The organism is Humibacter antri (assembly GCF_054777235.1).
On record NZ_BAAHAW010000005.1, the window covers coordinates 1 to 57,671 of the forward strand.

General features: G+C 66.4%; 51 protein-coding genes (1 of these 51 running past the window's edge). 39 read left to right on the forward strand and 12 right to left on the reverse strand.

Features of this window, described 5'->3' with window-relative positions; translation table 11 throughout:
- Positions 1-57 precede the first annotated feature (57 nt).
- A complete protein-coding gene (locus ACYVDK_RS02860) occupies positions 58-870 on the reverse strand; it encodes a ParA family protein (protein ID WP_460517684.1) in 813 nt (270 codons plus the stop codon).
- A 70-nt stretch (positions 871-940) separates the two neighbouring features.
- On the opposite strand from ACYVDK_RS02860, the gene ACYVDK_RS02865 reads away from it, so the two are divergent.
- A complete protein-coding gene (locus tag ACYVDK_RS02865) occupies positions 941-4,345 on the forward strand; it encodes a pyruvate carboxylase (RefSeq protein WP_460517687.1) in 3,405 nt (1,134 codons plus the stop codon).
- Between the two features lie 57 nt (positions 4,346-4,402).
- Positions 4,403-4,894 carry a peptide deformylase gene (def, locus tag ACYVDK_RS02870; RefSeq protein ID WP_460517690.1) on the forward strand — a complete coding sequence of 164 codons (492 nt, stop codon included), beginning with the start codon at positions 4,403-4,405 and terminating at the stop codon, positions 4,892-4,894.
- Between the two features lie 6 nt (positions 4,895-4,900).
- On the opposite strand, the gene ACYVDK_RS02875 is transcribed toward def, so the two are convergent.
- Positions 4,901-6,730: an AMP-dependent synthetase/ligase gene (locus ACYVDK_RS02875; protein WP_460517693.1), complete on the reverse strand. Its 1,830-nt coding sequence runs from the start codon at positions 6,728-6,730 to the stop codon at positions 4,901-4,903.
- A gap of 97 nt (positions 6,731-6,827) precedes the next feature.
- On the opposite strand from ACYVDK_RS02875, the gene ACYVDK_RS02880 reads away from it, so the two are divergent.
- From ACYVDK_RS02880 to ACYVDK_RS02890, 3 genes are all read left to right on the forward strand, one after another.
- Positions 6,828-7,772, forward strand: coding sequence for an ROK family glucokinase (locus tag ACYVDK_RS02880; RefSeq protein WP_460517695.1), 945 nt, complete (start codon positions 6,828-6,830; stop codon positions 7,770-7,772).
- 59 nt (positions 7,773-7,831) lie between these two features.
- Positions 7,832-8,521, forward strand: coding sequence for a lysophospholipid acyltransferase family protein (locus tag ACYVDK_RS02885; protein ID WP_460517698.1), 690 nt, complete (start codon positions 7,832-7,834; stop codon positions 8,519-8,521).
- 191 nt (positions 8,522-8,712) lie between these two features.
- Positions 8,713-10,041: a class II 3-deoxy-7-phosphoheptulonate synthase gene (locus ACYVDK_RS02890; protein ID WP_460518123.1), complete on the forward strand. Its 1,329-nt coding sequence runs from the start codon at positions 8,713-8,715 to the stop codon at positions 10,039-10,041.
- A 49-nt stretch (positions 10,042-10,090) separates the two neighbouring features.
- On the opposite strand, the gene pknB is transcribed toward ACYVDK_RS02890, so the two are convergent.
- Positions 10,091-12,028 carry a Stk1 family PASTA domain-containing Ser/Thr kinase gene (pknB, locus tag ACYVDK_RS02895; RefSeq protein WP_460517701.1) on the reverse strand — a complete coding sequence of 646 codons (1,938 nt, stop codon included), beginning with the start codon at positions 12,026-12,028 and terminating at the stop codon, positions 10,091-10,093.
- A gap of 252 nt (positions 12,029-12,280) precedes the next feature.
- On the opposite strand from pknB, the gene ACYVDK_RS02900 reads away from it, so the two are divergent.
- On the forward strand, positions 12,281-12,592 hold the full coding sequence (locus tag ACYVDK_RS02900; protein WP_460518126.1) for an Rv2175c family DNA-binding protein: 312 nt from the start codon (positions 12,281-12,283) through the stop codon (positions 12,590-12,592).
- Positions 12,593-12,636: 44 nt separating this feature from the next.
- Here the strand turns inward: ACYVDK_RS02900 and ACYVDK_RS02905 are convergent, their stop codons facing one another.
- Positions 12,637-13,737, reverse strand: a complete 1,101-nt coding sequence (locus tag ACYVDK_RS02905) for a polyprenyl synthetase family protein (RefSeq protein WP_460517704.1) — start codon at positions 13,735-13,737, stop codon at positions 12,637-12,639.
- Between the two features lie 80 nt (positions 13,738-13,817).
- Between ACYVDK_RS02905 and ACYVDK_RS02910 the strand changes: the two genes are divergently transcribed.
- From ACYVDK_RS02910 to ACYVDK_RS03025, 24 genes are all read left to right on the forward strand, one after another.
- A complete protein-coding gene (locus ACYVDK_RS02910; protein WP_460517707.1) occupies positions 13,818-14,198 on the forward strand; it encodes a DUF3040 domain-containing protein in 381 nt (126 codons plus the stop codon).
- Between the two features lie 680 nt (positions 14,199-14,878).
- On the forward strand, positions 14,879-15,310 hold the full coding sequence (gene mraZ, locus ACYVDK_RS02915; protein ID WP_460517710.1) for a division/cell wall cluster transcriptional repressor MraZ: 432 nt from the start codon (positions 14,879-14,881) through the stop codon (positions 15,308-15,310).
- Between the two features lie 106 nt (positions 15,311-15,416).
- Complete coding sequence (rsmH, locus tag ACYVDK_RS02920) at positions 15,417-16,382, forward strand: 16S rRNA (cytosine(1402)-N(4))-methyltransferase (RefSeq protein ID WP_460517713.1); 966 nt, start codon at positions 15,417-15,419, stop codon at positions 16,380-16,382.
- Positions 16,379-17,059 (forward strand): hypothetical protein, encoded by a 681-nt coding sequence (locus ACYVDK_RS02925; protein WP_460517716.1) that lies wholly within the window; start codon positions 16,379-16,381, stop codon positions 17,057-17,059. The genes rsmH and ACYVDK_RS02925 overlap by 4 nt, the downstream gene beginning before the upstream one ends.
- Before the next feature lie 58 nt (positions 17,060-17,117).
- A complete protein-coding gene (locus tag ACYVDK_RS02930; protein ID WP_460517719.1) occupies positions 17,118-18,905 on the forward strand; it encodes a peptidoglycan D,D-transpeptidase FtsI family protein in 1,788 nt (595 codons plus the stop codon).
- An 11-nt stretch (positions 18,906-18,916) separates the two neighbouring features.
- Positions 18,917-20,464 carry a Mur ligase family protein gene (locus ACYVDK_RS02935; RefSeq protein WP_460517721.1) on the forward strand — a complete coding sequence of 516 codons (1,548 nt, stop codon included), beginning with the start codon at positions 18,917-18,919 and terminating at the stop codon, positions 20,462-20,464.
- Entirely contained in the window at positions 20,461-21,891 is a 1,431-nt protein-coding gene (locus ACYVDK_RS02940) for a UDP-N-acetylmuramoyl-tripeptide--D-alanyl-D-alanine ligase (protein ID WP_460518128.1), read from the forward strand. Before ACYVDK_RS02935 ends, ACYVDK_RS02940 begins: the two co-directional genes overlap by 4 nt.
- Positions 21,888-23,006 carry a phospho-N-acetylmuramoyl-pentapeptide-transferase gene (mraY, locus tag ACYVDK_RS02945; protein WP_460517724.1) on the forward strand — a complete coding sequence of 373 codons (1,119 nt, stop codon included), beginning with the start codon at positions 21,888-21,890 and terminating at the stop codon, positions 23,004-23,006. The genes ACYVDK_RS02940 and mraY overlap by 4 nt, the downstream gene beginning before the upstream one ends.
- Positions 23,003-24,514: a Mur ligase family protein gene (murD, locus tag ACYVDK_RS02950; RefSeq protein ID WP_460517726.1), complete on the forward strand. Its 1,512-nt coding sequence runs from the start codon at positions 23,003-23,005 to the stop codon at positions 24,512-24,514. The genes mraY and murD overlap by 4 nt, the downstream gene beginning before the upstream one ends.
- An 88-nt stretch (positions 24,515-24,602) precedes the next feature.
- Positions 24,603-25,868 (forward strand): putative lipid II flippase FtsW, encoded by a 1,266-nt coding sequence (ftsW, locus tag ACYVDK_RS02955; RefSeq protein ID WP_460517729.1) that lies wholly within the window; start codon positions 24,603-24,605, stop codon positions 25,866-25,868.
- Entirely contained in the window at positions 25,865-26,980 is a 1,116-nt protein-coding gene (locus tag ACYVDK_RS02960; protein WP_460517732.1) for a UDP-N-acetylglucosamine--N-acetylmuramyl-(pentapeptide) pyrophosphoryl-undecaprenol N-acetylglucosamine transferase, read from the forward strand. The genes ftsW and ACYVDK_RS02960 overlap by 4 nt, the downstream gene beginning before the upstream one ends.
- A gap of 64 nt (positions 26,981-27,044) precedes the next feature.
- Positions 27,045-28,442, forward strand: a complete 1,398-nt coding sequence (gene murC, locus ACYVDK_RS02965; protein WP_460517735.1) for a UDP-N-acetylmuramate--L-alanine ligase — start codon at positions 27,045-27,047, stop codon at positions 28,440-28,442.
- A gap of 3 nt (positions 28,443-28,445) precedes the next feature.
- The gene (locus tag ACYVDK_RS02970; RefSeq protein ID WP_460517738.1) at positions 28,446-29,558 is read left to right on the forward strand and encodes a cell division protein FtsQ/DivIB; all 1,113 of its coding nucleotides are present in this window, start codon (positions 28,446-28,448) and stop codon (positions 29,556-29,558) included.
- A gap of 193 nt (positions 29,559-29,751) precedes the next feature.
- Positions 29,752-30,924: a cell division protein FtsZ gene (ftsZ, locus tag ACYVDK_RS02975; protein ID WP_460517741.1), complete on the forward strand. Its 1,173-nt coding sequence runs from the start codon at positions 29,752-29,754 to the stop codon at positions 30,922-30,924.
- Complete coding sequence (locus ACYVDK_RS02980) at positions 30,921-31,691, forward strand: YggS family pyridoxal phosphate enzyme (protein ID WP_460517744.1); 771 nt, start codon at positions 30,921-30,923, stop codon at positions 31,689-31,691. The genes ftsZ and ACYVDK_RS02980 overlap by 4 nt, the downstream gene beginning before the upstream one ends.
- 66 nt (positions 31,692-31,757) lie before the next feature.
- A complete protein-coding gene (locus ACYVDK_RS02985) occupies positions 31,758-32,231 on the forward strand; it encodes a cell division protein SepF (RefSeq protein ID WP_460517747.1) in 474 nt (157 codons plus the stop codon).
- A 69-nt stretch (positions 32,232-32,300) separates the two neighbouring features.
- Entirely contained in the window at positions 32,301-32,600 is a 300-nt protein-coding gene (locus ACYVDK_RS02990) for a YggT family protein (RefSeq protein ID WP_460517749.1), read from the forward strand.
- 103 nt (positions 32,601-32,703) lie between these two features.
- Positions 32,704-33,399 (forward strand): DivIVA domain-containing protein, encoded by a 696-nt coding sequence (locus ACYVDK_RS02995; RefSeq protein ID WP_460517751.1) that lies wholly within the window; start codon positions 32,704-32,706, stop codon positions 33,397-33,399.
- A complete protein-coding gene (lspA, locus tag ACYVDK_RS03000; protein WP_460517754.1) occupies positions 33,353-34,168 on the forward strand; it encodes a signal peptidase II in 816 nt (271 codons plus the stop codon). The genes ACYVDK_RS02995 and lspA overlap by 47 nt, the downstream gene beginning before the upstream one ends.
- A gap of 45 nt (positions 34,169-34,213) precedes the next feature.
- Entirely contained in the window at positions 34,214-35,137 is a 924-nt protein-coding gene (locus ACYVDK_RS03005) for an RluA family pseudouridine synthase (RefSeq protein WP_460517757.1), read from the forward strand.
- Between the two features lie 141 nt (positions 35,138-35,278).
- Complete coding sequence (dnaE, locus tag ACYVDK_RS03010) at positions 35,279-38,761, forward strand: DNA polymerase III subunit alpha (protein WP_460518130.1); 3,483 nt, start codon at positions 35,279-35,281, stop codon at positions 38,759-38,761.
- Positions 38,762-38,837: 76 nt separating this feature from the next.
- Positions 38,838-40,160, forward strand: a complete 1,323-nt coding sequence (gene hisD / locus ACYVDK_RS03015) for a histidinol dehydrogenase (RefSeq protein ID WP_460517760.1) — start codon at positions 38,838-38,840, stop codon at positions 40,158-40,160.
- 42 nt (positions 40,161-40,202) lie between these two features.
- Positions 40,203-40,673 carry a transcriptional regulator NrdR gene (nrdR, locus tag ACYVDK_RS03020; RefSeq protein ID WP_460517762.1) on the forward strand — a complete coding sequence of 157 codons (471 nt, stop codon included), beginning with the start codon at positions 40,203-40,205 and terminating at the stop codon, positions 40,671-40,673.
- A gap of 31 nt (positions 40,674-40,704) precedes the next feature.
- Entirely contained in the window at positions 40,705-41,736 is a 1,032-nt protein-coding gene (locus tag ACYVDK_RS03025; RefSeq protein WP_460517765.1) for a quinone-dependent dihydroorotate dehydrogenase, read from the forward strand.
- 11 nt (positions 41,737-41,747) lie between these two features.
- Here the strand turns inward: ACYVDK_RS03025 and ACYVDK_RS03030 are convergent, their stop codons facing one another.
- Positions 41,748-42,647 (reverse strand): RNase H family protein, encoded by a 900-nt coding sequence (locus ACYVDK_RS03030; RefSeq protein ID WP_460517767.1) that lies wholly within the window; start codon positions 42,645-42,647, stop codon positions 41,748-41,750.
- A gap of 10 nt (positions 42,648-42,657) precedes the next feature.
- Complete coding sequence (locus ACYVDK_RS03035) at positions 42,658-43,224, reverse strand: DUF3043 domain-containing protein (RefSeq protein ID WP_460517770.1); 567 nt, start codon at positions 43,222-43,224, stop codon at positions 42,658-42,660.
- A gap of 39 nt (positions 43,225-43,263) precedes the next feature.
- Here ACYVDK_RS03035 and ACYVDK_RS03040 point away from each other — a divergent pair, with 39 nt between their 5' ends.
- The 5 genes from ACYVDK_RS03040 (at position 43,264) to ACYVDK_RS03060 (ending at position 48,570) form a co-directional block, all read left to right on the forward strand.
- Positions 43,264-44,682 carry a dipeptidase gene (locus ACYVDK_RS03040; protein ID WP_460517773.1) on the forward strand — a complete coding sequence of 473 codons (1,419 nt, stop codon included), beginning with the start codon at positions 43,264-43,266 and terminating at the stop codon, positions 44,680-44,682.
- 70 nt (positions 44,683-44,752) lie between these two features.
- Positions 44,753-45,127: a HesB/IscA family protein gene (locus ACYVDK_RS03045; RefSeq protein ID WP_460517776.1), complete on the forward strand. Its 375-nt coding sequence runs from the start codon at positions 44,753-44,755 to the stop codon at positions 45,125-45,127.
- A gap of 380 nt (positions 45,128-45,507) precedes the next feature.
- The gene (gene ctaC / locus ACYVDK_RS03050; RefSeq protein WP_460517779.1) at positions 45,508-46,392 is read left to right on the forward strand and encodes a cytochrome c oxidase subunit II; all 885 of its coding nucleotides are present in this window, start codon (positions 45,508-45,510) and stop codon (positions 46,390-46,392) included.
- A 14-nt stretch (positions 46,393-46,406) separates the two neighbouring features.
- Positions 46,407-48,143, forward strand: coding sequence for a cytochrome c oxidase subunit I (gene ctaD, locus ACYVDK_RS03055; protein ID WP_460517781.1), 1,737 nt, complete (start codon positions 46,407-46,409; stop codon positions 48,141-48,143).
- 1 nt (position 48,144) lies between these two features.
- Positions 48,145-48,570: a cytochrome c oxidase subunit 4 gene (locus tag ACYVDK_RS03060; protein ID WP_460517783.1), complete on the forward strand. Its 426-nt coding sequence runs from the start codon at positions 48,145-48,147 to the stop codon at positions 48,568-48,570.
- A 91-nt stretch (positions 48,571-48,661) separates the two neighbouring features.
- Here ACYVDK_RS03060 and ACYVDK_RS03065 read toward each other — a convergent pair whose 3' ends face one another.
- Genes ACYVDK_RS03065 through ctaE form a run of 5 tightly spaced genes read right to left on the reverse strand, consistent with a single transcriptional unit; the run spans position 48,662 to position 53,709 of the window.
- Positions 48,662-49,492, reverse strand: a complete 831-nt coding sequence (locus tag ACYVDK_RS03065) for a class I SAM-dependent methyltransferase (RefSeq protein ID WP_460517786.1) — start codon at positions 49,490-49,492, stop codon at positions 48,662-48,664.
- Positions 49,493-49,524: 32 nt separating this feature from the next.
- The gene (gene qcrB, locus ACYVDK_RS03070; RefSeq protein WP_460517788.1) at positions 49,525-51,132 is read right to left on the reverse strand and encodes a cytochrome b; all 1,608 of its coding nucleotides are present in this window, start codon (positions 51,130-51,132) and stop codon (positions 49,525-49,527) included.
- Complete coding sequence (qcrA, locus tag ACYVDK_RS03075; RefSeq protein ID WP_460517790.1) at positions 51,129-52,199, reverse strand: ubiquinol-cytochrome c reductase iron-sulfur subunit; 1,071 nt, start codon at positions 52,197-52,199, stop codon at positions 51,129-51,131. The genes qcrB and qcrA overlap by 4 nt, the downstream gene beginning before the upstream one ends.
- A gap of 39 nt (positions 52,200-52,238) precedes the next feature.
- Positions 52,239-53,048 (reverse strand): cytochrome bc1 complex diheme cytochrome c subunit, encoded by an 810-nt coding sequence (gene qcrC / locus ACYVDK_RS03080; protein WP_460517793.1) that lies wholly within the window; start codon positions 53,046-53,048, stop codon positions 52,239-52,241.
- Positions 53,049-53,070: 22 nt separating this feature from the next.
- Positions 53,071-53,709 (reverse strand): cytochrome c oxidase subunit 3, encoded by a 639-nt coding sequence (gene ctaE / locus ACYVDK_RS03085; protein WP_460517796.1) that lies wholly within the window; start codon positions 53,707-53,709, stop codon positions 53,071-53,073.
- A gap of 76 nt (positions 53,710-53,785) precedes the next feature.
- On the opposite strand from ctaE, the gene trpD reads away from it, so the two are divergent.
- From trpD to dhaM, 4 genes are read left to right on the forward strand one after another with little or no spacing between them, the layout of a single operon-like run.
- Positions 53,786-54,835 carry an anthranilate phosphoribosyltransferase gene (gene trpD / locus ACYVDK_RS03090; protein ID WP_460517798.1) on the forward strand — a complete coding sequence of 350 codons (1,050 nt, stop codon included), beginning with the start codon at positions 53,786-53,788 and terminating at the stop codon, positions 54,833-54,835.
- A gap of 28 nt (positions 54,836-54,863) precedes the next feature.
- Entirely contained in the window at positions 54,864-55,862 is a 999-nt protein-coding gene (dhaK, locus tag ACYVDK_RS03095) for a dihydroxyacetone kinase subunit DhaK (protein WP_460517800.1), read from the forward strand.
- 51 nt (positions 55,863-55,913) lie between these two features.
- Positions 55,914-56,567, forward strand: coding sequence for a dihydroxyacetone kinase subunit DhaL (gene dhaL, locus ACYVDK_RS03100; protein WP_460517802.1), 654 nt, complete (start codon positions 55,914-55,916; stop codon positions 56,565-56,567).
- Positions 56,564-57,268, forward strand: a complete 705-nt coding sequence (dhaM, locus tag ACYVDK_RS03105) for a dihydroxyacetone kinase phosphoryl donor subunit DhaM (RefSeq protein ID WP_460517804.1) — start codon at positions 56,564-56,566, stop codon at positions 57,266-57,268. Before dhaL ends, dhaM begins: the two co-directional genes overlap by 4 nt.
- Before the next feature lie 317 nt (positions 57,269-57,585).
- On the opposite strand, the gene ACYVDK_RS03110 is transcribed toward dhaM, so the two are convergent.
- A protein-coding gene (locus tag ACYVDK_RS03110; RefSeq protein ID WP_460517806.1) for a hypothetical protein crosses the window boundary here: on the reverse strand, positions 57,586-57,671 show its 3' end. 1,105 nt of this gene lie beyond the right edge of the window; the window shows 86 of its 1,191 coding nt (coding positions 1,106-1,191); the start codon falls outside the window, past its right edge; its stop codon occupies positions 57,586-57,588.

Genomic DNA, 57,671 nt, shown 5'->3' on the forward strand with positions numbered 1-57,671 from the left:
GGACACGCCAGCCCGGCAGCGCTTCACCCCTGCCCACTTGACAAAACACGCTACATATCAGTTGTCGGCGTACTCGCCGATGCGGGCGGTGCGCAGCACTCGCTCCAGCAGTTGATCGAAGTAGTGCGCCATCTCCTGAGCACTTTCGCCCGGCCATACGTGCAGCGGCTTCGCCGCACCCTGTGCCTGCTGCAACGAGGTGCGCTCCGGCAGCTGAGGTGCGAGCACCAGCGGGCCGAACATGTCGCGCAGTTCCTTGATGCGGAACTGGTGTTCGAGCGACTGCACGCGCGCCCGGTTCACGATGATCCCGAGCGGCTGAAGCCGTGGGGAGAGGCCTCGTCGGATCTCCTCGATGGCACGCAACGCGCGATCGGCCGCCGCCACAGAGAACAGCCCGGGCTCCGTCACGACCGAGACGCGGTCGCTGGCCGCCCATGCCGTGCGGGTGAGCGCGTTCAGCGACGGCGCGCAGTCGATGAGCACGAGATCGTAGTCGTGCTCCACATTGGCGAGCGCCTCTTCGAGCTTCCAGATGTCGCGGATCGACGGGTGCGGGCCGTCGAAGTTGATCGCCGAAGGACTGCCGATCATCACGTCGACCTTGCCGGGGCGCCCGCGCGTCCATCCGCTCGGTGCGATGGCGGCGCGCACCACCTTCTCCTTCGGAGAGGCGAGCACATCGGCCACGTTGAGATGGCCTGCGATCGTGATGTCCATGCCCGTCGAGACGTCCGACTGAGGGTCGAGATCGACCACCAGCGTGCGCAGCCCCCTGGCGAAGGCGGCAGAGGCGAGACCCAACGTCACCGTGGTCTTGCCGACACCGCCTTTGAGGGAGCTGACGCTGAGCACATGCACAAGAGGCAACGTTACCGTCAGTAGTCTTGGAGAACCTAACCGTTCGCTGAGCGGCGCGTGCCCCGCCAGAGAGGCCCTGATGTTCACCAAGATCCTGGTTGCCAACCGCGGGGAGATCGCCATCCGGGCGTTCCGCGCCGCCTACGAGCTCGGTGCTCGGACCGTCGCGGTGTTCCCCTACGAAGACCGCAATTCGATGCACCGGTTGAAGGCCGACGAGGCCTACGAGATCGGTGAGCCGGGGCATCCGGTCCGGGCATACCTCGACGTCGACGAGATCATCAGGGTCGCCCGGCAGGCCGGCGCGGATGCCATCTACCCCGGCTACGGGTTCCTCTCCGAGAACCCCCATCTCGCCGAGGCCGCGGCGGCCGCAGGCATCACGTTCATCGGACCGGACGCCGGCGTGCTCCGCATGGCCGGCAACAAGGTGACGGCCAAGGAGCATGCGATCGCTGCCGGTGTCCCCGTGCTGAAGTCCACACCGCCGTCGCGAAACGTGGATGAGTTGCTCGCCGGTGCGGAGGCCATCGGCTTCCCCATCTTCGCCAAGGCGGTCGCCGGGGGCGGCGGTCGTGGCATGCGGCGGGTGAACAGTCAGGCGGAGTTGCGTTCGGCGCTCGAAGAGGCCATGCGCGAGGCCGACAGTGCGTTCGGCGATCCGACGATGTTCCTCGAGCAGGCCGTACTGCGTCCGCGGCACATCGAGGTGCAGGTGCTCGCGGATGCCACGGGGCACACGGTGCACCTGTTCGAACGCGACTGCTCCGTGCAGCGACGCCACCAGAAGGTGCTCGAGATCGCGCCGGCGCCGAACCTGCCGGACGACACCCGTGAGGCGCTGTACCGCGACGCCATCGCGTTCGCCTCCTCGATCGGCTATGTGAACGCCGGAACCGTCGAGTTTCTGCTCGACACCGCCGGCGAGCGGGCCGGTGAGCACGTGTTCATCGAGATGAACCCCCGTATCCAGGTCGAGCACACGGTCACCGAGGAGGTCACCGACGTCGACCTCGTGCAATCGCAGATGCGCATCGCGGCGGGGGAGACACTCGCCGATCTCGGACTGCACCAGGAGCGGATCCAGCTGCACGGCGCGGCGATCCAATGCCGCATCACCACCGAGGATCCGACGCAGGGCTTCCGGCCGGACACCGGAACCATCACGACATACCGGTCGCCCGGTGGCAGCGGTATCCGGCTCGATGGAGGCACGGTCGCGGCCGGAGCCCAGATCAGTCCGCACTTCGACTCGATGCTCGCCAAGCTCACCTGTCGTGGACGCGACTTCGGTGCCGCCGTACTGCGTGCCAGACGGGCGCTGGCCGAGTTCCGCATCCGCGGCGTGGCCACGAACATCCCGTTCCTGCAGGCGGTGCTCGACGACACGTCGTTCGTCTCCGGCGATCTCAGCACGTCGTTCATCGAGGAGCGGCCCCAGCTGTTGCGCGGTCGGGTGTCGAAGGATCGCGGAACGAAGCTGCTCAACTGGCTGGTCGACGTGACGGTCAATCAGCCGAACGGTGCGCGACCGCAGGTGGCCGTTCCCGTCACGAAGCTACCCGGGGTCAATCTCGCCGATCCCGCGCCCGATGGGTCGCGTCAGCGACTGCTTGCGCTCGGGCCGGCCGGCTTCGCGGCCGAGCTTCGCGCTCAGAACGCGCTCGCGGTCACCGAGACCACGTTCCGCGACGCCCATCAGTCGCTGCTCGCCACCAGGGTGCGCACGAAAGACCTGCTCGCGGTCGCGCCGTACGTCGCACGGCTGACGCCGCAGCTGCTTTCCGTCGAGGCGTGGGGCGGCGCCACGTACGACGTGGCCCTTCGCTTCCTCGGTGAGGACCCGTGGGAGCGGCTCGCCTCGTTGCGCGAGGCGCTGCCGAACATCAACATCCAGATGTTGCTGCGCGGCCGTAACACCGTTGGCTACACGCCGTACCCCACCGAGGTGACGGACGCCTTCGTGCGTGAAGCGGCAGCCACCGGCGTCGACATCTTCCGCATCTTCGACGCGCTCAACGACGTCGGCCAGATGCGGCCGGCCATAGAGGCAGTGCTGCAGACCGGCACGGCGATCGCGGAGGTCGCGGTCTGCTACACGGCCGACGTGCTCGACCCGGCGGAGAACCTGTACACGCTCGACTACTACCTTCGGCTCGCGGAAAGCATCGTGACCTCTGGTGCTCACGTGCTCGCCATCAAAGACATGGCCGGCCTGCTCCGTCCGGGTGCTGCCGAGCTGCTGGTGCGCTCATTCCGAGAGCGGTTCGATCTGCCGGTGCACGTGCACACCCACGATACGGCGGGCGGCCAGCTCGCCACGTTGCTGGCGGCGAGCGCGGCGGGCGCGGATGCCGTCGACGTCGCCAGCGCTCCCATGTCGGGCACGACGAGCCAGCCGTCGGCATCCGCTCTCGTCGCGGCGCTTGCGCACACCGTGCGCGACACCGGCATCCCGCTGCATAACGTGACCGACCTGGAACCGTACTGGGCAGCTGTACGAGGACTGTACGCCCCGTTCGAGTCCGGCCTTCCCGGCCCGACCGGGCGCGTGTATACGCACGAAATCCCCGGCGGACAGCTGTCGAACCTGAGGCAGCAGGCGAAGGCGCTCGGCCTGGCCGAGGACTTCGAACTCATCGAGGACATGTATGCCGCGGCCAACCGCATCCTCGGGCGCATCCCGAAGGTGACGCCGTCGTCGAAGGTGGTCGGCGACCTCGCCCTGCACCTGGCGGCTGTGCACGCCGACCCGGACGACTTCGAGCAGAACCCGCAGAAGTACGACGTACCCGACTCGGTCGTCGGTTTCATGGCCGGTGAGCTCGGTGACCTCCCCGGTGGATGGCCAGAGCCGTTCCGCAGCAAGGTGCTCGACGGCAAGAACGTGCGCGTCGCGGCCGCCGACCTGACGGACGAAGACCGCGAAGGACTCGAAGCGGATTCCGCGACGCGACGTTCCACCCTTAACCGGCTGTTGTTCCCCGGCCCGGCGCGACAATTCGAGCAGGTGCGCGAGTTGTTCGGCGACGTCTCGGTTCTCGACACCGACGACTATCTCTACGGCCTGACGCCGGGCCGTGAGCACGTCATTCACCTCGGACCAGGCGTTCGCCTGTATGCGGGGCTCGAGGCGGTCGGCGAGGCCGACGACAAGGGCATCCGCACCGTCATGACGACGCTCAACGGGCAGCTGCGTCCGGTATTCGTGCGAGATCGCTCCATCACGGTGGAGACGAAGGCGGCGGAGAAGGCGGATGCCTCGGTGCCGGGGCATGTCGCCGCGCCGTTCTCGGGCGTGATCACTCTGCAGGTGGAGGTGGGCGACCGCGTCGTCGCCGGCACGCCGGTGGCATCCATCGAGGCGATGAAGATGGAGGCGGCGATCGCCTCGCCCGTCTCCGGAACGGTCACCCGGCTCGCAGTGCCGAAGACGCAGCAGGTGGATGCAGGCGACCTGCTCGTGGTCGTGAACCCGGAGTGACAGGCAGGCAGCCGGTACCGCACCCAGGCGAGCCGGGCGCACTTATAAAATGAGCGGATGCCCGACCGCCCCATCCGCCTCTACGGCGACCCCGTGCTCGCCACCGTGTCCGACCCGATCGCTGCCGTCGATGACGGCGTCCGCTCGTTGGTGGCGGACCTCGTCGACAGCGTCAAGATCGAGGGTCGGGCCGGCGTCGCGGCCTGCCAGATCGGCGTCGGTCTGCGCGCGTTCAGCTACAACGTCGATGGCGAGGTCGGTTACCTGATCAACCCCGAGATCGTCGAACTGGGCGAGACGGTCGAGGAGATCGACGAGGGATGCCTGTCGGTGCCCGGTCTCTGGTTCCCCACACCCCGGCACACCTACGCGAAGGCGAAGGGCACCGACCTGGATGGCAACGAGGTGGTTGTCGAGGGCACGGGTGTGCTCGCACAGGCGCTGCAGCACGAGACGGACCACCTCAATGGAATCGTCTACCTCAAGCGCCTCGCGCCTGAGCGTCGCCGCGAGGCGATGCGCAAGGTGCGCGAGTCGAGCTGGTTCTGAGAACGATCAACGAAGGCTGAAGCCCTCGGTCGATGGGGCGTTCGAGTAGAGCGCCTCGATCTCGCCGGCGAAGTCCTTCAGGATCTCGTTGCGCTTGATGCTCAGCTTGGGCGTGAGGTGCCCGCTCTGCTCGGTGAACTCGGTGGGCAGCACGATGAACTTTCGAATCGACTCAGCCCGCGACACCTGGGCGTTCGCCGCATCGACCGCCTTCTGCAACTCCGCCAGCACGGCCGGATGCTTTGCAGCGACCTCGACCGACATCATGGCGTCCTGGCCGTTGTTGTTCAGCCACACGGGAAGCATCTCGGTGTCGAGTGTGATCAGGCATCCGATGAACGGCTTCTGATCTCCTACCACGACGACCTGGCCGACCAGAGGGTTCGCTCGGATCTGATCCTCGAGCACGGCCGGTGCGACGTTCTTGCCGCCGGCGGTGACGATGATCTCCTTCTTCCGTCCCGTGATCGTGAGGAACCCGTCGTCGTCCAAGCTGCCGAGATCCCCGGTTCTGAACCAGCCGTCTTCGAATGCCTCGGCGGTCTGCTGTGGGTTCTTCCAGTACTCTTTGAAGACGTCAACGCCCTTGACGAGGATCTCGCCGTCGTCGGCGATGCGGATCGCGACGCCCGGCAACGGCACGCCGACGGTGCCGATCTTGGACCGTTGCGGCAGGTTCACGGTCGCGGGTGCGGTCGTCTCGGTCAATCCGTAGCCTTCGAGCACCTTGATGCCCATGCTGTGGAAGAAGTGGCCGAGGCGGGCGCCGAGCGGCGCGGATCCTGACACCGCGTAGCGCACGTTGCCGCCCATCGCGGCCCGGAGCCTGGCGAACACCAGGCGGTTGTAGAGCGCATACTGCAGCCGCAGCCCGAACGGAATGGAACCGCCGGCTTCCTTCGCCTTGGAGTACTCGACGGCGACGTGCGCGGCCTTGCGGAAGATGCCGCCCCTGCCGCCCGACTCGGCGTTCTGCTCTGCCGAGTTGTAGACCTTCTCGAACACCCGCGGAACGGCCAGTAGAAAGCTAGGGCGAAAGGTGCCGAGCGACGGCAGCAGGTTGCGGGTGTCGGGCTGGTGGCCGACTCGCACGCCGCCGTGCACACACAGCACGGAGATGAATCGGGCGAACACGTGAGCGAGCGGGATGAACAAGAGGGTGGATGCCCCGAGCTCGTCGTCGACCACCTCGGCGAGCGCCACCGCGGAGTTGCGCGACAGCTCGACGAAGTTCGAGTGCGTGATGACGCACCCCTTCGGCCGGCCCATGGAACCGGAGGTGTAGATGATGGTGGCGAGATCGTCTTCGTTCGCCAGGCGTCGGCGGCGCGTGATCTCGTCGTCGGAGATCTCCTTGCCTGCCGCGACGAGCTTTCCGAGGTCTCCGAGCTCGACCTGCCACACGTTGCGGATCTGCGGGAGGTCTGCCGCGACCTCGTCGAAGCGTGCGAAGTGGTCGGCGGTCTCCAGGAACAGGCCGCTGGCATCCGAGTCGCTGAGGTTCCACTGCACCTGGGCGGGTGAGCTGGTGTCGTAGATCGGCACGAGCACGGCGCCCGCGTACAGGGTGGCGAAGTCGATCAGCGTCCACTCGTATCGGGTGCGGCACATGATGCCGATCTTGTCGGCCGGCTGCACTCCCGCGGCCACGAGGCCCTTTGCGAGGGCGATCACCTCAGCCTCGAACTGGGCAGCGGTGACGTCTTGCCAGCCATCGCCCGCCGGCTTGGCGAAGAGCACCTTGTCCGGCGTCTGCGCGACCCGGTCGACCAACAGATCCGCAGTGTTCGCGTGCGGGTCGGCGGGCACTGCTGCGGGCGTTTCGGCATGGTTCACGGCTAGCTCCTTCGGCACCGATACAACCACTACACTCTATGCTTTACCGGCCGCCTGCCTGGACGGCCCGACCCTCCGACGAAATGCGAGACGAAGCGTGCACGCGATCGGTATCGACATCGGAGGCACGAAGATCGCCGGTGCCCTCGTCGACGAACTCGGCGCGATCATCCGCGAAGACCGGGTGCCGACGCCGAAGGACACCGGGGGCATCGAAGACGCTGTCGTGGAGATGATCGACCGGCTCGCGATCGACGCCGACCCGGTCGGGGCCGGCGTCGCGGCGGCCGGCTTCGTCGATGCCGCACGTTCTACGGTCTACTACGCCCCCAACATCGCGTGGCGCAACGAGCCGCTGCGTCAGAAGATCGAGGCGCGGGTGGATGTTCCTGTCGTCATCGAGAACGATGCGAACGCCGCCGGGTGGGCCGAGTTCCGTTTCGGTGCCGCGCGCCTGGTCAGCGACATGGTCATCCTCACGATCGGAACCGGCGTCGGGGGAGCGATAGTCAGCGAGGACCGGCTCTTCCGCGGAGGCTTCGGCGCCGGTGCCGAGGTGGGTCACATGCGAGTCGTCCCAGGGGGACTGCCTTGCGGCTGCGGCGCGCGCGGCTGCATCGAGCAGTATGGATCCGGCCGAGCCCTGCAGCGGTACGCGAGCGAGCTCGCCGACCAGGGTGGCATCGGCCAGGCACTCGCCGACGTGCGCACCAGGACCGGCAGGCTGTCCGGCTCCGACATCGGCGAGCTCATCCAGCAGGACGACCCGGGGGCGCTGGCGGCGTTGCGTCAGCTCGGTGACTGGCTAGGCCAGGCCAGCGCGAGCCTTGCCGCAGTCCTCGACCCGCAGATGTTCGTTTTCGGCGGGGGAGTGGCGCAAGCCGGTGACAGGCTTCTGGAGCCGATCCGCAACGCCTACCTGGAGAACCTCCCTGCTCGTGGCTACCATCCCGAGCCTGAGTTCCGCATCGCCGAACTCGTCAACGACGCCGGCGTCGTCGGTGCGGCAGACCTGGCTCGCCTGCACGCCGTGAGGCGCTGAGCCTTCATCCCGTCAGCCGTTAAGCTTCATCTGCACGCTACGAAAGGGTTGCGCGAGAAGTGTTCTACTGGCTGTTGAAGTACATCGTCGCGGGCCCCGCGCTTCGCGCGATCTTCCGGCCATGGGTCGTCGGCCTCGAGAAGGTGCCGAAGGGCGGCGCGGTCATCCTCGCCAGCAACCACCTGTCGTTCATCGACTCGCTCTTCCTCCCGCTGATGGTCGGCAGGCATGTCTCGTTCCTGGCCAAGAGCGACTACTTCACGAGGCGCGGCCTGATGGGCTGGCTGACGAAGACATTCATGAAGGCCACCGGGCAACTGCCCATCGACCGGGGCGGCGGACCCGCATCCGAGGCATCCTTGAACACCGGCCTCGGCGTGCTGGCCAGGGGCGAGATCCTCGGCATCTATCCGGAGGGCACGCGAAGCCCCGACGGCCGCCTCTACAGGGGTCGCACCGGTGTGGCACGCATGATCCTCGAAGGTCACGTGCCGGTGGTGCCGGTCGTGATGATCGGCACGCAAGCCATCATGCCGATCGGGTCGAAGCTGCCGCGCATCCGTCGAGTGGGTCTCGTCTTCGGGGATGCCCTTGATTTCTCCCGCTTCGAGGGGCTCGAGGGCGACCGCTTCATACTCCGGTCGATCACCGACGAGATCGTCTACTCGTTGCACGGGCTCGGCCAGCAGGAATACGTGGATGTCTACGCCTCCACCGTGAAAGAGCGCCGCCCCAGTCTCGCCCGGTAGCCGTCGCGCGGGTGCGGCCGGGCTGCACCGATCCCAGCGGCGCCCGGTAGGCTTGCTCCGCTCGCCGCATCGCAGGCGCAGGCATCTGTACGCAGATCGCGTCGCTCCGTACGACGCGTGGACCATGAGAGGTGGAAACCCCGCCCGTGCTGCTCGATCACACCGCCCCTGCCGTACCCGCCGACGAATCCGTGCTCGCGGGCCTCGACCACTGGCGCACCCTCGAAGCCAAGCAGCAACCCACGTGGCCGAGCGCGGATGCCGCACGGGTGGCATCCGAGGAGCTCGCGACGTTGCCCCCCCTCGTCTTCGCCGGTGAGGTGGATCACCTCCGAGACCGCCTCGCCGCCGCAGCCGAAGGCAGAGCATTCCTGCTGCAGGGCGGTGACTGCGCCGAGACGTTCGCCGGTGCCACAGCCGACCAGATCCGCAACAGGGTCATGACCGTGCTCCAGATGGCCGTCGTGCTCACGTACGGCGCCTCCGTGCCCGTCATCAAGATGGGCCGCATGGCCGGCCAGTTCGCCAAGCCGCGCTCCAGCGACACCGAGACCCGCGGGGACGTGACGCTGCCGGCGTACCGCGGCGACATGGTCAACGGCTACGACTTCACCGCCGAGTCCCGCGCCACCGATCCCCGTCGCCTTGTGCAGGGCTACCACACGGCCGCGTCCACCCTGAACCTGATTCGGGCGTTCACCCAAGGCGGCTTCGCTGATCTCCGTCAGGTGCACAGCTGGAACCGCGGCTTCGCCGCGAATCCCGCCAACCAACGCTACGAGGGCCTCGCCCGCGAAATCGACAGGGCGATCAAGTTCATGGAGGCCGCGGGAGCCGACTTCGACGAGATCAAGCGCGTCGAGTTCTACTCCAGCCACGAAGCCCTCCTGATGGACTACGAGCGGCCCATGACGCGCATCGATTCCCGCACGGGCACTCCCTACAACACCTCGGCGCACTTCGTCTGGATCGGCGAGCGCACGCGACAGATCGAGGGCGCGCACGTGGACTTCCTCAGTCGTGTGCGCAATCCGATCGGCGTGAAGCTCGGCCCGTCGACCTCGGCGGAAGACATGTTCCGGTTGATCGACAAGCTCGATCCCACGCGCGAGCCCGGGCGACTGACCTTCATCACGCGCATGGGCGCCGGAAAGATCAGGGAGGCGCTCCCGCCGCTGCTGGACGCGATCAAACGCCACGGTGCCACCCCGCTGTGGGTCAGTGACCCGATGCACGGCAACGGGCTGACCACGCCGTCCGGCTACAAGACGCGTCGGTTCGACGACGTCGTAGACGAGGTGAAGGGGTTCTTCGACGCGCATCGCGACGCCGGGACGGTTCCTGGCGGCATCCACGTGGAGCTCACCGGAGACGATGTCACCGAGTGCTTGGGCGGTTCCGAGCACATCGATGAGGCGACGCTCGCGACGCGCTACGAGTCGCTGTGCGACCCGCGGCTGAACCACATGCAATCGCTCGAGTTGGCGTTCCTCGTCGCGGAGGAACTCGGCGCCCGCTGAATTCGGCGCTCCGCACGCACCCTGGTGCGCGCGGACCTGTTCTCGCCCGCTAGCCGCCGAACGAAAGACTCACGGTCACGGTGCTCCCCTTGGGCTGCATGGTGCTGGCGGCCGGATCCGTAGCGGTGACCTTGAACGCGCTGGGGAACTGGTCGACGGGGATCGGGCCGACGGTCGCCGGGTAGCTGACCTTGAAGCCCGCGTCGGTGAGGTCCTTCTTCGCCTTGTCCCAGGTCTCCCCGACGACGTTCGGCACGGCGACCGGCGCCGGTCCGAGCGAGATGTCGAGAACGATCGTGTCACCGACGCGCACCGGACCCTCGTTCTGTGGAGCCTGCGACAGCACAGACCCCTTCGACACGCTGTCGCTGTAGTCCTTCTTGCCTTCGGCATACTTGAGCCCGACTGCGGTGAGCGCGGCCTCGGCATCCGACTCCGGCTTGCCCGTCACGTCGGGCACGGCGCCGAGTGAGACGAGAAGATTCACCTTCAGGCCCTTGAAGTAGCCGCCGCCCTTGGAGAGGTCGGCCTTGTCGCCTTCTGCCTGCGCCGCGGACACCACTGTGTCCTTCGGTGCATCCGAGACGAACTGCTCGTCGACTGTGCCGACCACCGCGCCGGCATCCGTGATCGCCTTCTGCGCCTGAGCCTTACTGAGTCCGGCCAGCGCCGGGATGGTGATCGGCTGTCTGCCCTTCGAGACGTGCAGCTTCACGGTCGAACCGTTGGTCGCCTTGGCGCCCTGGCCGGGCGTGGACGAGACCACTGAGCCCGCCGGCACGCTCGACGAGTACACCTCGTCTGTCGCGATCTTGAACCCTGACTTGGTGAGCGCCGTCTTGGCGGCGTCGAGGGTGGTGCCGTTCACGGACGGCACAGCAACCTGTGATCCCGGGCCGCCGCCGAAATACCAGCCGGTGCCTCCGGCGACGGCGGCGAGCACGAGCACCAGGGCCAGCAGCCACCAGCCTCGGGACTGCCTGCCGTGCGCGGTCTTCGCGAGCGCTGCGACGGCATCCGTGGCCGACGCCTCGGGGCGCACCTGGGCCGCCGGCCCGATGAGCTGTGTGTCGGAGTCGGATGCCTCGACACCGCCGCCCGCAAGCACGAGGGTCGGCTGCGGCCCGGTATCGGAACCGGGAGTGTGGAGTTCTCGCTCCGTCTGCAGGAGGCGCTCGAGCATCACGCCGGCATCGGCAGGACGTGCTGCGGGATCCTTCGCCGTCGCCCAGAGCACGAGGTCGTCCAGCTGCGGCGGCACATCGGGGTTCAGCCTGCTCGGTCGCGGAACGGCGTCGTTCGCGTGCTGATACGCCACCTGCATGGGCTGCTCGCCCTTGAACGGCTGCTCACCGGTGAGCATCTCGAACATCATGATTCCGAGTGCGTAGATATCGCTACGGGCGTCGGCAACACCCCTCGTGACGAGTTCCGGGGAGAGGTAGGCGATCGTGCCGAGCAGCGCCTGGCCCGTGCCGGTGCTGTTCGTCACGGCTCGCGCCAGTCCGAAGTCGCCGATCTTGATGCGGCCGTCGTCGGCGAGCAGCACGTTCTCCGGTTTGAGGTCGCGGTGAACGATGCCTGCGCGGTGTGCCGCAGCGAGACCGGACAGCACAGCATCCGTGATGTCGATGGTCTGTTCGGGCGTGAGCCGACCGTAGTCGCGGAGAAGATCGCGCAGAGTGATGCCCGGCAGGTACTCCATCACGAGGTACGCCATGTCGGCGTCCTGGCCCTGGTCGAAGACGCTCACGACGTTGGGATGCGCCAGCCGCGCCGCTGATCGTGCTTCCTGCACGAAGCGATTCTTGAACTGCGCATCGTCGGCCAGATGCCCGTGCATCACTTTGATCGCCACGCGACGTTCAAGGCGCAGATCCGTGGCCAGATACACCGTAGCCATGCCGCCGCGGGCGATCCGGGAGCGCACCTGATACCGGCCGTCGATGAGACGGCCGAGCATCGGATCGGGCTGGCTCGCGGTCACTCGTCGAGTCTACGGATGACATGCCGAAGCATCCGGGTAGAACACGGTAACGAATGGGGCTCACAGGGTGTGCACGAAGTGCGTCAGCACGCCCACGGCCACGCTCCCACGACGATCTCCATCGACCCGGCGATCGAAGTGAACTCTGATCGCTCTCGACTCAGCCGTTTGTGACAATCTTGTTCGGTGTCGAAACCCAGTTCCGCATCCGCGCAGACCCACGAATCCCGAACAGGGGCAGAGCGCACCTGGCTGACCGTGCCCGAGCTCGTCGACGTGCTCGGAGTGGGCGTCGGGCGCATCCACCGGCTGCTCGAAGACAGACAGCTGCTGGCAGCGCGTATCGACGGCGTGCTGAAGGTGCCATCGGACTTCATCGTCGGCGACGAACCGCTGAGCGAACTCCGCGGCACGCTGATCGTGCTCGCCGATGCCGGCTTCAGCGACGACGAGACGATGTCGTGGCTGCTGCAGCCGGAAGACAGCCTGGGTATCGCCCCCATCGACGCGCTACGTGCCGGGCGCAAGGCGGAAGTGCGACGTATTGCGCAGGCACTGGCCTAGGGCGAGTCTCGATCACGGTCTCCGGGCCACGCGACGCTTCTGGATCACGCGACTCTGTCGCTGACCGACTGCGTAAGGTCTCGCAGCTGATTGACGGCGACATCGGCCAGTGGTGCGTCGTCGAGAGCTCGGCTTGCGCGATCGACGTTGAGTCGGATCATCCGCTCCACCTCGGCGGTGGCGCCCGACGAGGTGATCGTGCTCTGCAGCATCCGGATCTGCTCGTCTGCGAGGTCGGGGTCGCCGAGGAGCTCGTCGAGAACACGTCTGGCCGACGCAGGAAGAGACTGTCGGGTGAGCGCGACGAGCACGGTGCGCTTGCCCTCGCGCAGGTCATCTCCGCTCGGCTTGCCGGTCACCTCCGTGTCGCCGAAGACTCCGAGAAGGTCGTCGCGCAGCTGAAAGGCGATACCGAGCGGCAGTCCGAACTCGCGCAGAGCCTCCAGTTGTTCGATCGTGCCGCCCGCGAGCATCCCGCCCATGACAAGCGGGGATTGCACGCTGTACTTCGCCGACTTGTAGACGATCACCCGCTCGGCGCGGGGGAGCAGTTCGTCTTCGGCACCGGTGCGCCAGGAGCGCTCCTCGAGGATGTCCAGGTACTGGCCGGCGATCACCTCAGCCCTCATGCGCCCGAACTCTCTGCGCACGCCGCCCGCCCGGTCGGCGGAGACGCCATCGGCAAGCGCCTCGCTGAGCAGATCGTCGCTGAAGCCGAGCAGGAGATCGCCGAGGAGCACGGCCGCGCCGTCTCCGAAGTCGGAAGCCGAGCCGTCCCAGCCGTTCTCTCGGTGCAGCGACTCGAACCGGCGATGAGCCGATGGCGCACCGCGCCGGGTGTCGGAGCGGTCGATGATGTCGTCGTGCACGAGGGCGGCGGCGTGGAACAGCTCGAGTGCGGCGGCCGTGCCGATCACCGGCTCGAGTCGCTCCGGCTCACGTGCGCCACGCGCATCGTTCACCGCGCGATAGCCCCAGTAGCAGAACAAGGCCCTGAATCTCTTGCCGCCACTGAGAAACTGCCGGGAGATCGCCGCCAGCGGCCCCACCTCCGGGGCGATGGACAACAAAATAGAATTGCGCGTTTCGAGGAAGTGTCCGATACGGTCGTCGACGAGATCGATCAGTCGCGAGCTTTCCGGCACGCGCCTAGCCTAGCTGCGGCAGCGAGACTAGAATAAGAAGTCACTACATCGTCATTCTCGTTAGCCTGAGGGGGACAAGGATGCCGCTTTCGGAGCACGAGCAGCGCCTCCTCGATGAGATGGAGCGCAGCCTCTATCAGAATGACGCCGACTTCGTCGCGAAGGTCGGTGGGACCCGAGTCCGTCCCACCTACCGCGCTGTCGTCCTCGGCATCCTTCTGGCCGTTGTGGGTGTCGCCGTTCTGTTGACCGGGGTGTTCATCCAGGTCATCGTCGTGGGCATCGTGGGCTTCGCTCTCATGCTCGTCGGTGTGCTCGTCGCGATCACGCCCAGCCGCGCCAAGCGAGCCGCCGCGGTCGCCGACGAGCAATCGGAGACACCTGCCGCAAAACCCGCACAACCCGGTTTCATGGACAAACTCAACCAACGCTGGGACAAGCGTCAAGACGGCGACCACTGAGACACCGACTCGCCTGCGCCGCAGTGCGCTGACGAGCCACCCGTGAAGGACCATCGCGCGCCGAAGGGCGCGCGATTCGTGTCGTAACGGCCTTGATCCCTTCGGATGCGTCGATGCAGCCGGGCGCGATGGTGCGGTGGTCTCTCAGGCATCGCACCGATCGGGTGGTGATCGAGGCAGCGAATGGTTGAGCGTGCGGCAGTTCGCCCGCGCGGCACAGGCGCGCACACCCGGCGAGACATTCTCCGCACTCAGCGCGCGAGAACGAGTGGTCTTCCTCCTCAGCGCATGCGGCTTGAGCAACGCGCAGATCGCGCTCATCGCGTGCGGCTTGAGCAACGCGGAGATGGCGGAAGCAACTTGTTCTGACCGAAGCGACAGTCAAGAGCAACGTTCGCCAGGTGCTCGCCAAGTAGAAACGGAGGCCGCTCCGGGTCTTCGGCGATGAGCTGCGGTCGTGTGCCGCTGCCTTTCTGTGCGCACAGGCGCGCTCGGCCGTCCGCGGACCGATGAGCATCGCATTCCCTCCACATCACTCCACCGGGCAAATCCCATATGTTTGCGCGAGTTCGATGCGATCTAAGCTGTGAATCCATCCTCGTTCCGCGTTTTGTGGATGAGTGTGGAGTAAAGTGGAGGATGTCGCAGGCTCGCGGCGCAGATCAACCGGGGGAGGGCCGATGTTCCTTGGCACCTACGCCCCGAAGCTCGACGAGAAAGGGCGCATCATCCTCCCGGCCAAGTTCCGCGAAGAGTTCGAGTCGGGACTCGTGATGACTCGCGGCCAGGAGCGATGCGTCTACGTCTTTCCGCGCCGTGAGTTCGAGTCGCTGAATGAGAAGATCCGGCAGGCGCCGGTCACGAGCAAGCAGGCCCGTGACTATCTGCGGGTGTTCCTCTCAGGAGCCAGCGACGAGATCCCCGACAAGCAGCACCGCGTGACGATCCCACCGCTTCTGCGGACGTACGCCGGACTGCAGCGGGATCTCACCGTGATCGGTGCGGGCAACCGTGCGGAGATCTGGGACTCCGCGGCCTGGGATGCCTACCTCGCTTCGAACGAGGCGTCGTTCGCCGAGACGGCCGAGGAGGTGATCCCGGGGCTGTTCTAGCGCCTGGCGCCGGACTCCCAGCCACACATCGCACCCTGACGCACTTCCCCGGTGTCAGGTGGCGTGTGGATGGGGATCCGGCGTCAGGAGCGGGCCCCGACCCTTCATGGTCGATGACACCGATCCGCGAGACATCCACACACCGGTCATGCTCGAACGTTGCGTCGAACTCCTGGCGCCCGCGCTCGAGGTCGACCGGCCGGTGCTGGTCGACGCCACGCTGGGCCTCGGCGGGCACACCGAGGCTCTTCTGCAGCGCTTCCCCTCGCTCACAGTGGTCGCGCTCGACCGCGACGCCGAGGCGATCGCCCTGGCCACGCAGCGATTGTCCGCGTTCGGCGACCGACTGAAGGTGGTGCATACGGTCTACGACGGGATCGCGGATGCCGCGGCATCCGCCGGGTATGGCGCGGTCGACGCCGTGCTCTTCGATCTCGGCGTCTCCTCCCTGCAACTGGACAGGGTGGAGCGCGGGTTTTCGTACTCGAAGGATGCCCCACTCGACATGCGCATGGATGCCACGTCGGAGCTGACCGCACAGACCGTCGTCGCCGAGTACGGCGAGGACGAGCTCCGGCGGATCTTCCTCGACTACGGCGAGGAGAAGCTCGGTGCTCGGTATGCGCGGGCCATCGTGCGGGCGCGCAGCCAGGAGCCGATCATGCGCTCGGCGCAGCTGGTGGCGGTCATTCAGAATGCGACGCCGGCGGCAGTGCAACGCGCCGGGCATCCTGCCAAGCGCGTCTTCCAGGCGCTGCGCATCGAGGTCAACCACGAACTCGATGTGCTGGAACGGGCGATTCCGCGAGCCGTCGACCTCCTGCGTGTGGGTGGCCGCATCGCCGTCATGTCGTTCCAGTCTCTGGAGGACCGCATCGTGAAACGGGCGCTGGCGGCGAAGGCCGCGTCTACCGCTCCGGTCGGACTTCCCGTCGAACTGCCCGAACACCGACCGGAACTGAAGCTGCTGACGAGGGGGGCCGAACTGGCCGACGACGCGGAGAGGGCGCGCAACCCGCGCTCGATCCCGGTTCGGCTGCGCGCGGCGGAGCGTATCAGGGGGAACACATGAGTCAGGCGACGGCGACTCTTCCATCTCCACGGGATCCGGCCACCCGTGGCCCGGCACGGCGCACTGCGCCCCATTTGACGGCGCTGCCGCGCACGGAGCGTAGAGCACGGCCGAAGCTGTTCTACGCCGCAGTCGCCGTCATGACGGTCATGGTCGTCGTCGTGGCGCAACTGCTGTTGTCGATCGGCGTCTCGCAGGGCGCTTACCGCATCGAGGCGCTGCAGGCGAACAAGGCCCAGCTGTCTCGTGCGTATCAGGAGGCATCCGAGAAGGTGCAGACGCTGTCGTCACCGCAGAACCTCGCAGCCAACGCCGCCGCCCTCGGAATGGTGAACAACGGAACGCCGGTCTACCTGCGCCTCTCCGACGGTGCGGTGATCGGCTCACCGACGCCGGCTTCTGCTTCTGCGGGTTCCATGGGAGCGCTCGTGAGCAACGCCCTGACGCAGAACATTCCGCTCGTCACCGCGCCGAAGGCGACGAAGAAGCCGGGTACCACGCCGCTGAATGGCGCGTCTGAGACCGCAGGCCACGGATCCGGTGACACAGCTGCTGCCGGTTCCGCCGCGAGCACCGGCAGCGAGACGGGATCGGGCACACCGAGCGGGAATCAGCAGCAGTCCGATGGCGGCCCCGTACCGTGGACAGGGGCCCTCCCGGCGCCCGCGACCCACTGATCAGCAACACTGAACCACCGCAGCGCACCGCGTCTCAGCCGCTGTTACGAGGAGCCCGATGACGACCGTGAAGTCCCACCGTCGCCGCGCGGCCTTCGCCATCGCGGCGGTCATCGTCATCGTGGTCGTTTTCGTCGTGCGCCTAGTCGATCTGCAGGTCGTGCGGGCGAACGCCCTCGACAGGCAGGCCGCTGAGCGCCGCGGCAACGTCTCGACGATCGAGGGCACGAGGGGCTCGATCGTCGCCGAAGACGGAACGGTGCTGGCCCGAAGCGTGATGCGCTACGACTTCCAGGCCACTCCGAAGTACACGACAGGTCTTCGGGCCATCACGATCGACGGCAAGACCAAGAAGGTGTCGCTGGAGGTGGCCGCGGAGGCGATCGCCAAGGTCACCGGCCAGAAGCCGAGCGATATCACGGGTCCCATCCAGGCCGCGTTGGCGAAGAACAAGGACTCGCAGTATGCGCCGATCGTCAAAGGGGTGAATGTCGCCACCTACCAGAAGCTGACGGCGCTGCAGATTCCGTGGCTCCACTCCAGCAGTCATCAGGTGCGGGTCTACCCGAACGGTGCCGTCGCCGGGAACATCCTCGGATTCCTGAACGGGGCGGGCGTCCCGCAGGCGGGTCTGGAGGAGGGGCAGAACAAGAAGTGCCTCGCCGGTCAGAACGGCGAGGAGACGTATCAGGTGGGCGCCGACGGCGTCACCATCCCAGGCAGCACGAAGGTGCAGAAGGTGGCGAAGGACGGCGGCCAGCTCGTCACCACGATCGACCCCGACCTGCAGTGGTTCGCGCAGGACGAGTTGGCCAAGGTCGTTCCGCAACTCGGCGCACAGTTCGGCATGGTGAGCGTTGTCAGTGTGAAGGACGGCAAGATCCGCGTGGCCGCCCAGTATCCGTCCGCAGACCCGAACAACCTCGACGCGACCCCGGTGGCGGACTGGGACGCGATGATGTTCCAGGACAAGTACGAGCCGGGCTCGATCTTCAAGCCGCTCACTGCGGCGGCGTTGATCGACACGGGCCGCGCGTCCCCGACCACCCAGTTGGTGGTACCCGACACGCTGGCCCCGCAGCAGGGCGTGTTCGTCTCGGATGACGAATCGCACCCGGTGCAGCACCTCACCCTGACCGGGGTGCTCACCGAGTCGTCCAACGTCGGCATGTCGGAGCTCGGCACGAGCATGCCCGATCAGGAACGCTACGACTTCTTGAAGAAGTTCGGCATCGGCAGCAAGACCGCCGTGAACTTTCCGGGGGAGATCAGCGGCGAGCTCGCAAAGCCCTCGAGCTGGGACGCGCAGCAACGCTATGCGACCACCTTCGGGCAGGGTCTTTCGATCACACAGGCCCAGATGCTGGGTGCCTACCAGGCGATCGCCAACGGGGGAGTGAAGGTCCCGCTCTCGCTCATCCAAGGGTGCAGACAGGCGGACGGGAAGATGACCGACGTGCCGTCCACCAAAGGCACCAGAGTGGTGTCGTCGAAGACGTCGCAGGAGGTTCTCGGGATGCTCGAGAACGTGCTGAAGGGGGGCCCGCTCTCGACGCTGCCGAACACCGAGATTCCCGGCTACCTCGTGGCAGCGAAGACCGGAACGGCACAGGAACCGGACGGCAACGGCGGTTACCGCAGGGGGAGCTTCTACGTGTCGGTCATGGGTGTCGCGCCGGTCGACGATCCGCAGTACGTCGTTTCGGTGAACATCGGCTTCCCGACTACGATTACATCGTCCCTGGCGGCGGGACCGCTGTTCAAGACGATGATGAGCCAGGTGCTCAAGGCGTTCCGGGTTCAGCCGTCAACCGCTCCGCAGGCGAACTACCCCGATACCTATTGAAAGTGAGCCACGTGACCGGAACGGGCACCGCGATGCTGCGCCCCGAGCACCCCGTCTCCCGGTCCCTGTCGCAACTGGTGGCCGACTTCGGGTTCGAGGCTTCGGAACGCGTCGACTCCATCGAGGTGAGCGGTGTGACCGTCGCTTCCGGCGCCGTGGAGCCGGGTGACCTGTATGTCGGCCTTCCCGGCAGACGCACGCACGGTGCATCGTTCGCGGCCGACGCGGCCCAGGCGGGCGCGACGGCCGTTCTCACGGATGCCGCCGGGGCCGAGGTCGCCGCCGGTGCGGGCATCCCGGTGCTCGTCACGGAAGATCCGCGTGCGCTGCTCGGCGAGGTCGCTGCCTGGGTCTACCGCACCGAAGAGAACCCCGCGACGCTCTTCGCCGTCACCGGCACCAACGGCAAGACGAGTGTCGTCTACGTGATCACCGCGCTGCTGGAGCAGATCGGCGTGCGTTCCGGCCTCAGCTCCACCGCTGAGCGTCGCATCGGCGACCTAGCCGTCACCAGCTCGCTGACCACGCCGGAGGCGAGCGAACTTCACGGCCTTCTCGCCCGCATGCGCGAGGCCGAGGTGCGCGCGGCCGCCGTCGAGGTATCCGCGCAAGCACTCACCCGGCATCGTGTGGACGGCATCGTGTTCGACGTCGCCGGATTCACGAACCTCAGCCACGACCACCTCGACGACTACGCGTCGATGCAGGAGTACTACGTCGCGAAGCTCGCGCTGTTCTCGCCCGACCGGGCACGCCGAGGCGTCGTCACGGTCGACACCGAGTGGGGGCGGCGCCTTGCGATCGAGTCCCGCATCCCCGTGACGACTCTGGCGACCGTGCCGGGCATTGAGGCCGACTGGCAGGTCGAGGTGGGTGAGGAGTCCATCGACAGCACCGCGTTCACGCTCATCGGCCCGGACGGGCGGTCGGTGTCCACGAGCATCCCGATCCTCGGATCGTTCATGGCAGGCAACGCCGCCCTGGCCATCGTCATGCTCGTCGAGTCCGGCTTCGATCTCGAAGCGATCGGACAGGTGCTGCAGCGCGACGGCGGCATCAGGGCGTACATTCCCGGCCGTGCCGAACGAGTGTCGGGCGCGGAGGGTCCCGTGGTGTTCGTGGACTACGGGCACACGCCCGACGCCTTCGCGCGCATTCTCGCCTCGCTGCGCACTGTGACTCCTGGTCGCGTGATCATGGTCTTCGGCGCGGATGGCGACCGCGACGCGACGAAGCGCGCCGACATGGGCGCGATCGCCGCCCGCGGTGCCGACGAGGTGATCATCACCGACTTCCACCCGCGCTTCGAAGATCCGGCGACGATCCGTGCCGCGCTGATCCGCGGGGCACTGGATGCCGTTCCCGACGCGCACGTGGAGGAGATCGCCGACCAGCGGGTCGCCATCCGCACCGCGATCGCCCACGCGGGCGAGGGAGACGTCGTCTTCTACGCAGGTCCGGGGCACGAGGACTATCAGGAGGTCGCGGGAGTGCACTTGCCTTATTCGGCGCGTGAAGACGCGAAGCTCGCGCTTCGCGAGGCGGGATGGCTGTCGTGATCGCCATGACGATCGACGAGATCGCCCGCGCGGTTGGCGGTCGGCTGGTCGCCGATGAAAGCGCCTCGTCGCGCGTGGTCGAAGGGCTCTCCTACACGGACTCCCGCGAGGTGGAACCGGGCGGCATCTTCTTCGCCAAGCCGGGCGAGTTCACCGACGGGCACCTCTTCGCACCCCAGGCAGTCGAACGCGGCGTCGCACTCGTCGTCGTCGACCACGAACTCGGGCTCGACGCGCCGCAGGTCGTCGTCGACGACGTGGTCGATGCGCTCGGCGCTCTGGCCCGCACCAGCATCGCGAGGGCGCGCGAGGCCGGCATTCTGCGCATCGTCGGCATCACCGGCTCGAACGGCAAGACCACCACGAAGAACCTGCTGGCCGCGATCCTCGGTCGGGTGGGGGAGACGGTCGCGCCGCGGGCATCCTTCAACAACGAGGTCGGCGCTCCGTTGACCATGCTCGAGGTGGGCGAGCACACCAGGTTCCTGGTGGCCGAGATGGGCGCGAGTCGTGAGGGCGACATCACCCGGCTGATCCGAATGGCCAAACCCGACGTGGGCATCGTGCTCAAGGTGGGGCTCGCGCATGCTGGAGAGTTCGGCGGCATCGAGCACACGCAGCGCGCCAAGTCGGAGATGGTGACCGATCTGGATGCCGGTGACACCGCCGTGCTCAACGCCGACGACCCGCGCGTGGCCGCCATGGCACCGCTCACGAAAGCGCAGGTGCTGTGGTTCGGCGTCGATGGCGATGTCGCACCCGATCGGATTCGCGCTACGGACGTGCGCTCCACCCGTTCCGGCACCACGTTCACGCTGCACCTGCCTGCCGGCCGCGAGGGCGACGGGCCGACCCGCGAGGTCGCGTTCCGGGTGCTCGGCGAACATCATGTGGCGAATGCACTGGCAGCGGCGAGCGCCGCTCACGCCCTGGGAGTCGGCATCGACGATATCGTCGCCGGCCTGGAGTCGGTGAGCAGGGCCGAGCGCTGGCGCATGGAGGTCATGGGCGGTGCGCGCGGCGTGACGATCATCAACGACGCCTACAATGCGAGCCCGGACTCGATGGCCGCCGCTCTGAAGACGCTGGTGCAGTTGCGCGAACCGGAAGGGCGCGCCATCGCCGTGCTGGGTGAGATGAGCGAGCTTGGCGAGATGTCGGGGGCGGAGCACGACCGCGTCGGTCTGCTGGCCGTGCGGCTGGGTGTCGACCAGGTCGTCGTCGTGGGTGCAGGAGCACGGCGCATGCACATCTCCACGATCAACGAGGGCTCCTGGGACGGCGAATCGGTGTTCGTCGAAACGCAGGACGAGGCGTACGGGCTGCTCGAGTCGATGCTGCGCGACGGCGACACGGTGCTCGTCAAGTCGTCGAACTCCGCAGGACTCAGGCATCTGGGCGACCGTCTGGGGGAGTTGTACTCGTGAGGGCACTGTTGACCGCCGGAGTGTTGTCGCTCGCCTTCTCTCTCTTTCTGACGCCTGTGTTCGTCAAACTGTTCCACCGGCTGAAGTGGGGACAATTCATCCGTGACGACGGTCCGCAGTCGCATCACGCCAAGCGCGGCACCGCCACCATGGGCGGCATCGTCATCATCCTGGCCACGCTCGTCGGCTATTTCTTGGCCGTTCTCTTGAACGGCGGTGACGGGCTCTCGGTGTCCCCGTTGCTCGTCCTGCTGATGATGGTGGGCTTGGGCGTCGTCGGCTTCATCGACGACTTCCTCAAGACACGCAAGCAGCGCAGCCTCGGACTCGGTGGATGGTCGAAAGTGGTCGGGCAGGTCATCGTCGCGACACTGTTCGGCATCCTCGCCATCAACTTCCCGAGCAACGAGGGGGTGACGCCCGCGTCGACGCAGATCTCGTTCATCCGAGACCTCCCGATCGACCTGATGGTGCTGGGTGGAGTCCCGGCGATCGGAATCATCCTCTATCTGATCTGGGTCAACCTCATCACGACCGCCACGTCGAACGGCGTCAACGTGACGGACGGCTTGGATGGCCTCGCCACGGGTGCATCGATCCTGGCGATCGGGTCGTACATCATCATCGGGTTCTGGCAGTTCAACCAGTCGTGCTTCACCGACAGGGTCAGCACGGTCGACACGGCGAACCTCTTCAAGTGCTACACCGTGCGCGACCCCCTCGACCTCGCGGTCGTAGCAGCTGCCATCGTCGGTGCGCTCGTCGGGTTCCTGTGGTGGAACACGTCGCCCGCCCAGATCTTCCTCGGCGACACCGGATCGCTCGCCCTCGGCGGTGCCCTCGCCGCGTTCGCGATCCTCAGCCACACCGAGCTGCTGCTGGTGCTGATCGGCGGCCTGTTCGTCATCGAGGCGGGCTCGGTCATCCTGCAGCGCGCCTACTTCAAGGTCACGCACGGCAAGCGCATCTTCCGCATGAGTCCCATCCACCATCATTTCGAGCTCAAGGGCTGGGCAGAGGTGACGGTCGTCGTGCGGTTCTGGATCATCGCGGGCCTTCTCGTGGCCGCGGGCGTCGGCTCGTTCTATCTCGAGTGGCTGTCGAGAACGTCATGACCTCGGCCGACCTGCCGGGTCGGCTGGCCGGCCTGACGAGTTGGCGTGCCGACTGGCGAGGGTTACGAGCAGTCGTGCTCGGTCTCGGCGTCGCCGCGTTCTCCAGCGCCGACACGCTGGCCGAACTCGGCGCCGACGTTCTCGTGGTGGCGGATGCCCTGCACGAGGAACGCGCGCGCCTGCTCGACGTCATCGGGGCACGCCTGCACGTGGGCGACCTGACCGCGGTTCCGGATGCCGTCAGCGCCTTCGATCCGGAGGTGGTCGTCGTCTCGTCGGGCAGGTACCACCCCGACCACGCACTGCTCGCCTGGGCGGAGAGCGCCGGGATCGCCGTCTGGAGCGATGTGGAGCTCGCCTGGCGGGTGCGCGACAAGGTCGAGCCCGCGGCGGAGTGGATCTGCATCACCGGCACGAACGGCAAGACGACCACCGTCGAGCTCGCGGCGACCTTCCTCGCCGCCGCCGGCATGCGGGCGGCACCCTGCGGCAACATCGGTATCCCGGTGCTCGACGCCATTCGCAATCCGCAAGGCTTCGACGTGCTCGTGGTCGAGCTCTCCAGCTATCAGCTGCACTGGATCAACCGCAGCGCGGGCGGCGAGATCTTCCCTTTCTCCAGCGCATGCCTCAACCTCGCCGAGGATCACCTCGACTTCCACGGATCCCTTCGGGCGTACGCGTCGGCGAAGGCGAAGGTCTACGACAACACCAAGGTCGCGTGCGTCTACAACCGTGCCGACGCCGCCACCCTGCGCATGGTGGAGGAGGCCGATGTGATGGAGGGCGCCAGGGCGATCGGCTTCGGACTCGATACCCCCGGGCCCAGCGACTTCGGCATCGTCGACGGCATCCTCTGCGACCGCGCGTTCCTCGACGACCGCGCCACGACGGCGCTGGAGTTGACGACGCTCGACGACCTGCGCGCGGCCGGACTGGGTGCTCCGCATGTCGTGGCGAACATCCTCGCGGCGAGCGCGCTCGCCAGGTCGTTCGGCGTTCCCACCGATGTCATTCGCAACGCGCTCCAGACGTTCCGACTCGACCGGCACCGCATCGAGGTCGTCGCCGAGCACGGCGGTGTGACGTGGATCGATGACTCCAAGGCGACCAATCCACACGCGGCGGACGCGTCGCTTCGCGCGTTCGAGCGCATCGTATGGGTACTCGGTGGCCAGTTGAAGGGCGTCGAACTCGATGACCTGGTGCAGCGGCACGCCGCGCGCCTCGCCGGTGCAGTGGTGATCGGGCTCGACCAGGAACCCGTGCTCGCCGCATTCCGCCGACACGCGCCGGAGCTTCGTGTGCTCCCCGTCGGTGCCCGGGAGACTGAGCACGTGATGCCGGAAGCGGTCCGGCTCGCCGCACGGTTGGCGCGCGGGGGAGATACGGTTCTTCTCGCGCCGGCGGCGGCGTCGCTGGATCAATTCACCGACTTCGCGGACCGGGGCGACCGGTTCGCGCGGGCGGTGCACGACCTGCTCGCCGACGACACGGCCTCGAGTTGAGCCGAACGCCGGCAGGCCGCCGCACGACACCCGCCACACATGCAGTCAGCTCTTCGGCGGGCCCGATCGAGTCAGACAGGGGGAACCGTTGACAGCTCCCACGCAGGCTTCAAGGGCACCGAGGGGCATCCCGCACACTCCGGATGACTCGGCATCCGAGCCGTCAGCTCGTGGCTCGCTCGTCAGCGCGCGCATCTCGCTCAGCCGGGTGTTCGCTGGGGAGTCAGCGAACTACTTTCTGCTGCTCGGCGTGACGCTGTTCATGGTCGTCTTCGGCCTCGTGATGGTGCTCTCGTCGTCGTCGGTCGACTCGCACTCCAACGGCGGCAGCTTCTTCGCCCGGTTCCTTTCCCAGGGCTTGTATGCCGTGATCGGCGTCCCCGTCATGCTGCTGGCGTCGCGGGCGCCCACTTCATTCTGGAAGTGGGCGGCGTGGCCGGCGCTGATCGGCGCGGTGGGGCTTCAGCTTCTGGTCATCGCCACCCCTCTCGGATCCGACGGCGGCACGGGGTACAACAAGAACTGGCTGCAGATCGGCTCCGTCGCCTTCCAGCCGTCCGAGGCGATCAAGATCGCGTTGATCCTCTGGATCGGCATGTTCATCGCGCGCAAGCAGTCCCGGCTCTCCGAGTGGAAGTACGGTCTTCTCCCCGTGCTGATCGTGTCGATCGTGGCAGTCGGCGTCGTGCTCGGCGGAGGCGACCTGGGCACGACATCGATCATGGTCATGATCGTGCTCGGCGCGCTGTTCTTCGCCGGTTTTCCGCTGCGTCAGCTGTTCACCACCGGCGTGATCGCCATCGGTGCCGCGGTGCTTTTCGCCGTGACTCGTGCCAGCCGGCTCGAGCGCATCCTCGGTTACCTGCACCCGTCGTCCAGTGATCCGCTGAGCACGATGTGGCAGATCCAGCAGAGCAACTTCGCGATGGCTCACGGAAGCCTGATCGGCGTCGGGCTGGGAAACTCGGAATCGAAGTGGAACTGGCTCCCTGAGGCCAGCACGGACTTCATCTTCTCCATCATCGGGGAGGAGCTGGGGCTGCTCGGCGCCATCGTGGTGCTGCTGCTGTTCGTGCTGCTGGCCATCTGTTTCGTCCGTATCATGAACGCGACGGCCGACCCGTTCGCCAGGGTCGTCACCGGTGCGGTGATGGTCTGGCTGGTCGGGCAGGGTCTGGTGAACATCGGCGTCGTGCTCGGACTGCTTCCGGTGCTCGGCGTTCCATTGCCCTTGATATCCGCCGGAGGTACCGCCCTGATCAGCTCGCTATTCGGGATCGGCGTCGTGCTCTCGTTCACGCGCACGCCCACGAGCTCGCTGTCCGCACCCGCCTTCCGGGCCGGCGCGCGGTGACCACCTACCTCATGGCCGGCGGCGGCACCGCCGGCCACGTCAATCCGCTTCTCGCCGTCTCCGATGCCCTGCGTCGTGCCGAACCGGACGCCGAGGTCGTCGTGCTCGGCACAGCCGAGGGCCTCGAGTCCCGCCTCGTCCCAGAACGCGGTTACGAGCTCGTGACGATACCGAAACTGCCCTTCCCGCGTCGACCGGATGCCGCGGCGATGCGGTTCCCCGCCCGCTTCCGATCCAGCGTGGCGCGGGTGCGCAGCCTGATCGCCGAGCGCAGCGTGGATGTCGTCGTCGGCTTCGGCGGCTACGCGGCGGCGCCCGCCTACCGCGCCGCGCACCGCGAACGGGTTCCTCTCGTGCTGCACGAGGCGAACGCGAAGCCCGGGCTCGCGAACAAGCTCGGCGCGCGGTACACGCGTCACGTGGGCGTCGCGTTCGAGAACACGCCCATCGCGCACGCGCGGTTCGTCGGGATGCCGTTGCGCCGTGAGATCGAGGACCTCGATCGTGCGGCGCAGAGGCCCGAGGCGCTGGAGTACTTCGGGCTAGATGACCGTCCCACGGTGCTGATCACCGGTGGATCCCTTGGCGCCCGCAGCGTCAACGCGACCGCGATCGCCTCGGCGTCGGAGCTGACCGGCACCGGATTCCAGGTGCTGCACATTCAAGGCGGGGCCGCCGAATTCCGCGATCCGCGCGTGGCCGGCTACCATCTCGTCGACTATTGCGATCGGATGGACCTCGGGCTGGCTCTCTCCGATGTAGCCATCTCGCGCGCCGGGGCGGCGACCGTGAGCGAGTTGTCGGCCCTGGGCATCCCGGCCGTCTACGTGCCGTATCCGGTGGGCAACGGGGAGCAGCGGTTCAACGCCGCGGGTGTCGTCGGGGCCGGCGGCGCGGTCCTCGTCGACGACGTTCAGTTCACTCCGGGGTGGGTGCAGTCATCCTTCGTTCCGTTGCTGCACGACGAAGAGCGTCTGCGCGGCATGGCGGCGGCAGCGGCGAGCGTCGGCGTGCGCGACGGTGCCCAGCGCATGGTCGCGCTGATCCGCCAGGCGCAGCAGGACGCAGTCGGTGCGGCCGAAGCGGGTCGCCACGGTCCCTCAGCGCACTGACTGCATACTGGAAGAACCCGCCGGCAACTCGCCCTCGCATGACAGACAGGATGCCTGAAGCACCGTGATCAAGCCCGACCCGACCATGCCGCTTCCGGAGCAGATCGGGCGAGCCCACTTCGTCGGCATCGGGGGCTCCGGTATGAACGGCATCGCGCGGCTCTTCCTCCTGGCAGGCATCCCGGTCAGCGGTTCGGACCGCGCGGAGAGCGAGTACACCCGCGTCCTTCGAGAGCTCGGTGCCGACGTGCGCATCGGCCACGACGCGGCCAACGTGGGCGACGCCGACACGCTCGTCGTCACCGGTGCCCTGTGGCAGGACAATCCCGAGTATCAGTACGCGCTCGCGCACGGCATCCCGGTCCTGCACCGCTCACAGGCGCTCGCCTGGCTCGCCCGATCCAGTCGGCTCGTCGCCGTCGCGGGTGCGCATGGCAAGTCCGGAACGACCGGCATGATCGCGACGGCCCTCGTGGAGCTGGGAGAAGACCCGAGTTTCGTGAACGGTGCGGTGATCGAGGGCCTGGAGACGAGCGCTCGCCACGGCGAGTCCGGCCTGTTCGTGATCGAGGCCGACGAGTCCGACGGCTCGTTCCTGCTCTATGACGCGGCCGTCGCGCTCGTCCTGAACATCGACGACGACCACCTCGACCATTACGGCTCTTACGATGCGGTGCAGGATGCCTTCGTCGCGTTCGCCGACCGAGCGCGCGAGCTCGTGGTGATCTCCGCCGACGACGAGGGCGCCCGTGCCGTGTCGCCGCGCATCGGTCACCGCAACATGGTCACATTCGGTGAGGCGGAGGGCGCCGACGTGCGGGTCACCGACATCACGACGGACGGTCCGGTCGCCTTCGCCCTGGAATGGAACGGTGAGAAATACCGAGCGCGGCTCAAGGTGCCCGGCCGTCATCACGCCCACAATGCCGCCGGCGCGTTCGCTGTGCTCACCCACCTCGGCGTCGAGCCCGAGCGTGCCGTGAGTGCGCTGCAGGCGTACGGCGGCACGCACCGTCGCTTCGAACTGCACGGGACCATCGGCGGAGTCAGCGTCTACGACGACTACGCTCATCACCCGACCGAGGTGCGAGCGGTGCTCGAGGCGGCACGCACGGTCGTCGGAGACGGCCGAATCATCGCGGTGCACCAGCCGCACACCTACAGCCGTACCAAGCGACTGGCCGAGGAGTTCGCCAATACGCTCGAGCGGTACGCGGATGAGACGGTGGTGCTCGACGTCTTCGGCGCGCGCGAAGACCCCGTGCCCGGTGTGACGGGCGCGCTGGTCTCCGAGCGTTTCCACGACAAGTCACGGGTCGCCTACATCCCTGATTGGCAGGAGGCGGCCGATTTCACGGCAGAGTTCGCGCGCGACGGTGACTTCGTGATCACCCTCGGCTGCGGCAATGTGAACCTCATCGTCCCGCAGCTGCTCGAATCCCTGCGACGATCGAACGGCTGACGCGTGAAGCGTCCCCAGGGTTTCGAGAACGCGGCGGTGAGGCGGCCGGCGCGTGGGCGCGCCGCGGAGCCCGCACGGAACGTTCCGGCCGCGGTACTGGATGCCCGGAGCAGCGCGAGAACAGGCGCAGCCGAATCGGACGCAGACACCGCCCCGATCCAGGTCGTTCCAGCGGCCAAGAGCGGTCCCGTCGACGGGAAGGCCGATCGCACGAAGGCGGATCGGCGTTCAGCGAAGCCGGGGCGCACAGACAAGCCTGAGCGCACGGACAAGCCTGAGCGCACGGACAAGCCTGAGCGCACGGACAAGCCTGAGCGCACGGACAAGCGCACTGACAACGATCGGCCGGAAGCCCCTTCGCCAAGCGTGCGAGCGGCCATTCGCGAACGCCGCAGGTACGAACGCGCGGAGATCAAGCGGTTCACGCGGGCCTCGCGTCGTCGACGCCTGGCCTGGCTGATCGGCATCGGCTCGGTCGTGCTCGTGCTGCTCGCCGCGGCTCTCGTCTCGCTCTCGCCGGCCATGGCGCTGCGGACGGTCCAGGTGGTCGGCGTGCAGCGCATTGACGCGAAGGCGGTTCAGCATGCCCTCGACGAGCAACTGGGAACACCGCTACCGCTGATCGACTACGGCAAGGTGCGCAAAGAGCTGGCCGCCTTCCCCCTCATCCGCAGCTACAGCACGGAGGCCGACCCACCCGGCACGCTCGTGGTGCGCATCGTCGAGCGTGTGCCGATCGGGCTTCTCAAAGTGCCCGCCGGGTACCAGCTCGTCGACCAGGCTCATGTGGTGATGCAGACCACGTCGGACCGCCCGGGCGGCTATCCGATCATCTCCCTCCCCGAGCACGCCTCGGGGCAGTCCAGACAGAAGGAGTTCACGGCGATCGCGAACGTGCTGGCAGCGCTCCCGGCGGGCATGCTGGGGCACGTGGACACCGCGAGCGCCACGGGCGCACAGGATGTCACCCTCAAGCTGACGTCGGGCGTGACCGTGGTGTGGGGCGGACCGGATGAAGCCCAGCTCAAGTCCGCCGTGTTGTCGGATCTTCTGAAGGCCGTGCCTGGGGCATCCGTCTATGACGTCTCTGCTCCGAGCAGTCCCGTCACACGCTGATCGGAACCCGCTGACGACTCCGGTATCGAGCCGATGTCGGCGCTCTCGTGCTTCGGTCGGACGACACGCGGCAGATCTGCACGGCGGGGGCGATGGGCGCGCTTAACGTCAGGCGTAGTAAATGCATACCGAGCATAACTTTAAGCCTCGACTTGAAGTTGAAGGTTGCCAGCATTCGCCAGGGGAGCCCGTCGTGACTAATAACCAGAACTACCTCGCCGTGATCAAGGTCGTCGGCATCGGTGGTGGCGGCGTCAACGCCGTCAACCGCATGATCGAGCTCGGGCTTCGCGGCGTCGAGTTCATCGCCATCAACACGGATGCCCAGGCGCTGCTGATGAGCGACGCCGACGTCAAGCTCGACGTGGGCCGAGAGATCACGCGAGGTCTCGGCGCCGGGGCCGACCCGGAGGTCGGCCGCCGTGCAGCCGAAGATCACGCGGAGGAGATCGAGGAGGCGCTGACCGGCGCCGACATGGTCTTCGTCACTGCGGGGGAGGGCGGCGGTACCGGAACCGGTGGCGCACCCGTGGTCGCCCGAATCGCGAAGTCGATCGGTGCGCTCACCATCGGTGTCGTCACCAAGCCGTTCGGCTTCGAGGGCAAGCGTCGGCAGGACCAGGCAGAGGCGGGCGTCGCCCGCCTGAAAGAAGAGGTCGACACCCTCATCGTCGTGCCGAACGACCGGCTGCTGGAGATCAGCGACCGCGGCATCAGCATGCTCGAGGCGTTCGCGACAGCTGACCAGGTGCTCCTCGCCGGCGTTCAGGGCATCACCGATCTGATCACGACGCCTGGTCTGATCAACCTCGACTTCGCCGACGTCAAGTCGGTCATGCACGGAGCGGGATCGGCGCTCATGGGCATCGGCTCATCCCGGGGTGCGGATCGTGCGATCAAGGCTGCGGAACTCGCCGTCGCCTCGCCGCTGCTCGAAGCGAGCATCGAGGGGGCACGCGGCGTTCTGCTGTCGATCCAGGGCGGTTCCAACCTCGGCATCTTCGAGATCAACGACGCGGCCCGTCTGGTGCAGGAGGCGGTGCATCCTGAAGCGAACATCATCTTCGGCGCCGTCATCGACGACACGCTCGGCGACGAGGTGCGCGTGACAGTGATCGCTGCGGGATTCGATGGGGGAGAGCCCCAGTCGAAGGCGGTCGACGTGCGTCGCTCCACGTTCGTGGCGACGGGATCCGATCAGGCGTCATCCGGATCGGAGCTGGTCGACACTCAGGCGCTCGAGGAAGAGGATGTGCCCGCACAAGGCACCTGGTCCGACGCCGACTCGAAGCTGGTGGAGGCGGCAGTCAACGACCCGTCGTTCGACGACGACGACGTGCTGGACGTGCCCGACTTCCTGAAGTGAGCGACACCGCTGTGCTGAGCAGTTCCGTGCTGAGCGAGGAGGCCCGTGAGGGTCTCGCGGGACGGCTCGCGCAGGTTCGGCAGAACGTAGCGGATGCCGCGCGATCGGCAGGCAGGGATCCTTCGGAGGTCACGACGATCGTGGTGACGAAGTTCCAGCCCGTCGAACTGGTGCACGCGCTTGTGCAGCTCGGTGTGCGGGACGTGGGGGAGAACCGGGCGCAGGAGGCCGCGGCGAAGGCATCGAGTCTCGCCGAGACGTCGCAGGCCGCTGCCGTGCGATGGCACTTCATCGGACAGCTACAAACCAACAAGGCGAAGCAGGTCCGCACGTTCGCCTCGGCGGTGCACTCCGTAGACCGGGCTGCGCTCGTCGCAGCGCTCAGTCGGGCCGGAGCAGCCGGCGAGAACATCGTCGCCTCCGGTGCGGCCACTGACCCCCTCGACTGCTTCATCGAATTGGCACTCACCGACGAACCCGGTCGTGGTGGCCTCGCCCCGGACGACATGCTCGACCTCGCAGAGCGTGTGCTTGCCGCACCCGGCCTGCGACTGCGAGGCGTCATGGCGGTGGCACCGTTGAATGACGACGCGCGGCGGGCGTTCGCCCGGGTGCGCGAGGCATCCGAGCGTCTGCGTTCGCTCGCCCCGGATGCGACCGCGATCTCCGCCGGAATGTCCGGCGACTACGTCGATGCGATAGCGGAAGGGGCGACACACCTTCGCATCGGCACGGCAATCACGGGAAAGCGGCCCGAGCGTGCTTAGCCTGGCTGTGGAATACGCCGGCGACCGGCGAGACCGCAAGACCTCAAGCTGCACACGGAGGATCCCATGGCTAACCCGCTCAAGAAGACGATGGCGTACCTCGGCCTCGTCGAAGACGAGCTCGAGTACGACGAAGAACCGGTCGCCACTGCGCATCCGGCAGCTGTCGCGCCGGTCCAGCATTCTGCACCGGCCAAGGCGCCTGTCACGCCGCTGCGCAAGCCGACCCCGGCCCGGAATGTGACGGTGCAAGAAGTGAACGAGATTCTGACGGTTCATCCCCGGCAGTACAGCGACGCGAAGATGATCGCGGAATCCTTCCGCGAAGGAGTCCCCGTGATCCTGAACCTGTCGCAGATGAGCGAATCCGAAGCCCAGCGCATGATCGACTTCTCCAGCGGTCTGACGCAGGGTCTGCGCGGCAAGATCGAGAAGGTGACCAGCAAGGTCTTCCTGCTCTCACCGGAGCACGTCATGGTATCGGGGGCGGCGTCGACTGCCGGCAACGATGTCGAGGCGTCCTTCTTCGCCAGCGCGTAGTCGTACGAGCCCGAAGCACGAGCAGGCGGCTGCAGCGTAGGCACAGCCGTCGTCGCGCATACTTGACCTGTGCCCCTCGCCGTCTTCATCGTCGCGACCGTCGCGTATTACGTCTTCCTGCTCTTTTTCATAGTGCTCTGGGTTCGCTTCATCCTGGATCTCGTGCGCACTTTCGCCCGCGGATGGCGCCCGCGCGGGTTCGGGCTGGTGCTCGCGGAAGCGGCGTTCACGGTCACCGATCCGCCCATCAAGTTCTTCCGGCGACTGCTCCCTCCGCTGTCGTTGGGACCGGTCGCACTCGACTTCGGCTGGACGTTGACGATGTTCGCGTGCATCATCGGCATGTACATCGCGTCGTCGTTCATCTGATGTCGCTGAAGGCTTACGCAGATGGCAGTGTCGCAGGCGACTTTGCTAGCGTTAGCCGAACGTTATCCACTGTTCGAAAATCAAGCTCTAAGGGTGGTAGGCCATGGCGCTAACTCCGGAAGATGTCGTCAACAAGCGGTTCCAACCGACCAAATTCCGTGAGGGCTACGACCAGGACGAGGTCGACGACTTCCTCGACGAGGTCGTCGTCGAGTTGCGCCGACTGAACCAGGAGAACGACGAGCTCAAGCAGCGGCTCGTGGCATCCGAGTCGCGGATCGCCGATCTGCAGCGCAACTCGTCGTCCGAGCAGACGCAGGCCATCGCCGCGCCCGCTCCTGCCCCCGTGGTCGCGCCCGTCGTGCCGCAGCCGGTCGTCTCCGGCGCCGATGAGACCGAGAGCACGAACAACCTGCTCCAGCTGGCGCGAAGGCTGCACGAGGAGCACGTGCGTGAAGGCGTCGAGAAGCGCGACGCGCTGATCGCCGAGGGTCACGCAACAGCAGCACGGGTGGTGGCGGAGGCCGAGGCGAAGCAGCGCGCGCAGATCACGGCGCTGGAGTCGGAGCGTTCCACCATCGAGCGCCGGATCGAGGAGCTGCGCAACTTCGAACGCGACTACCGGGCGAAGCTGAAGAGCTACATCGAGGGTCAGCTGCGCGACCTCGACAACGCCGGTTCGGCCACGGGTGGTTTCAAGCCCGCGGGTGCCTCTGCCGCATCCGGCCAGTTCGCCGCCGTCGCGTCGGGCGATGCCGACCGCCAGAACCCGCCGACTTTCCAGAGCTTTGGAGGCTGAGCCTTCCAGGAAGGTCAGCGTTCGCAAGGTCAGCGTTCGCGCGATCATCCTGCTCGTCGCGGTCGCGCTCGTCGTGTTGACGATCGACCAGCTCGCCAAGTGGTGGGTGGTCACGAACCTGCCCTACCGGGTACCGAAGAACATCATCGGCAACCTCCTGATCTTCGAGTACGACCGCAATCCGGGCGCAGCCTTCTCGATCGGCACCGGCTCGACGTGGATCTTCTCGATCGTCGGCGTGGCCGTACTGATCTTCGTGATCTGGTACGCCCGGCGCATCCGATCAATGGTGTGGGCGCTCGTCTTCGGGCTTGTACTCGGCGGACTGATGGGCAACCTCAGCGATCGCCTGCTGCGGCCTCCGGGCTTCGGCGTGGGCGAGGTCGTGGACTTCCTGCGTATCCCGCTGCTCCCCGCCATCTTCAATCTGGCCGATTCGGCGATCGTGGCGGCGATGATCCTCTTCCTGCTGCTCACTGTGCTCGGCGTGGGGCTCGACGGCAAGCGCGCCGCCAAGTCGACCGATTCCGAACGGGCCTCGTCAGTCGAGGACCCAACCCAGTCCGACGGCCAGCTCGACGACGCGACGGCCGATCCGTCCGACACCGCCGAGGAACCGTCGGGTTCTGCACCGCAGCCCGACGGAGGCGGCGAGGTCGGTAGCGCGTCGGGGCCGGATGCCGGTGACACCAGTGCGGGAAGCGACCGCACGGAGTCGCGCGGTGCGCGGCTCGGCGAGGCAGGGCATCCTGTCGACGGCCTTGTCTGAGCCCTCGACGGCTCCGCGGTCCTTCTCGACTCCGGAGACCGCCGAATGACGGAGTACCGCAGCCTGCCTGTGCCGGACGGCCTCGACGGGTCGCGCGTGGATGCAGGCGTGGCGAAGCTGCTGGGCTTCTCCCGTACCTTCGCGGCCGAGGTGGCGGAGGCCGGAGGCGTGTTGCTCGAAGGCCGGGTGCTCGACAAGTCCGACCGGCTGACCGCCGGTGCCTGGCTCGAGGTCGGCTGGACGCCTAAGGCGGCCGTCGAGGTCGTGCCGGTCTCTGTGCCCGACCTGAAGGTCGTGTACGACGACGACGACATCGTGGTCGTCGACAAGCCGGCCGGTGTTGCGGCGCATCCGTCCATCGGTTGGGAGGGGCCGACTGTGCTCGGTGCCCTCGCCGGCGCCGGCTTCCGCATCTCGACCTCCGGTGCCGCCGAGAGGGCGGGGATCGTGCACCGGCTGGACGCCGGAACCAGCGGACTCATGGTCGTGGCGAAGAGCGAGCGCGCATACACCGCATTGAAGCGGGCGTTCCACGACCGCACCGTGGAGAAGATCTATCACGCCGTCGTTCAAGGGCATCCCGACCCGCTGGCCGGCACGATCGATGCGCCCATCGGACGGCATCCCCGCGCGGACTGGAAGTTCGCCGTCACGGCGGCGGGCAAGCCATCCGTGACGCACTACGAGACCGTCGAGGCGTTCCCCGCTGCGAGCCTTCTTCAGATCCATCTGGAGACAGGGCGCACGCATCAGATTCGGGTGCACATGGCCGCCCAGAGACACCCATGTGTCGGCGACGCGATGTACGGTGCAGACCCGACGCTGTCGGCACGGCTGGCTCTCACGCGCCAGTGGCTGCAGGCGCGCCAGCTCGGGTTCGAGCATCCGTCCGGCCGGGAGTGGGTGACGTTCGTCTCCGAGTATCCGGCCGATCTGCAGCACGCCCTCGACGTGCTGCGCGAGTCCTGATCCGTCGTCGCCGAACCTCCCTCGCCGAGCCCACAAGAACCTCGCTCCGCTGGATAAACTGGTGCCCCCAGACGACCGGGAGGACCACACACCGTGACGACTGATTCCTTCGTTCACCTGCACGTGCACAGCGAATACTCGATGCTCGACGGTGCGGCGAAGATCGGTCCGCTGATGGATGCCGCAGTCGGGCACGGCATGCCGGCGATCGCGGTCACCGACCACGGGAACATGTTCGCGGCGTTCGAGTTCTGGCGGGCCGCGAAAACGGCCGGGATCAAGCCGATCATCGGTACGGAGGCCTACCTCACCCCGGGCACGCACCGCAGCGATCGCACCAGGATCCGCTGGGGCAACGGCGGCGAGGACGACGTGTCCGGCAGTGGTGCCTACACGCACATGACGATGCTCGCCGAGACGACGGAAGGCATGCACAATCTGTTCCGCATGTCGTCGCTGGCGTCGATCGAGGGCTACTATTTCAAGCCGCGCATGGACCGCGAGCTGCTCGAGCTGTATTCGAAGGGCGTGATCGCCACCACCGGGTGCCAGAGCGGTGAAGTGCAGACGCGTCTGCGGCTGGGACAGTATGACGAGGCGGTCAAGGCGGCCGGCGACTACCGTGACATCTTCGGCAAGGACAACTTCTTCGTCGAGCTCATGGAGCACGGGCTCGGCCTCGAGAAGCGTGTTCGCCAGGACCTGCTCAAGATCGCGAAGCAGCTCGGACTTCGCACCGTGGCGACCAACGACCTGCACTACACGCACGCCGAAGATGCGAAATCGCATGCCGCGCTGTTGTGCGTGCAGTCCGGTTCGACGCTGAACGATCCGAAGCGCTTCCAGCTCGAGCCGGAGGGGGAGTACTACCTCAAGTCGCCGCAGCAGATGCGCGACCTGTTCCGGGAGCATCCGGATGCCTGCGACATGACTTTGGAGATCGCGGAGCGCTGCGAGATCGACTTCGAGCTCTCGACTGGCAAGTACATGCCGAAGTTCCCGGTGCCCGAGGGCGAGACGGAAGAAAGCTGGTTCGTCAAGGAGGTCAACAGCGGCCTCGCGCAACGTTATCCGGACGGCATTCCGGAGAAGGTCAGGGCGCAGGCCGAATACGAGACCGGCATCATCCTCCAGATGGGCTTCCCCGGCTACTTCCTGGTGGTCGCGGACTTCATCAACTGGTCGAAGAACAACGGCATCCGGGTGGGGCCGGGTCGTGGGTCGGGCGCAGGCTCGATGGCCGCATACGCCATGCGCATCACCGACCTCGACCCGCTCGAACACGGCCTGATCTTCGAGCGCTTCCTCAACCCGGACCGCGTGTCGATGCCCGACTTCGACGTCGACTTCGACGATCGCAGGCGCCTCGAGGCGGTCAAGTACGTGACCGAGAAATACGGGGCCGAACGTGTGTCCCAGATCGTCACCTACGGCACGATCAAGGCGAAGCAGGCGCTGAAAGATGCAGGTCGTGTGCTCGGGTTCCCGTTCTCGATGGGCGAGAAGCTCACGAAGGCGATGCCGCCGGCCGTCATGGGCAAAGACATTCCGCTGTATCAGGTGTTCGACACGAAGAGCCCGCGATACAAGGAGGCGGTCGAGCTGCGCGCGGTGGTCGAAAGCGACCCGGAGGCGAAGACCGTCTTCGACACGGCGCTCGGGCTGGAGGGCCTGAAGCGGCAGTGGGGCGTTCACGCGGCCGGCGTCATCATGTCGTCCGACCCGATCATCGGCGTCATCCCGATCATGAAGCGGGAACAGGACGGCCAGATCGTCACCCAGCTCGACTATCCGGCGGCCGAGTCGCTAGGCCTGATCAAGATGGACTTCCTGGGCCTTCGCAACCTCACGATCATCAGCGACGCGCTTGACAACATCAAGGCGAACCAGGGTTTCGAGCTCGATCTGGAGGGGCTGCCTCTGGATGACCGACCCGCGTACGACCTGCTCACACGCGGCGACACGCTGGGCGTGTTCCAGCTCGACGGTGGCCCCATGCGCGCGCTGCTGCGTCAGATGAAGCCGGACGGCTTCGAGGACATCTCCGCCCTCATCGCGCTGTATCGGCCGGGGCCGATGGGCGCGAACTCGCACATCAACTACGCCCTGCGCAAGAACGGGCTGCAGCCCATCACCCCGATCCATCCGGAGCTCGCGGAACCGCTGCAGGACATCCTCGACACCAGTTACGGCCTGATCATCTATCAGGAACAGGTCATGGCGATCGCGCAGAAGGTGGCGGGATTCTCGCTCGGCCAGGCAGACATCCTGCGTCGTGCGATGGGCAAGAAGAAGAAGTCCGAGCTCGACAAGCAGCAGGAGGGCTTCTTCTCCGGCATGCGAGAGCGCGGCTACTCGCAGGGGGCGATCGACAAGCTCTGGGAGATCCTGCTGCCGTTCTCGGACTACGCGTTCAACAAAGCGCACTCGGCTGCCTATGGCGTCGTGTCGTACTGGACCGCGTACCTGAAGGCGCACTACCCGGCCGAGTACATGGCCGCTCTGCTGACCAGTGTCGGTGACTCCAAAGACAAGATGGCCCTCTACCTGAACGAGTGCCGGCGCATGGGCATCAAGGTGCTGCCACCCGACGTGAACGAGTCGATCGGATTCTTCGCCGCCGTCGGCGACGACGTGAGATTCGGACTCGGTGCAGTGCGCAACGTCGGCTCGAATGTGGTGGACGGTATCCGCGCCGCCCGCGAGCAGAAGGGCCGGTTCGAATCGTTCCACGACTTCCTGAAGAAGGTGCCGCTGCATGTAGCGAACAAGCGCACCATCGAATCGCTCATCAAGGCAGGCGCATTCGACTCGTTCGGCGACTCGCGGCGCGGGCTGCTGGAGGTGCATGAGGCCGCGGTGGAATCCGTCGTCAACGACAAGCGCGTCGAAGCCACAGGCCAGGCGGGCTTCGACTTCGACACGCTGTTGGCACAGGAATCACGAGATGCCTCCATCTCACTCGTGCCGAACAAGCCGGAGTGGGACAAGCGGCAGAAGCTCGCGTTCGAGCGAGAGATGCTCGGCCTGTATGTGTCGGATCACCCGCTGGCCGGACTCGAACTCGAACTGGCCAAGCAGGCGAGCACGTCGATCGCCGACCTCACCGGCTCCGAGTCCACCCAGGACGGCGACACCGTGACGATCGCGGGGCTCGTGACGGGCGTCCAGCACCGGGTGGCGAAGGCATCCGGCAACCTGTACGGCATGATCACGGTCGAGGACTTCGGCGGCGAGATCACCGTCATGTTCATGGGCAAGGCGTACCAGGAGTTCGGTCCCGCCCTCACAGCCGACTCGATCGTGGTGGTGCGCGGCCGGGTGAGCATGCGCGACGACGGCATGAACCTTCACGCGTACAGCCTCTATGCGCCCGACCTCGGTTCGGCTGTGTCGGGACCGTCCGGTCCGCTGGTCATCACGATGCCGGATCAGCGTGCCACGACGGATGTCGTCCAGAACCTCGGTGACATGCTGATCCGCCATGCCGGCGATGGAGAAGTGCGTTTGCGGCTGGTGAAGGGTACGACTGCGAGGGTGTTCGAGTTGCCTCACCGCGTGTCGGTGTCCGCCGATCTGTACGGCGAGTTGAAGGGACTGCTCGGCCCTGCCTGCCTCGTCTGAACACCCTGCAGGTCGGAACGAGACATCGAAACCCGTCCGCCTGATCACGCGCCGCCGGTCCTCCTAGACTGATGCAGTGCAGACGATAGACCTCCGCGGAATCACACTCGATGGCCGCGCGCTGCGCGATGCGGTGCCGCGCCCGGTGATCGATGTGGGAGTCGCTGCGGATGCCGCTTCTGTTCTTCTCGCGGAAGTACGCGAGCGCGGTCTCGCGGCCGTCCTCGATCAGGCCGAACGGTTCGACGGCGTGCGCCCGCCGAGTGTGCGCGCAGACGCGCGAGCCCTCAAGGAAGCGGTCGACGCCCTATCGGCACCGGTGCGCGACGCGTTGGAGATCTCGATCGATCGCGTCCGCACCGTGAGCGCCGCTCAGGTGCCTCCTGCGGCGTCGACGCGTGTGGGGGAGGGTGCTGTCGTCGAGCAGCGCTGGCAACCGGTGACACGTGCGGGCCTCTACGTACCGGCGGGAAAGGCCCCACTGGCATCCAGCGTCGTCATGAACGCCATTCCGGCCATGGTCGCCGGCGTCGGTTCCGTGGCCCTCGCCAGTCCTGCTCAACGCGATCATGGTGGTGCGGTTCATCCGACCATCCTGGGCGCTGCGGGGCTCGTGGGAATCGAGGAGGTCTACGCGATCGGTGGGGCAGGCGCGATCGGAGCACTGGCATACGGCATCCCCGAGCTCGGCCTCGAGCCCGTCGATGTGATCACCGGCCCCGGCAACATCTACGTTGCGGCCGCAAAGCGCCTTGTGCATGGTGTGGTCGGGATCGACGCCGAGGCAGGCACCACGGAGATCCTCGTGATCGCGGATTCCTCCGCCCACCCCCGCCTCGTAGCCGCCGACCTTCTCAGCCAGGCCGAGCACGACGAGGCTGCCGCCTCGCTGCTGGTGACCGATTCCGAGGAGTTGGCGGAGGCGGTGCAGAGCGAGCTGCACGAGCTGGTGGCCGTGACCGTCAACCGGGAGCGGGCGTCCATCGCGCTGGAAGGGCCGCAGTCGGCCATCGTGCTCGTCGACGATGAGGAGACGGCGGCGCGTTTCAGCGACGCCTACGCCCCCGAGCACCTCGAGGTGCACACCGTCGATCCGAATGCGACGCTGCGCAGGCTGACGAACGCCGGTGCGTTCTTCCTCGGCTCGCACTCCCCGGTGAGCCTCGGCGACTACCTCGCCGGGTCGAACCATGTGCTGCCCACCGGCGGATCCGCGCGATACTCGTCGGGTCTCGGGGCCTACACCTTTCTTCGCCCGCAGCAGATCATCCGGTACGACGAGCGCGGCCTGGGCTCCGTCGCCGCGCACGTGATCGCGTTGGCCGAAGCGGAACGATTGCCGGCACACGGGGAAGCCGTGGCCGCGCGCGGCTCCTTGTCGTCGAGTGACCATTCCTGAGCACGAGGCTCAACACGCCATAACGCCAAATCTGGAGCCGCCATGTTCTGTCCGTTCTGTCGTCACCCCGACTCCCGCGTGGTCGATTCGCGCACGTCCGACGATGGCCTCTCGATCCGTCGCAGGCGCCAGTGCCCAGAGTGCGGTCGCCGGTTCTCCACGATCGAGACGGCGAGCCTGAACGTGATCAAGCGCAGCGGTGTGGTCGAGCCGTTCAGCCGGGAGAAGATCATGGCCGGTGTGCGCAAGGCGTGCCAGGGCCGTCCCGTCACCGATTCCGATCTGGCGATGCTCGCCCAGAAGGTGGAGGAGGCGGTGCGCGCGACGGGAGTGTCGCAGATCGATGCGAACGAGATCGGCGTCGCGGTGCTGCCTCCGCTGCGCGAACTGGACGAAGTGGCGTACCTGCGGTTCGCGAGCGTCTACCAGGCGTTCGACTCGCTCGACGACTTCGAAGACGCGATCAGAGCACTGCGCGCGGAGCACCACTCTCCGTCCGTTCCGGCGAAATGAGGGTGGAGAGTCGCTATATCCTGGCACAGGCATGTATCGCATCCTGTTCTCGCTCGTCTTCCGGCACATGGATCCGGAGCGGGCGCACCACCTGGCCTTCGCCGTCATCCGCATCCTCCCGAAGCTCGGACTCCACCGAGCGGTCTCCCGCTTCACGATGCCGAAGCGCGACCTCTCGGTACACGCGCTCGGTCTGACGTTCCCGACGCCATTCGGCGTCGCCGCCGGATTCGACAAGAACGCCACGGCCATCCTGGGACTCGGGGCGCTCGGCTTCGGGCACATCGAGGTGGGAACTGTGACCGCGATCCCTCAGCCCGGCAACCCGCGGCCGAGGCTCTTCCGCCTCATCCCGGACCGCGCCATCGTGAACCGCATGGGCTTCAACAACGACGGAGTGGCAGCGGCGGCCGTGAAGGTGGCGAAGGCACGTTCTGTACGACGCCGTCCGGTCATCGGGGTGAACATCGGCAAGTCACGTGTCGTCGAGGTGGCGGATGCCGTTGCCGACTACCGCGTCTCGGCTCGCGCCGCCGCGCCGGTCGCCGACTACCTGGTCGTGAACGTGAGCTCACCGAACACGCCGGGGCTGCGCAACCTGCAGGCCCTCGACTCGCTGAGGCCGCTTCTTCAGGCGGTCAAGGCCGAGACCGGATCGACTCCGTTGCTCGTCAAGATCGCGCCCGATCTCGCTGACGAGGACATCCTGGCGATCGCCGAGCTGACAGTCGAGCTCGGCCTCGACGGCATCATCGCCACGAACACGACCATTTCCAGGGACGGGCTGTCCACCGATCGCGAGACCGTGGACGCGGCCGGCGCGGGAGGGCTCTCCGGCGCGCCGCTCGCAACACGGTCTCTGCAGGTTCTGCGGCTGCTGCGTTCGCACGTTCCCGCCACGCTCTGCATCGTCTCGGTGGGCGGTGTGGAGACGGCACAGGATGTCCGCATCCGCCTCGATGCCGGCGCCACCCTCGTGCAGGGCTACTCCGCGTTCATCTACCGCGGGCCTCTCTGGGCAAGGGCGATCAACCGCGGCCTGGAACGGATGCAGGCCGGCTGATCGACCTGCGGTCACTCGGCCGGAGTGGCCTGATGGAACCTCAGGCGCCAGCGTGTGCCGTCGCGCACCCAGAGCGAGCTGCGCAGTGCGGGCCCCCTGGCATCGTCCGTGCGGAAGACCAGCAGCATCACGTCGGCGGACACGCGGTCGACCGAGACGACTTCGGCGACCGTGGCGGTGTCGTCGCCGGCGGGGGAGAGCGCCACGTCATCCCTGCTCCAGATGCGGCCGGAGCGGCCCACCTCGAGAAACTCCGGATGCAGGAGAACGCCGAGCTCGGCGACATCGTCTCGCACTCGTGAGGTCAGCAGCGCCTGCTCCTGGCGCAGCACGATCTCCTCGTCGGGCTCCTCGGCGAGATCGTCGAACAGGGCGAGCTGCGCACCCGATGGTGGGGCATCCGAATGGTGCCTCTCGACGGCCGTCGTGGTTCCGCGGTCGGCAGCGGGGGTGTGCCAGCCCGGTCCGGCGTCGACCGGAGAGCCGTCCCGGTACGAGGTGGCGACGGCCCGTGCCCGGGTGTCGGCGGCCTCGTTGAGTTCGTGTCCGGTGTGACCGCGCACCCACTCGAACGCGTAGCTGCGTCCGACGAGCGCGGCATCCAGCCGCTTCAGAAGGTCGAGGTTCTGCACGGAGGACCCGTCGGCCTTGCGCCAGCCCTTCCGTTTCCAACCGGGCATCCACTTCGTCACCGCGTTGATCACGTACTGGCTGTCGCACAGGATGCGCAGGTCGTCGGGATCTCCAGCCGTCGACTCCAGCAGGTCGATCACGGCCATCAGCTCGCCCTGATTGTTGGTTCCATGCGGCCAGCCGCCTGCTGCCCAGGCCGTCTCATCGACGAACCACGCCCATCCGGCGGGTCCCGGATTGCCCAGAGCGGAGCCGTCGGCTGCTGCGGTGATCGTCATCGAGGGCGGGCTATGCGGGGAAGTGGCCGCGCTTGACCTGCGGCTTGGGAACGCGGATCATGCGGAACTGCAGTGCCCGCATGACGGCGTACCAGGTGAGGCCGCGCTCGAGGGCGCCGAACTTGGTCCGCAGTCGTCGCTTCATGGTGAAGGTCATGATGGCCGAGTCGATCACGGCGATCGCGAAGAATCCCCAGAGCACGAAGATGCCGTAGTACTGCAGCGCCTTCACAGGAACGAACGTGAAGACGATGATGACGAGCATCACCGGCATGAGGAACTCGGCGACGGTGTACCGGGCGTCGACGTAGTCGCGTACGTACCGGCGCTGCGGTCCGCGGTCGCGCTGTGTCAGGTAGCGCTCGTCGCCCGCAGCCATACCGAGCCGGGCGCGCTCTCGGGCCTCGGCATTCTTGGAACGTGCGTCTTTTGCCGCAGCCTTTCGGTCGGACGGCACGAGTGGGCGCTTACGCGCAGCCTCGCGCTCGGCGCGACTCGGCGTCGCGTGGCCCTTGCCGCCCGCCGTATTCGTCTCGGGTGCGGTAGCGGGGACGGTGGGTTCTGCTCTTTTAGCCACGGAAAAGTCCTTGATAGTAGTCCGATTAAGATTACCCGCATGAACGAAGCCGATCAGCCACGGGACGATCTCACGACAGCACTCGACGATGCCGTGCGGGCGGGCATGCCGCATGCAGTCGCAGACCTCACGGGCCTCGTACGCATCCCGTCGGTGTCGTGGTCGGCGTTCGATCCGAAGAACGTCGAACGCAGTGCGGATGCCGTCGCAGGCCTTCTGCGCGACCTGCACGTCTTCGAGAGCGTCACGATCGCCCGCGCCCCGCTCCGCGACGCCGGTTCCGGCGGAGCCACTGAAACGGGACAGCCGGCTGTCATCGCACGCCGGGCCGCCCGCGGCGGTGCCCCGACCGTGCTTCTTTACGCCCATCACGACGTCCAGCCGCCCGGTGAAGACGAGGATTGGCAGAGCCCGCCGTTCGAGCCCGTCGTGCGCGGTGACCGGCTCTACGCGCGGGGCGCCGCTGACGACAAGGCGGGCGTCATGGCGCATGTCGCCGCGATAAGGGCGCTGACCGAAACCGTCGGAGACGAGTTCGACCTCGGGCTCGCCGTCTTCATCGAGGGCGAGGAGGAGTTCGGGTCCCGCTCGTTTGCGAACTTCCTTGCGCAGAACAGGGACGCCCTCGCCGCAGACGTGATCGTCGTCGCCGACTCCGACAACTGGAGCGTGGATGTGCCTTCGCTGACGGTCGGCCTGCGCGGCAACGTCACGTTCCGTCTCACTGTCTCCACGCTCGAGCATGCATCGCACTCCGGAATGTACGGAGGGGGAGTGCCTGACGCGATGATCCCGCTCGTGGCACTCCTGGCGAGCCTGCACGACGAGGTCGGAGCGGTCGCGGTGGAAGGCATGACGACCAACGAAGCCGAGGTGCCCGAGTTCTCCGCGGAGCAGCTGCGCGAAGACGCCGCAGTACTCGATGGGGTCTCGCTGATCGGTCGAGGTCCCGTGTTGGCCCGGCTCTGGAACCAGCCGACCGTCACCGTGACAGGAATCGACGCACCCAGTGTGGCCAACGCATCCAACACGCTCCTGCCTTCGGCTTCGGTGCGCATCAGCGCGAGGGTCGCACCCGGGCAGCGTGCGCGCGACGCGTTCGAGGCGCTCGAACGTCACCTGCACGCCAAGGTGCAGTTCGGTGCCCACGTCCTGATCGACGACGTCGACCTCGGTGACCCGTTCCTCGTCGACACGAGCGGCTGGGCGGCGCTCGAGGCGAAGGCCGCAATGAGGGATGCCTGGGGCGCGGAGCCCGTCGAGGCCGGCATCGGCGGCAGCATCCCGTTCATCGCCGACCTCGTGCGCGAGTTCCCGGCTGCTCAGATCCTCGTCACCGGCGTGGAGGATCCTGACACCAGGGCGCACAGTCCGAACGAGTCCTTGCACCTCGGAGTCTTCCGGCGCGCGATCCTCGCGGAGGCCCTGCTGCTCGGGCGCCTGAACAAGCGGGCCTGACGCCCGTGGTTCAGGCGCCTGACCTACACTGATGCCAGGCAAGCCCACCTACGAAGGGATGAAGCACTCGATGAGCGAGACCACACTCACCGGCGCCGGCACGGCGACCGCGTCCAAGGCCCATGGCGTGCTCCTGACGGATGCCGCCGCCGACAAGGTGCGCAGCCTCCTGAACCAGGAAGGCCGCGATGATCTGCGTCTGCGTCTGGCGGTCCAGCCTGGCGGATGCTCCGGCCTGATCTACCAGCTGTACTTCGACGAGCGCTTCATGGACGGCGATGCCGCCGTGGACTTCGATGGGGTCGAGGTGATCGTCGACAAGATGAGCGCGCCCTACCTCGACGGCGCGACCATCGACTTCGAAGACACGATCCAGAAGCAGGGCTTCACCATCGACAATCCCAACGCGGGTGGAAGCTGTGCGTGCGGAGACAGCTTCCACTGACGACTGAGGCGAGAGCCGAGCGAGCTTGCTCGCTTGGCCGAGCCGATGGAGTCAGTTGAGCGGCGAAGCCGCGATCACTGACGACCGTGCCCGCGGTTGGAGAGGGCGAGAGCCGAGCGAGCTTGCTCGCTTGGCCGAGCCGATGGAGTCAGTTGAGCGGCGAAGCCGCGATCACTGACGATAGTTCCACACGACGTAGAAGAGCACTGACGAAAAAGGACCGGCCGATCAGCCGGTCCTTTTCACATTCCCGAAGGATGCCGGTGCCCGGCCTGACGGTGCGTTCGGCACGCGAAGCCCTCCGCGATGGCGATAGGCTAGGCAATGGTCATCGCAGCAGCGAATGCCGCTGCGCCCACGAATCACTTGAAAGGTCACCGGTGCGTCACAATCGCCGTTTCCGATGGGCTGCAGTTCCGATCGCAGCAATTGTCGCGCTGGTCTTGGCCGGCTGCACGCAGTCCCAGTTGAACGGATTCCTACCCGGTTTCAACGGCAAGACCCCGGTCACCAACCACACGGAGCGCGTCTCCGGCCTGTGGGTCACCTCGTGGATCGTGCTGCTCCTGGTCGGACTCATCGTGTGGGGCCTGATCATCTGGTGCGTCATCGTGTACCGCCGTCGCAAGGGCCAGACCGGCCTTCCCGTGCAGCTGCGCTACAACATGCCCATCGAGATCTTCTACACCGTCGTGCCGCTCGTCCTGATCCTCGGCTTCTTCGCTTTCACCACCCGCGACCAGGACGCCATCGAGAAGCCATACGCCCATCCCGACCTGACCATCCAGGTCTACGCCAAGCAGTGGTCGTGGGACTTCAACTACCTGTCCAACGACGTCTATGACCCGGGCATCCAAGCGCAGCCGAACGACAAGGCCGACGTTCCCGCCGGCTCGGTCGTCGAGGCCAAGCTCCCGACGCTCTATCTGCCCGTCGACAAGAAGATCACGATCAAGCTCAACTCGCGTGACGTCATCCACTCGTTCTGGGTACCGGCGTTCCTTTACAAGAAGGACGTCATGCCAGGCCATACGAACTACATGTACTTCGAGCCGACCCGTGAGGGCACGTACCAGGGCAAGTGCGCCGAACTCTGCGGCGAGTACCACTCGGCGATGCTCTTCCAAGTCAAGGTGGTCTCGGAGTCCGAATACCTGCAGCACATTCAGGATCTGAAGGACCGCGGTTACACCGGCAGTCTCGGCTCCAACGACGACCGCAACCTGAACCAGCCCGGAACGGGCGCCCCGAAGAATAACGACTAAGGCATCGGCGAGTAATGAGTACGACTACAGCACCGGCTCCGGCTGCGACCGCGCCGTCCGTTCAGGTTCTCGGTGGGACGAAGATCCATCGCAAGGGCAACATCCTGGTCAGTTGGATCACGTCGACCGATCACAAGACGATCGGGTACATGTACTTGATCACGTCGTTCGTGTACTTCTGCATCGGCGGCGTGATGGCCTTGATCATGCGGGCTCAGTTGTTCGAGCCTGGTCTGCAGGTGGTGCAGACGCGTGAGCAGTACAACCAGTTGTTCACGATGCACGGCACGATCATGTTGCTGATGTTCGCGACGCCGCTGTTCGCAGGGTTCACGAATGTGATCATGCCATTGCAGATCGGTGCGCCTGATGTGGCGTTCCCGCGGCTGAACGCGTTGGCGTACTGGCTCTACAACTTCGGTTCGTTGATCGCCGTGGGTGGATTCTTGACGCCGCAGGGTGCTGCGTCGTTCGGTTGGTTCGCGTACCAACCACTCGCGTCTTCGACGTTCTCGCCGGGGTTGGGCGGGAATATGTGGTTCATGGGGCTGGCGATATCCGGCTTCGGCACGATTCTCGGTGCGGTGAACTTCATCACGACGGTGATCACGTTGCGTGCTCCGGGGATGACGATGTTCCGAATGCCGATCTTCACCTGGAATGCGATGGTCACCTCGATCCTGGTTCTGATGGCGTTCCCGGTACTGGCGGCCGCTCTCCTCGCCGCTGCTGCGGATCGTGTTCTGGGCGCGCACATCTTCGATGCCGCCAACGGCGGCGCGATTCTGTGGGAGCACTTGTTCTGGTTCTTCGGTCATCCAGAGGTGTACATCATCGCGTTGCCGTTCTTCGGGATCGTGACAGAGGTGTTCCCTGTCTTCAGTCGAAAACCGGTCTTCGGGTACAAGACCCTGGTGTATGCCACGATCTCGATCGCCGCTCTGTCGGTGAGCGTGTGGGCGCACCACATGTATGTCACAGGTATGGTGCTGCTGCCGTTCTTCTCCCTGATGACGATGTTCATCGCAGTGCCGACCGGGGTGAAGATCTTCAACTGGGTCGGAACGATGTTCCGTGGGTCGCTGACGTTCGAGTCCCCGATGCTGTGGGCGATCGGCTTCCTCGTCACGTTCACGTTCGGCGGTCTCACCGGGGTGATCCTGGCATCGCCGCCGCTGGACTTCCACGTCTCGGACTCGTATTTCGTGGTGGCGCACTTCCACTACGTGGTGTTCGGGACCGTGGTGTTCGCCATGTTCTCCGGCTTCTACTTCTGGTGGCCGAAGTGGACAGGAAAGATGCTCAACGACCGGCTCGGGAAGTGGCACTTCTGGCTGCTGTTCATCGGTTTCCACACCACGTTCCTGATCCAGCACTGGCTGGGCGTGATCGGCATGCCTCGTCGGTACTACAGCTATCTGCCGCAGGACGGTTTCACTTGGATGAACCAGGTGTCGACGATCGGTGCCGGTATCTTGGCGATCTCGATGATCCCGTTCTTCCTGAACGTGTACATCACGGCGCGTTCGGGTGCGAAGGTGACTGTGAACGACCCGTGGGGATACGGCCGTTCGTTGGAGTGGGCGACCAGCTGCCCGCCGCCGCGCCACAACTTCACCTCGATACCGCGCATCCGCAGCGAGTCACCCGCGTTCGATCTCAACCACCCGGAAGTGGGTCTGCCGATCGGGGTCGGAGCGGGCGCTCCAGACACGGCCGTGCTCGATGCGTCTGATGGGAAGGTGAGCTGACATGCGTACCAGTGCAACGGTCTTCTGGATCATCGCCGCGTTCTTCTTCTTGATGGCGATCGTCTATACGGTGTGGTCTTGGTTCTACTACCCGCACCATGAGCTCGAGCCGGTCGGTACGGTGGCTCTGACCCTGACCGGGATCCTGGGCGTCTTCATCGCGTTCTTCCTCATGCGAACGCACGCCACGCAGAACGGCGTTGAGCTTCCCGAAGACAGACTCGATGCGAACATCGACGACGGCGACCCTGAGTTGGGGCACTTCAGCCCGTGGAGCTGGTGGCCGTTCATGCTCGGTCTCTCGGCGGCGATCGGTGCACTAGGTATCGCCGTCGGTTGGTGGATCGTTCCGATCGGTGGCGCACTCGCCGCTGTCAGCCTTGTCGGCTGGGTGTATGAGTACTACCGGGGCTACTTCGCCCGCTGATCCCGCGCCGCGACGTTTGCAGAGAGCGGCCTTCAGGAGTTGCCATTTCGGCCTCTTGGAGGCCGCTTCTTTGCGTCGGCGCGTTGTTGTCTCAGGACGGGCGCGGACGGAAACGCAGCACGTCGACGGCCACTGTGACCTCGTGCGGTAGACCGGAGGACGGCTGTTCGGCATTGTGGTGACCGGAGGGTCCCATCGTGCGTAGGGCTACGGCCATCTCCCGCGAGACGGCGAGCGTGTACCGTGCGGGTGTGAGTTGCTCAGGAATGAAGTGCTCGGCGAACTCTTCTGTGACGCGCTGAGCCTTGTCTGCGGGGACGTCGAGCATCGGTATGGCGCGACGCAGCTCGATCAGATGGTCCTGCCGAGGTGTCGCGATGACCAGGCATCCGTCATGTGCGAGGATGCGCCGGAACTCGCCGGCGTTGCGTGGAGCGAAAACGTTGATGATCGCGTCTGCGGCACGATCCCGGATCGGCAGCGGCCGCCAGGTGTCGGCGACGAGGCCGTCCGCGTGTTCCCGGCCGAGGTGCTTCACCGACCGCTGCACGGCGACGGAGGAGATGTCTGTGGCGAGGACGTTCACCTGGGTGGGCGCGTGTGCGAGGATTCTCGCCGCGTAATGCCCAGTGCCGCTGCCGGCGTCGAGCAGTCTCCGCGGGCCCGGGCGCAGCACGTGCTCGGCGACGACCCGGGCGACGGGGTCGTATGCGCCGCTTCCCAATAGGTCGGCGCGTGCTTCGAGCATCTGCGGGGTGTCGCCGGCGATGCGCGGCTGGGAGACCAGCATGCTGACGTACCCGCGCTTGTTCACGTCGAAGCGATGGCCGTTCTCGCAGCCCAGGACGAGAGGCGGTAGCGGGGAGAGCCCATTGAGACAGATCGGGCACCGAAGCCACTCCGACAGCGTCGTGAGTGACATCGGTGCCCGATCGAGGGTGGTTCGTTACCGCGTCAGTGGTGTCCGTGCCCGGACTCGAGCTCGTTCTTCGTGACCGGCTCGAGGCGATCCTCGAAGAACCAGCGCGTCATCCCGGCACGCAGCCGGGCGCCGGCTGTGATCTTGCCACGGGAGTTCGGGCGCAGCATGAGCGGCTGGTACGTGTCGTAGCTGATCAGGCGCCACCGTTCGTATTCGTCGAGCGGCTGGTGCACCTCGATGAACTCGCCGCCCGGGAGCTTGACGATGCGGCCCGACTCGTAGCCGTGCAACGCGACGGAACGGTCCTTCTTCTGCAAGGCGATGCAGATGCGCTTCGTGACGAAATAGGCGACTATCGGTCCGATGATCAGCGTGATCTGAAGCGAGTAGATGACACCCTCCATCGTCAGCTTGAAGTGCGTGGCGATGATGTCGGAACTCGCTGCAGCCCACATCACGGCGTAGAACGTGACACCGGCGGCGCCGATCGCGGTGCGCGTGGCCTGGTTGCGAGGCCGGTCGAGGATGTGGTGCTCACGCTTGTCACCGGTGACCCACGCCTCCACGAACGGGTAGATCGCGACGAGCACGAGGAATACCACCAGAATGACCACTGGGATGAACACATTCATCGACCAAGTGTGATTCAGCCAGACGAACTCCCAGTGCGATGGCATCAGGCGCAGCATGCCGTCCGCGAAGCCGATGTACCAGTCCGGTTGAGTACCCGCCGAGATCGGCGAGGGGTCGTACGGACCGTATAGCCAGATCGGGTTGATCGTGAAAAGGGATGCCATCAGGGCGAGCACACCGAACACGATGAAGAAGAACCCGCCGGCCTTCGCTGCGTACACAGGGAGGATCGGGTAACCCGCCACGTTCTGCTGCGTGCGTCCGGGCCCGGCGTACTGGGTGTGCTTGTGCACCACGATGAACACGAGGTGCAGCGCGATGAACGCCACGACCAAAGCGGGCAGCAGCAGGATGTGCAATGTGTACAGGCGCCCGACGATCGACGTGCCGGGGAACTCTCCGCCGAAGATGAGGAAGTTCAGCCAGGTGCCGACTACTGGGATGCCCTGAATGAGACCCGAGATGATGCGCAGACCGTTACCGGAGAGCAGATCGTCGGGGAGCGAATACCCCGTGAAGCCCTCCGCCATGGCCAGAACGAAAAGGGTGAAGCCGATCACCCAGTTCAGTTCACGCGGCTTGCGGAACGCACCGGTGAAGAAGATGCGCAGCATGTGCAGGCCGATGGAGGCCACGAACAGGAGCGCAGCCCAGTGATGGATCTGGCGCACGAGGAGGCCGCCACGAACGTCGAACGAGATGTTCAGCGTGGAGTTCATGGCCGCGGACATCTGGATGCCCTTCAGCGGCACCCAGGAGCCGTGATAGATCACGTCTGCCTGCGACGCCTGGAAGAAGAACGTGAGGAAGGTTCCCGTGATCAGGATGACGACGAAGCTGTAGAGCGCCACCTCGCCGAGCAGGAAAGACCAGTGGTCCGGGAAGATCTTGCGGCCGAACTCTTTGACGACGGCCGACATGCCGGTTCGTTCGTCGATGTAGTTCGACGCGGATGCGGTGAAGCTGCGCTTGGGGGCCGTGGTTTCAGCGGCGGTCGTGGTGGTCAAGGACGCTCCCAGAAACTCGGGCCGACGGGCTCGTGGAAATCACTCTGTGCGACGAGGTAACCGTCGGCATCCACTTCGATCGGCAGCTGAGGCAACGGACGGCTTGCCGGGCCGAAGATGACGCGTGCCTCATGGGTGATGTCGAACTGCGACTGGTGACATGGGCAGAGCAGGTGGTGCGTCTGCTGCTCGTACAGTGCCACCGGGCATCCGACGTGGGTGCAGATCTTGGAGTAGGCGACGATGCCGTCATACGCCCAGCTCGCGCGGCCGTGCGTCGGGTGAAGGTCTTTCGGGTCGAGGCGCATCAGCAGCACCGCGGCCTTCGCCTTCTCGTCGAGGGGATCCGGTTTGTCGTCGATCCCCTCGGGCATGACGTGGAACACCGAGCCGATGGTGACATCGGACGCCTTGATCGGCGTGCCCGAGGGATCGCGTGTAAGCCGCATCCCCTTCTTCCACATTGTGTGGGACAGAAGCTTCACCGGGTCTTCGTTCAGCGGTCCGAGGCCGCGGAACAGCACGATGGCCGGAAGCGGGAATGCGACCAGTGCACCGATCAGAGAGTTGCGGATCAAGGTGCGGCGACCGAAGCCGGACTCAGCGTCGGCCTCTTTGAAGATCTCGACCGCTCGTTCGCGCGTCTCCACCGAGCCGTGCGTCGGGTGACGAAGATCGATGCCCTCTTTGTCGACCATGAGGGCCTTCGCCCAGTGGACCGCCCCGAAGCCGATCGCGAGGAGTGCGAGCGCCATACCGAGGCCCATGGCGAGGGTGCTGACGCGCACGTCGGAGATCTTGCCGGACTCGATCGGGAACGCGATGTAGGCGGCGACCGCCCAGATGCTTCCCACGATAGACACGTAGAAGAGCGTGTAGATCGTGCGCTCGGCGCGACGCTGCTTACGCGGGTCCTTGTCGGTGATCCTCGCGCGGTGCGGCGGGAAGCCTGGATTCTCCACGGCGTCCTGCACGATGACAGCCGTACCCGGGTCGCCGGGACGGTGGTCGACGGCTGACGAGGCGGCGGGCGTGATCTCCGTGCCGCCGTTATCGTCCTGTGCCATTGCTCTCCTTCTTGCGCTCGTCTGCGAACCGCGGGCGCATCAGTTCGACTTCGCTGTGATCCAGACCGTCAGAGCGACGATCGAACCGAGGCCGAAGATCCAGATGAACAGGCCCTCGGCGACGGGGCCGAGCGATCCGAGTTCGAAACCACCGGGGGAGGGGTTGTTCTGGATGAAGTTCAGATAGGTGATGATGTCTTTCTTGCCCTCGGGGGTGATGTTCCGGTTGTTGAACACCGGCATGTTCTGCGGGCCGGTCACCATCGCCTCGTAGATGTGCGTCGGAGTGACGCCACGCAGCGGGGGCGCGTACTTGCCCTCGGTGAGCGCGCCGCCGGCACCCGCAACGTTGTGGCACATCGCGCAGTTCACGCGGAACAGCTGCGCACCCTTTGCAGCGTCGCCATTCGGATCTGTGACGTCCGAACCGGGGATGCCTGGCCCGGGAGCAAGAGAAGCCACATACGCGGCGAGCTGGTCGATCTCATGCTGACCGAACTGCGGCGGCTTCTCCTCGGCCTGCGGCCCCTGCATGGCCATGGGCATGCGGCCGGTGCCCACCTGGAAGTCGACGGCGGCTGCGCCGACGCCGATGAGGCTTGGAGCATCGGCAGTGCCCTGGGCTTCGAGGCCATGGCAGCTGGCGCAGTTGGCCTGGAACAGCCGCTTGCCCGCGCCGATATCGCTCTGGCTGGATGCCGTGGCATCGGCGCTCGAGCCCGTCGCGTTGAACGCGGCGTAGGCGCCACCCGTCAGACCCAGCCCGATCGCGATGAGTGCGACGGTGGCCAGCGGATGCCGGCGTGCGCCCTTGCGATTGCGAGCCGTCTTGTGCGTTGTCTCCCGCATTGAGGTGCCCTGCTCCTGATCTCTATTTGAGGACGTAGATGACCAGGAAGAGCCCGATCCAGACGACGTCGACGAAGTGCCAGTAGTACGAGACGACGATGGAACTCGTCGCCTCCTTGTCTCCGAACCTCCGCACCGAGAACGCGCGGCCGATCACGAAGAGCATCGCGATGAGGCCGCCGGTGACGTGCAGGGCGTGGAAGCCCGTGGTGAGGTAGAACACCGAACCGTAGGCATTCGCGTTGATCGAGACGCCCTCGCCGATGAGGCCGGCGTACTCGACGACCTGGCCGGCGACGAAGATGGCCCCCAGGGCGTAACTGAGCGTGAACCACTCGGCCATGCCCCACTGGCGCGGGCTAGGGCCGGTGGCGCGGGCCTGGAATCGCTCTGCGGCGAAGACTCCGAACTGGCAGGTGAACGAGCTGGCGACCAGGATGAGCGTGTTCGTCAGTGCGTACGGAACGTTGAGGTGAGGCGTCTCGGCGGCCCACAGCTGCGGCGACGTCGAGCGCAGCGTGAAGTAGATCGCGAACAGGCCGGCGAAGAACATCACCTCGCTGCCCAGCCAGACGATGGTCCCGACGGCTACCACGTTGGGGCGGTTGATCGTCGGCGCCGTAACCGATGGAGAAATCGAGGTGCTCGTCACGTGTCCCATTATGGCCGATTTCGAGGACCGGTTTTCGCAATCGTCCGCCGAATGGAGCGGATTGCGATCCTCTAATATCGCCTATATGGCGGAAACCCGGACCTGGCCGACGATCATCTCGACCGTGCTCGAGGGTGAACACCTCAGCGTGGCCGACGCGGCCTGGGCGATGGAACAGGTCATGACGGGCGAGGCGACGGATGCTCAACTCGCCGGATTCCTGGTCGCGTTGCGCACCAAGGGAGAGACCGTCGACGAGATCGTCGGGTTCCGCGACGCGATCCTGGAGCACGCGGTGCCGCTGCCGCTGGATCCGATGGCGCTCGACATCGTCGGAACGGGAGGCGATCGTTACGGCACCGTGAACGTCTCCACGACGGCTTCGATCGTGGCTGCGGGGGCCGGGGTTCCGGTGATCAAGCACGGCAATCGGGCGGCGAGTTCGCAATCGGGCTCCTCGGACGTGCTGTCCGCGCTCGGGCTGGACCTGGCGCTGCCCGCCGATCGCGTGGCCGAAGTGTTCGAACGTGCGGGCATCACTTTCGCCTTCGCATCGCTCTTCCATCCCGGGTATGGGAACGCAGCAGCCGTGCGTCGTGAGCTGGGCATCCCGACCGTCTTCAATATCCTCGGCCCGCTGATCAACCCGGCTCGCCCGGAGGCGTCCGCTGTCGGCGTGGCACAACTGGATCGGGTTCCGCTCATCGTCGGCGTCTTCCAGACCCGTGGGGCGACCGCCCTGGTGTTCCGTGGCGACGACGGCCTCGACGAGCTCTCCACGACCGGCCACAGCCATGTGTGGGAGATCTCGCGCGGCCTTGTGACAGAGCACGACATCGACCCGCGGGAGCTGGGCATCCCGCGAGCCCGCATCGACGACCTGAAGGGCGGGGACGCCGCCCACAACGCCGAAGTGGTGCGCGCAGTCTTGGCGGGGGAGCGAGGGCCGGTTCGCGACATCGTGCTTCTCAACGCCGCTGCGGGCCTCGTCTCGTTCGAATTGGCGACCGATCCGGCCAGCGGGCAGCGCGGCATCCTCGGGCGGTTCGCGGAGAAGATGCGCGTCGCGGCGAATGCGATCGACTCGGGGGCCGCTGCCGCGAAGCTCGAAGAATGGATCGCCGCGTCGCGATAGCGACGTCTGCCGACCGCGGAGGCCGAGCATGAAGAAGCTGGTGAACGACCCTCGGTCGTTCGTGGCAGAGTCGTTGGCCGGCTTCGCCCGTGCTCACGAAGACCTCATACGACTGAACGCGGCACCGGCGTTTGTCGTGCGGTCGCAGCTCGTCCCCGGCAAGGTCGGAATCGTCTCGGGTGGCGGCAGCGGCCACGAGCCGCTCCACATCGGCTTCGTCGGTCGAGGGATGCTGGATGCCGCCGTGCCTGGCGAGGTGTTCACTTCGCCCACTCCCGACCCCATCCTGGCCGCGACGCGGGTGGTGGATCAGGGCGGCGGCGTTCTCTACCTCGTGAAGAATTACACCGGGGATGTGCTCAACTTCGAGACCGCGGCGGAGTTCGCGTCGGCGGAAGGCATCTGCGTACGCACCGTTGTGATCGATGACGATGTGGCGGTGCAGGACTCGGAGTTCACGGCGGGGCGGCGCGGCGTGGCCGGCACCGTGCTGATCGAGAAGATCGTCGGCGCGGCCGCCGAACGCGGCCATGGCATCGACGCGCTCGAGGTGCTGGCGAGGCGACTGGTGGCATCCGTGCGGTCCATGGGCGTGGCGATCGGGGCGCCGACCGTTCCGCACTCGGGCAAGCAGAGTTTCGAACTCGGTGCCGACGAGATCGAATTCGGCATCGGCATCCACGGAGAGCGCGGTCGCGTGCGCCTGCCGATGACCTCGGCCGATGAGCTGGCCGACCGTGTACTGGATGCCGTTCTTGACGATCTGCCCAGAGCACCGGGGGAGCGAGTGATCGTGCTCGTCAACGGGATGGGGGCGACCCCGGTCGCGGAGCTCCACCTCGTGTATCGGCGGGTCGCGGAGAGCCTGGACGCCGCTGGCGTGCGGATCGCGCGGTCGCTGGTCGGCTCGTATGTGACGTCGCTCGACATGGCAGGGTTCTCGGTGACTCTGCTCACGGTGGACGATGACCTTCTCGAGCTCTGGGACGCGCCGGTGCGAACCGCCGCGTTGAGCTGGGGAATGTGAGCGCACGGTGAACAAGATTGTCTATGTACGAAGGGCGGGCGAGTCTTGCAGATGGGAACGGGTGATGGCGGCATGACGCTGGACACCGCATGGGCGATGAGGTGGTTGGCGCGTGCAGCGGACGCGATCGGCGATCGGGCGAGTGAGCTGAATGAACTGGACCGGGCGATCGGCGACGGCGACCATGGCGAGAACATGAACCGGGGGTTCGTTGCCGTTCGCACGTCCCTGGGCGACCTCGTGGACGACGCCGCTCCGTCGGACGTTCTGCGCGCGGCTGCGATGAAACTCATCTCGTCGGTCGGGGGAGCGGCCGGGCCGTTGTACGGGACCGCGCTCCTTCGCGCGTCCGAAGCGGTCTCCGGTCGCGCCCAGTTGAGTGCATCCGATGTCGTGCAGCTGATCGAAGCGGCACTGGCCGGAATCGAGGAGCGCGGTCACGCGTCACCCGGTGACAAGACGATGGCGGATGCCTGGGCTGCAGCCGCCCGGTCGGCACGTGACGCCGAAGCCGCAGGAGATGATGCACGCGGCGTTCTGGCGGCGGCGGCGATGGGCGCCGCGGAGGGCGCGGCATCCACTGACGAGCTGCTCCCGCACAAGGGACGAGCGAGTTATCTGGGAGAGCGGGCCGTCGGTCACCGCGACCCGGGCGCGGTGTCGAGTGCGATCATCCTGACGGCCGCGGCGGAAGCGGCGTCATGAGCGTCATGCAGGCCAACCCGCTGGTGGGAATGGTCATCGTCTCGCACAGCGATCTGATCGCGCGCGGCGTGGTCGACCTGGCCGCTGAAATGGGACCCGACGTGACTGTGATCGCCGCGGGGGGCACGGCGGACGGACGCCTTGGAACGGATGTCGAGCGCGTGATGACGGCCATCCGCGATGCCGACAGGGGCGCCGGCGTCGTCGTGTTGTCGGATCTGGGTTCCGCTGTGCTGAGCGCGGAGGCGGCGATCGATCTTCTCGGACCGGATTGGGCCGCGCGTACGGTCGTCGCGCAGGGCCCGCTCGTCGAGGGGGCCGTGGCCGCTGCTGTGTCGTCGCAGACGGGGGAGGGGCTGCGAGATGTCGCGCAAGCGGCGGCCGCATCGATACCCCCGACCGGCACCGTTCCTGCGATCCGCGGGTACGTTCGCACAGCCACGCTGATCAATCCGGACGGTCTGCATGCGCGTCCGGCGGCGGAGTTCGTCAAGCTCGCAGCCCGCTTAGGGCAGAGGGTGACGGTGAACGGCAAGGATGCCCGCAGCCTCCTGAGCATCCTGTCCCTGGGGTTGACGAAGGGCGCGACGGTAGAGATCGCGGCGGAGGATGCGAAGGGAAAGGACGCCGTCGACCGACTGGCTGCACTCGTCGAATCGGGATTCTCCGCCGGAAGCGGTTCTGACGGAAAGAGCGGGTAGCGCTCGCTCCGATCACCGAAGACGCTGGGCAGGTCGGTGTGCAAGTCGTATGAATGTCGCTCCCGGCGCATGCCCGACCGGCGGTTGGGACGGCGGTCGACGAGTGCCACCCGGTCGATCATGACCAGCTGACCTGCACGATCGCGCGGCCGTGCTGCACGCTGACGTGAGGGCGACAGCCGTCGCGCGCGCGGCTGCGGTCGGTACGTTCCTGCCTGGTTGATCCGATGGCGCCGAGGAGGCATGTGTGTGGCCGCTGCGGGACGTGATCCGGCTTGATGGTGATTTCGGGCACGTCGCGGTGAGGGCGCGGACGATCATCTGGGATTCTTGCTCGTTCGACGGCGGGTGGTCCGATTCGGCACGGCGGTCGTGAAGATCCATTCGGGCCTCATGTGCTCGA

Excerpts from the sequence above, each read along its gene's own strand:
- ACYVDK_RS02865 (WP_460517687.1), top strand. The coding sequence starts at position 941 with ATGTTCACCAAGATCCTGGTTGCCAACCGCGGGGAGATCGCCATCCGG.
- def (WP_460517690.1), top strand. The coding sequence starts at position 4,403 with ATGCCCGACCGCCCCATCCGCCTCTACGGCGACCCCGTGCTCGCCACC.
- ACYVDK_RS02910 (WP_460517707.1), top strand. The coding sequence starts at position 13,818 with ATGCCGCTTTCGGAGCACGAGCAGCGCCTCCTCGATGAGATGGAGCGC.
- mraZ (WP_460517710.1), top strand. The coding sequence starts at position 14,879 with ATGTTCCTTGGCACCTACGCCCCGAAGCTCGACGAGAAAGGGCGCATC.
- rsmH (WP_460517713.1), top strand. The coding sequence starts at position 15,417 with ATGGTCGATGACACCGATCCGCGAGACATCCACACACCGGTCATGCTC.
- ACYVDK_RS02925 (WP_460517716.1), top strand. The coding sequence starts at position 16,379 with ATGAGTCAGGCGACGGCGACTCTTCCATCTCCACGGGATCCGGCCACC.
- ACYVDK_RS02930 (WP_460517719.1), top strand. The coding sequence starts at position 17,118 with ATGACGACCGTGAAGTCCCACCGTCGCCGCGCGGCCTTCGCCATCGCG.
- murD (WP_460517726.1), top strand. The coding sequence starts at position 23,003 with ATGACCTCGGCCGACCTGCCGGGTCGGCTGGCCGGCCTGACGAGTTGG.
- ACYVDK_RS02985 (WP_460517747.1), top strand. The coding sequence starts at position 31,758 with ATGGCTAACCCGCTCAAGAAGACGATGGCGTACCTCGGCCTCGTCGAA.
- ACYVDK_RS02995 (WP_460517751.1), top strand. The coding sequence starts at position 32,704 with ATGGCGCTAACTCCGGAAGATGTCGTCAACAAGCGGTTCCAACCGACC.
- lspA (WP_460517754.1), top strand. The coding sequence starts at position 33,353 with ATGCCGACCGCCAGAACCCGCCGACTTTCCAGAGCTTTGGAGGCTGAG.
- ACYVDK_RS03005 (WP_460517757.1), top strand. The coding sequence starts at position 34,214 with ATGACGGAGTACCGCAGCCTGCCTGTGCCGGACGGCCTCGACGGGTCG.
- dnaE (WP_460518130.1), top strand. The coding sequence starts at position 35,279 with ATGCTCGACGGTGCGGCGAAGATCGGTCCGCTGATGGATGCCGCAGTC.
- nrdR (WP_460517762.1), top strand. The coding sequence starts at position 40,203 with ATGTTCTGTCCGTTCTGTCGTCACCCCGACTCCCGCGTGGTCGATTCG.
- ACYVDK_RS03025 (WP_460517765.1), top strand. The coding sequence starts at position 40,705 with ATGTATCGCATCCTGTTCTCGCTCGTCTTCCGGCACATGGATCCGGAG.
- ACYVDK_RS03030 (WP_460517767.1), bottom strand. The coding sequence starts at position 42,647 with ATGACGATCACCGCAGCAGCCGACGGCTCCGCTCTGGGCAATCCGGGA.
- ACYVDK_RS03040 (WP_460517773.1), top strand. The coding sequence starts at position 43,264 with ATGAACGAAGCCGATCAGCCACGGGACGATCTCACGACAGCACTCGAC.
- ACYVDK_RS03045 (WP_460517776.1), top strand. The coding sequence starts at position 44,753 with ATGAGCGAGACCACACTCACCGGCGCCGGCACGGCGACCGCGTCCAAG.
- ctaD (WP_460517781.1), top strand. The coding sequence starts at position 46,407 with ATGAGTACGACTACAGCACCGGCTCCGGCTGCGACCGCGCCGTCCGTT.
- ACYVDK_RS03060 (WP_460517783.1), top strand. The coding sequence starts at position 48,145 with ATGCGTACCAGTGCAACGGTCTTCTGGATCATCGCCGCGTTCTTCTTC.
- ACYVDK_RS03065 (WP_460517786.1), bottom strand. The coding sequence starts at position 49,492 with ATGTCACTCACGACGCTGTCGGAGTGGCTTCGGTGCCCGATCTGTCTC.
- qcrA (WP_460517790.1), bottom strand. The coding sequence starts at position 52,199 with ATGGCACAGGACGATAACGGCGGCACGGAGATCACGCCCGCCGCCTCG.
- qcrC (WP_460517793.1), bottom strand. The coding sequence starts at position 53,048 with ATGCGGGAGACAACGCACAAGACGGCTCGCAATCGCAAGGGCGCACGC.
- ctaE (WP_460517796.1), bottom strand. The coding sequence starts at position 53,709 with ATGGGACACGTGACGAGCACCTCGATTTCTCCATCGGTTACGGCGCCG.
- trpD (WP_460517798.1), top strand. The coding sequence starts at position 53,786 with ATGGCGGAAACCCGGACCTGGCCGACGATCATCTCGACCGTGCTCGAG.
- dhaK (WP_460517800.1), top strand. The coding sequence starts at position 54,864 with ATGAAGAAGCTGGTGAACGACCCTCGGTCGTTCGTGGCAGAGTCGTTG.
- dhaL (WP_460517802.1), top strand. The coding sequence starts at position 55,914 with ATGGGAACGGGTGATGGCGGCATGACGCTGGACACCGCATGGGCGATG.
- dhaM (WP_460517804.1), top strand. The coding sequence starts at position 56,564 with ATGAGCGTCATGCAGGCCAACCCGCTGGTGGGAATGGTCATCGTCTCG.